The organism is Geodermatophilus sp. SYSU D00705 (genome assembly GCF_054050135.1).
Genome location: NZ_JBJGYT010000009.1, coordinates 1 through 57,671, shown reverse-complemented (window position 1 = coordinate 57,671; position 57,671 = coordinate 1). Strand labels below are relative to the sequence as shown.

The window sequence follows — 57,671 nt, the reverse complement described above, 5'->3', positions numbered from 1 at the left end:
GTGGTCAGGTGGCCCACGAGCTCGCCGTCCTCACGGCGGTGGACCGGCTCCAGCTCCTCGATCGGGGTCACGTCCCGACGGTAGGGAGGCGGGCAACGCCGTTTCGGCATCTTGCGGAACCCTTGCGGTTCCCCGGCGGGAGGCCTGCGGTCGGGCCGCCAGAGTTCCTCCTGTCGCCGGAACACCGGCGGCGACCCGCACCGAGAGGAACACCCCGTGACCGCCGCAACCTCCCGTACCAAGGGCCGGATCGCCGCGTCGATCGCCGTGGTCGGCGCCGCCGCAGCGGTCGCGGGCCTGGGCACCTTCGGCACCTTCACCGACAGCACCACGCCCGTGGTCACCCAGCTGGACACCGGGGTGCTCTCCATCGAGCTGACCAAGGCCGCGGACGCCGCGACGCTGTCGCTGTTCGACCACGGCAGCTTCCTGGCCGGTGACTCCGAGAGCTCGGCGATCGACCTGGTCAACGCCGGCTCGGTCGCCCTCGACGAGATGCGGATGGCCTCGGTCACCACGAGCTCCAGCGCGCTGGACAGCGACGAGGTCAACGGCCTGCAGCTGGCGGTGGACTCCTGCTCGCAGTCGTGGACGCACGACGACGGCAGGTGGAGCTGCGACGGCGAGACGACGCGGTTCTACTCGGGCCCGATCGTGGCCGACGCGTCCTTCGCCGGGGCGGCCAGCCTGGCGCCGGGCGGGGTGGACCACCTGCTGCTGACCGCGACGCTGCCGGCGACGACCACCGCCGACATGGTGGCCGGCGCGACCAGCGACCTGGACTTCACCTTCAGCACCACACAGCGCGGCGGCACCGCGCGATGAGCCGGCCCTGCGGGGCCTGATGACAGCCGGCGTCTCCATCGCACGGGGGGACGGAGCCGCCGGCCGGCACGACCGGTGCTCCCGGGGGGAACGGGAGCACCGGGAGGACGACCGGCGACGGCGCGGGGGAACGCCGCCGCCGGCAGCAGGACCGGGGCTCCCGCCGGGGGACGGGAGCACCGGGAGGACGACCGGCGACGGCGTGGGGGAACGCCGCCGCCGGAGTGGCCGGGGACGCCGCGGGGGAACGGCGGAACCGGTCGAGGGGGAACGCACGGGGCCGGTCGCGGGACACCGCGGCCGGCCCCGCCGCGTCTCCCGGGTTCCGGGGGGTTCCACCGGAGCGCGTGTTGCAGGCTGTGTCGTTCCACCACTCTGCGCTACCGAGGGATACGGGATACGTTCAGTCGGTGACTGTGGGTGAGGGATTTCGCCGTTCGGAGGGCGCACCGGCGCGGACCCGCACCAGCCGGCGTCGGCTGGACCCCGCGCGGGACCAGGCGATCGCCGCCGCCGTTCTCGACGTGCTGGCCCGCGAGGGCTACGCCGGGCTGACCATGGACGCCGTCGCGATGGCGGCAGGCGTGGGCAAGGCCACCATCTACCGGCGGTGGTCGAGCAAGGCCGACCTGCTCCTCGGCGTCCTCGACGTCGCCGTGGAGGACGCGCTGCCGCTGCCCGACACGGGCAACCTGCGCGACGACCTCGTGACGCTGCTCACCACCACCCTCGACCTGATGGACGGGCCGACCGGCCGGGCGACCCGCAGCCTGTTCGGCGCGGTCGTCGGCGACCCGGTGCTGGCGGAGGCCTCCCGGAGGGGTCCGCTGGCAGCCTGGTCGCAGGCGCTGGCCGGTGTCCTCGAGCGGGCGGTGTGCCGCGGCGAGATCACCGCGGCGGCCGCGGCGTCCTGCGCGGCGGAGGTGGGACCCGCCGTCCTCCTCGTGCGGTGGCTGGTCACCGGGCGGCCGCTGGACGCCGGGGTCGTGACGGAGCTGGTCGACGAGGCGATGATGCCGCTGCTGCGTCGGCGGTAGCGCGTTTCGGGACCGCCGGTTCGGGGCAGCGGGCAGGGCCACGAGACGGGAGGCCGGGTGAACCTGGAGAAGGTCGTCTTCGGCTTCTTCGTCGTGCTCGCGGCCACCCTCAACTTCGGCTTCTTCATCGGCGACATCGACGACCCCGCGCTGCACAACCCCTACGAGCTGTTCGCCGCGGTGGTCGTCAACCTCATCGCCACCGTGCTGAAGTTCGGCGACCGCACCCAGATCGGGGCGGTGCACCTGGCCACCAGCCTGGTCGCCGACCTGCAACTGATCGGCGCCACGCTGATGTTCGGCTATGCCGAGTACGTCTCGTCAGCCGGCATGACCCCGTCCTGGACGGCCAGCGTGGTCTCGCTGTCCGGTGGCGCCCTGCTGGCCAACGTCGTCTCCGTCGTCCTGCTCGTCGTGGAGACGGTGTCCTTCCACCGCGGGTGACGGGAGGTCGTCGTGGGCAACCCCCTGCTCGCCTTCTGGCGCACCATCTTCGGCCGGGAGGACCAGGACCGGCGCGTGCGCCGCAGCAGCCTCCGGGTCGCCGCCACCTCGGCGGTCGAGGCCTCGGAGACGATCTTCCTGGTCATGCGGCGCATGCGCGTGCCGCTCATCGTGCTCATCGGCATCTTCGCCGTCAGCGTGCTCGGGCTGACCCTCATCCCGGGGCAGGACGCCGACGGCGAGCCGTACCGGATGGGCTTCTTCGACGCCTTCTACGTCATGAGCTACACGGCCACGACGATCGGGTTCGGCGAGATCCCGCACCCGTTCACCTACAACCAGCGCATGTGGGTGACCATCTCGATCTACCTCGCGGTGATCGGCTGGGCCTACGCCATCGGCTCGTTGCTGGCGCTCGTGCAGGACCGCGCGTTCCGCTCGGCGCTGGCCCTGCAGCACTTCACCCGCAAGGTGGCCCGGCTGCGTGAGCCGTTCCTGTTGATCGCCGGGTACGGGCGCGCCGGTGAGCTGCTCGGGCGCTCGATCGACGCGCTCGGCCTCCGGTTCGTCGTCCTGGACGTCTCCTCCGAGCGGATCGACGACCTGGAGCTCGCCCCGCTGCACGCCGACGTCCCGGCGCTGGCCGCCGACGCCCGCGACCCCGGGCACCTGGGCGTCGCCGGCCTGGACCACGCGTGCTGCGCGGCGGTGGTCGCGCTCACCGACGACGAGGAGACCAACCTCACCGTGGTCATGGCCGCCGCCCTGCTGCGGCCGGACCTGCCGGTCATCGCCCGCGCCACCTCGGAGGCGATGGCCGACCGCATGCGGGCGTTCGGCACCCCCAGCGTGGTCGACCCCTTCGACCGGTTCGGCGACCACCTGCGCCTGGCGCTCAGCGCGCCGGCGTCCTACCAGCTGCTCACCTGGCTGGAGAGCGGGCCCGGGGCGCCGCTGCCCGAACGCGGGACGCCGCCGCGGTCCGGGCGCTGGGTGGTGTGCGGGTACGGCCGGCTCGGCCGGGAGCTCACCGCCGACCTGCGGGCGGAGGGGATCGAGGTCACCGTCATCGAGCCCAACCCGACCGGTCCGGAGGACGCCGACATCATCGTGGGCGAGGGTTCCGAGCCGGAGGTGCTCGAGCAGGCCGACCTGGCGCGGGCGGTCGGGTTCGTCGCCGGCACGGACAACGACACCGCCAACCTCTCACTGGTGGCGGCGGCCCGGCGCGTCAACCGGGGGCTGTTCGTCGCGGCCCGCCAGAACCGGCCCGAGAGCGCGCCGCTGTTCGCGGCCATGGAGCTGGACGCGCGGCTGGTGCCCACCGAGGTGATCGCGCACGAGGTCTACGCGCAGCTGTCCACCCCGCTGCTGTGGCGGTTCATCCGGGAGATGCCCGCCCGGGGTGACGCCTGGGCCGCCGAGCAGGTGGACCGGCTCACCGACCTCTGCGGCTCGGAGCTGCAGGCGCTGTGGAAGGTGCGGCTGACCTCGCAGGAGGCGCCGGCGCTGCGGCGGTGGCTCTCGGCGGGGGAGGTCCGGCTGGGCGACCTGCTGCGCAACCCGGAGAACCGGGACGAGCCGCTGCACGCGATGGTGCTCCTCGTCCTCCGCGGCGAGGAGGCGCTGCTCGCGCCGGACGACGACCTGGTGCTGCGCGCCGGCGACGAGCTGCTGCTGGCCGGCTGGGGCGCCGCGCGCCGGGCGCTGGGCAGGATCCTGCTGGTCGACTCCGTGCTGGAGTACGTGATCACCGGACGCCGGGTGCCCTCCGGCTGGGTGTGGCGCAAGATCAGCCGCACCCCGGCCGAGGCACCCAGGGCCCCTGCGGGCCGGCCACCGACCCGGACGGGGGCGTAGCCGACCGGCCCCGAACGACGACGCGGCCCCCTCCCGGAGGAGGGGGCCGCGTCGTGTGGTGCGCCATCAGGGACTCGAACCCCGAACCCGCTGATTAAGAGTCAGCTGCTCTGCCAATTGAGCTAATGGCGCGTGTCCCGCGGCTGCACCGCGCAACGAGGGAGAACGATACACGCGCCGTCCGGGGTCCCGACGGGGTGGTCCGCAGGCGCGGCGTCCGACCGCGTTCCGGATCTTCCGTGGACACTGGAGTGCTGGCGCCGGTGGCCGGCGCGGGGACGGCCACCCAGCACGCAGGAGGAACGCGGATGAGACGGACGGCTGCACTGGTCACGGCGGGGGCGCTGGTCCTCCTGGCCGGCTGCCAGGACGACGGGGGCGACGCCGGGGCGGCCGCGGCGCCGACCTCCGAGGCGCCCCCGGCCTCCGTGCAGGTGGCCCCCGCCGACGGTTCGGTCGACGTCTCGCCCCTCGTCCCGGTGGAGATCTCCGTCACAGACGGCGAGCTGACCGACGTCACGGTCGTCGACGGCGCCGGTGCCACGATCACCGGTGCGGTCACCGACTCGCCGGAGAACCCGGCCACCGACCTCTGGACGCCGGACGCCCCGCTGGCCTACGGCACCAGCTACACCCTCACCGCCACCGCGGAGGGAGCGGACGAGAAGCCGGTCGAGGCCGCCTCGACCTTCACCACCGTCACCCCGGCGACGGTCTCGACGCCGTCCATCGGCCCGCTCGACGGCCAGACCGTCGGGGTCGGCATGCCGATCCGGGTGTGGTTCGACGACCCGGTGGTCGACAAGGCCGCCGTCGAGAGCCACCTGCGGGTCACCAGCACCACGCCCACCGACGGCTCCTGGAACTGGTTCAGCGACACCGAGGTGCACTTCCGGCCGTCCCAGTACTGGCCGGCGAACACCGACGTCACGCTGGAGGCCGACCTCTACGGCATCTCCTTCGGCGACGGCGTGTGGGGGGAGAAGGACCGCACGGTCTCCTTCTCCATCGGCGAGAAGCACGTCTCGATCGCCGACGCCTCCACGCACACCATGGAGGTCTACGACGGCGACCAGCTGGTGCAGACCTGGCCGATGAGCGCGGGCAGTCCCGACAACCCCAGCTACAACGGCCCGCACGTCGTCACCGAGATGAACCGCGACCGGATCATGGACTCCAGCACCTACGGCGTGCCGGTCGACAGCCCCGACGGCTACCGGACGCCGGTCGAGTACGCCGTCCGCATCTCCGACAGCGGCGAGTTCGTGCACGCCGCGCCCTGGTCGGTGGGCCAGCAGGGCCGGGCGAACGTCTCACACGGCTGCATCAACCTCAGCACCGAGCGCGCGGCGTGGTTCTTCGACTTCTCCCAGCCGGGGGACGTCGTGGAGATCCGCGGCTCCAGCGCCGGGACGCTGCGCTCGGACATCTACGACTGGACGATCCCGTGGGAGGAGTGGCAGGCCGGCAGCGCGCTGAAGTGAGCTGACGGCCGTCGGCCAGGCGTTTCGCGCGCCGCTGCGCGGCTATTGATCATCCGGTTCCCGACCGGAGGAGAGTGCCGTGGACACCTGGGTGATCGTGCTCATCGTCGTGGTGGCGGTGGTGCTGCTGGCGTTGCTGGCCCTCGCACTGGCCAAGCGCAACCGGATCAACGGGGCGAGGAAGCGGGAGCAGGCGCGCGAGCACCTGCAGGAGGCCCAGCTGCGCGGGGCCCAGGCGGAGAAGGAGCGGGCCGCCGCCGAGGAGCAGGCCGCCCGCGCCCGCCGGGAGCGCGCCGAGGTCGAGGAGCGGACGCGGCTGGCCGAGCAGGAGGCCCGGCAGCGGGCGGAGGCGGCGCAGGAGCACGCGTCGGCCGCCGACCAGCTGCGCGCCAAGGCCGAGAAGCTCGCCCCGGGGCTGGCCCAGCAGCACGGCCGGACGGCGGCCGACCGTGGCCAGCAGTACGACGGGACGGCGGCGGACCGTGGCCAGCAGTACGACGCGACGGCAGCCGACCGCGCCCGGCACGCCGCCGACCCGGAACAGCCCGGCGGCGCCACCCGCCGCTGAGTTCTGCGCCCCTCGGCGGTCTGACCTCCGAGGGGCGCGGCGCGCGCCCCGACCGACGCACGGAGGGGCGCCATGACCGACCTGCTCGCCATCGGCACGCGCAAGGGGCTGTGGCTGGCCCGCAGCGACGACGACCGGCGCACCTGGACCCTGGGGGAGCCGCACCTGCTCGCCCAGGAGGTCGCGGCGGTGTCGATCGACACCCGCCGGCCGGAGCCCCGGGTGCTCGCCGGCATCCAGTACGGGCACTGGGGCCCGACGGTGATGTGGTCCGACGACCTCGGCGGAAGCTGGCAGGAGACCGAGTCCGGGGCCATCCGCTTCCCGGAGGACACCGGCGCCGCGCTGGCCCGCGTCTGGCAGCTGCGGCCCGACGCCCCGGGGCGACCCGATGTCGTGTGGGCCGGCTGCGAGCCCCACTCGCTGTGGCGCAGCACCGACGGCGGGCGCACCTTCGACCTGGTCCGCGGCCTGTGGGACCACCCGCACCGGCCCACCTGGGAGCCCGGCGGCGGTGGCGCTGCGGTGCACACGGTGCTGCCCGACCCGGCGTCGGACCGGGTCGTGGTCGCGATGAGCGCCGGCGGCGTCTACCTCAGCGAGGACGGCGGCACCGGGTGGACGCCGCGCAACAGCGGCATCAGCGCCGTCTTCCTCCCCGAACCGCCGCCGGAGTACGGCCAGTGCGTGCACAAGGTCGCCGTCGACGCCGGCGACCCCGACCGCATGTACGCCCAGAACCACTTCGGCGTCTTCCGCACCGACGACGCCGGGAAGGCCTGGACGTCGATCGCCGGCGGTCTGCCCGCCGACTTCGGCTTCCCGATCGTCGCCTCGCCGTCCACGCCGGGGACGGCGTGGGTGGTGCCGCTGGTCGCCGACATGCAGCGGGTGCCGCCTGGGGGCCGCCTGCGGGTGCACCGCACCCGCGACGCGGGGGAGACCTGGACCGAGCTGGGGGCCGGGCTGCCCGACGGGTTCTGGGCCGCGGTCATGCGCGACGGGTTCTGTGCCGACGACGCCGACCCCACCGGGATCTACGTCGGCACCCGTGACGGCTGCGTCTACGCCAGCGCCGACGAGGGGGACACCTTCCAGCTGGTGGCCGACCACCTGCCCGACGTCCTCGTCGTGCGCGCGGCGCGGGTCTGACCATGGCCGTCGAGGTGGTGCTGCCCGGCGTCCTGGCCGACCTGGCCGGCGGCGCGCGGCACCTGGAGGTGGAGCCGGACGGCGGCACGCTGGGCGGCCTGCTCGACACGCTGGACGCCGTCCACCCCCGGCTGGCCCGCCGGATCCGGGACGAGTCGGGGGCGCTGCGGCGGTTCGTCAACGTCTACGTGGACGGCGACGACGTCCGGTTCAGCGGCGGGGTGGACACCGCGGTGCGCGACGGCGCCGTCGTCCAGGTGCTGCCCTCGGTGGCCGGCGGCTGAGCCGGGGTCAGAGCGTCGCGAGGGTGGCGCACTCGGCGCACAGCTGGGAGCTCTCGTACCCCTCCGGGGGCCACACCGTCTGCTCGTCGACGGCGACGTAGGCGCCGCACAGCGCCTTGCGGCTGCGGCCGGTGACCCGGCCGATGGTCGCGTGCGCCGGGCCGATCTGCCGGGGCTGGAGGCCCTCCGCGGTGCCCACCGAGCCGACCATCACGACGGCGTGAGCGGTCCCGTAGGAGTAGGCGAGAGTCATGCCCCCAGGGTCACCAGCCCGGCTCGGCGCCCGGCGGAACCGGATCGCGCGTGTTCGGCGCAGGCGCCCCAGCCGTCCCACGGGGCACGCGGCCGCGGTGGAGCGGCCGGCGCAGCCCGGGCCGCCGTGTGCACACGACGTCCTCCAGCCCGGGCCGCCGTGTGCACACGACGTCCTCCGGCCCGCCGGGAGATCACGATGAGTGCACACGGCGCCGTCTCGGGCCCCGCGACGGGTGAGTCTGTCGACAGTCGTCACGGACGTGTCGACAGTCGCCGGTAGGCTGCCGGTCGACGAGGAGGTGCGTCGTGAGCCTGGAGCCACTGGCCAGCCTGGACCGCAGCACGCTGCGCGAACGCGCCCTGGAGGCGCTCCGGTCGGCGATCATCTCCGGCCAGTACCGCCCGGGGGACCACCTCGGTGAGGTGGAGCTGGCCGGCTCCCTCGGCGTCAGCCGGGGCACCGTGCGCGAGGCCCTGCGGCACCTCCAGCAGGAGGGCCTGGTCACCGCCGGCAACCGCGGGATGCTCCGGGTCAACAGCCTGACCCCGGCGGAGGTGCGCGAGCTGTTCCAGGTCCGAGCGGCCCTCGAGGGGCTCGCGGTCCGGGAGATCATCGCGTCGCCGCGCCGCGAGGCGGCCGTCGCCGCGCTGCGGACCGCACTCGACCAGCTCACCGACGAGGGGACCGACGCCCCGGCCCGGATCGAGGCGGACCTCGCCTTCCACCTCCAGCTGTGCCGGCTGGCGGGCAACTCCATGCTCGTCGAGGCGTGGCGGAACCTCGAGGGCCGGATGCGGGTCGCGATCCTCAACGCGGCGTCGTGGCAGGCGCCGATGATGGCCCGCGACCGGCACGCCCCGATCGTCGACGCCATCGAGCGCGGTGACGTGACCGCGGCCCTGCACGTCGTCGACGAGCACATGGCCTCGGCTGCGGAGCGCTTCGCCCAGGCGCCCGAGTCCGCCTGAGCCATCCGGCGGCGACCCGTCGCCGTCCCCGCTCGACCGCCGGTCCCGAGATGCCGGCCGTCGGGCGTCGTGGTGTGCCGGCGCAGCTCTGACCAGCGCACCTGAAGTGACCCTTGACACTGTGACGCGCGCCTCTCAGACTTCGTCATCAGTCGACTGTTAACAGTCAACTGATAACGGCGTTACTGACGCCCACCCGCTCACCGGAGGTCACCCATGACCGGACGGCAATCTCCAGTCCGCGATCCCCACCTCGAGGAGGTCGCCGCCTGGCACCCGATCGACGGCACGCCGACCAAGAAGAAGGTCGCCGTGGGGTGCTCGATCGGCGCCACCATCGAGACCTACGACTTCATCGGCTTCGGCATCGCGGCGGCGCTGTACTTCAACACCGCCTTCTTCCCCGCGGACGACCCGCTGTCGGGCACGCTGCTGTCGTTCGCCACCCTGGGCATCGGCTTCGCGGTCCGCCCGCTCGGCGGGATCATCGGCGGCTACCTCGGCGACCGGATCGGCCGCAAGCCGGTGCTCGTCGGCTCCCTGCTGCTCATGGGCATCGCGACGGTGCTCATCGGCTGCCTGCCCACGTACCAGCAGGTCGGCGTCTGGGCCGGGGTCCTGCTCGTGGTCGTGCGGGTGGTGCAGGGGCTGGCGTTCGGCGCGGAGTGGGGCGGCGCGATCCTCATGTGCTTCGAACACGCGCCCTGGCGCAAGAAGGGCTTGTACACCGGCATCACCCAGGCCGGCTTCCCCGTCGGGCTGCTGCTGGCCAACCTGGCGTTCCTGGTCAGCGTGCCGCTGGGCGGCTCGTGGGCGTGGCGGGTGCCGTTCCTGCTGTCGGCCGTGCTGATCGTCGTGGGCATCGTCATCCGGCTCAAGGTCGAGGAGTCGCCGGAGTTCGAGGAGCTCAAGGAGGAGGGCGAGCTCTCCAAGAACCCCCTGCTCGAGGTGCTGCGCGACGACTGGCGCAACATCCTGCGCGCCTTCTGCCTGCGGATCACCGAGACCGCCGGCTACGCGGTGTCGGTCACGTTCATGCTGTCCTACGTCGCCGCCGAGGAGCTGGCCGGCCGGTCGGTCACCCTGACCGCGACGATGATCGCCGCCGGCATCGGCATCTTCGCCACCACCTACTGGGGCTCGCTGACCGACCGCATCGGACGGCGCCCGGTGTACCTGTGGGGCACCGCGCTGCACGTCCTGTGGGGCATCCCGCTGTTCCTCGTGGCGAACACCGGCGTCGCCGTGGCGATCGTCGTCGCGTTCGTCATCAGCTACGCGGTCCTGCAGAACTCGCTGGCCGGGGTGCAGGGCGCCTGGTTCTCCGAGCTGTTCGCGGCCAAGACCCGCACCACCGGCGCGTCCCTGGCCTACCAGATGTCGGCCGTCGTCTCCGGCTTCACGCCGCTGGTGGCGACCGCCCTGTACGCCGGCGTCGGCTGGATCGGCCCGGCGCTGCTGTTCGCCGGCTTCGGGGTGCTGGGCCTGGTCGCCGCGCTCCTGACCCGCGAGACCTGGGGCCGGGCCGAGCGGGACGAGGTCGCCGCTCTCCAGCAGAGCCTCTCGGAGCGAACGACGCCCGACGGGCTCCCCGCCCCCCGGAACGGCGGGGAGCAGCGGTTGCTGACCCCCCGGCCGACGGCCGACTGACCCGACGAACGACGAGGAGACCGTCATGACATCGCTGCGCACGCCGCGGACGGCGGCCGGCCCGGTCGACCGGACCGCACGGATCGAGCGGATCCGCGAGGCCGCCTACCGCATCCGCCGCAACGCCCTGGACATGGGGGAGGTGCAGGGGCAGGGCTACATCGGGCAGGCGCTCGGCGTCGCCGACGTCCTCGCCACCGTCTACACCGACCAGCTGCGGTACCGGCCCGAGGACCCGCACTGGGCCGACCGCGACCGCTTCCTGCTCTCCATCGGCCACTACGCGATCGCCCTGTACGCGGCGCTGGCCGAGGCCGGGACCATCCCGCTCGAGGAGCTGCAGACCTACGGCTCCGACGACTCCCGCCTGCCGATGTCGGGGATGGCGTCCTACACCCCGGGGATGGAGATCTCCGGCGGCTCGCTCGGCCACGGCCTGGCGGTCGCCACCGGGATGGCGCTGGGGCTGCGCCGGCTCGGCAACCCCGCCCGGGTCGTCAACCTGCTCTCCGACGGCGAGCTGGACGAGGGCTCCACGTGGGAGGCGGCGATGGCCTGCGCCCACCACGGCCTGGACAACGTCACCGCGATCGTCGACGTCAACGCCCTGCAGGCCGACGGCCCCACCGCCGGGGTGCTGCGCACCGAGCCGGTCACCGACAAGTGGCGGGCCTTCGGATGGCACGCGCTGCGGGTCGACGGCAACGACGTCGCCGCCCTCGTCGACGCCTTCGACGAGATCCGGGGACACCGCGGCTCGCCGTCGGTGCTCATCTGCGACACCCGCATCGGACGCGGGGTGCCGCTGCTGGAGAGCCGGGAGAAGGCCCACTTCATGCGGGTCGAGGAGCACGAGTGGCAGATCGCCCGCGACCAGCTGACGGAAGGGATCCTCCGATGACCAGCACCAGCCCCCGCAAGAAGCTGACCACCTCGGCGATGATCGCCTCCTTCGCCGACCCCGGGCAGCGCACCACCAGCGCCCCGTTCGGGCACGCGCTGAACCGGCTGGCCGAGGAGCGGCCCGAGATCGTCGGGCTGTCGGCCGACCTGGCGAAGTACACCGACATGCACGTGTTCCGCGACGCCCACCCGGACCGCTTCTTCCAGATGGGCATGGCCGAGCAGGTGATGCTGGGGGCCGCGGCCGGGATGGCCGAGGTGGGCCTGGTGCCCTTCGCCTCCACCTACTCGGTGTTCGCCACCCGGCGGGCCTACGACTTCCTCTGCCTCGACATCGCCGAGCCGGGGCTCAACGTCAACGTCGTCGGCGCCCTGCCCGGCCTCACCACCGGCTACGGGCCGAGTCACCAGGCCACCGAGGACCTCGCGATCCTCCGCGGCTGTCCCGGCCTGACCATCGTCGACCCGTGCGACTCGGTCGACATCGAGCAGGCGGTGCCGGCCCTCGCGTCGGCCCCCGGCCCGACCTATCTGCGGCTGCTGCGCGGCGCGGTGCCCACGGTGCTCGACGAGTACGACTACCGGTTCGAGCTCGGCAAGGCCGCCGAGCTGCGCACCGGCCGGGACGTCGTCCTCGTCGCCACCGGGCTCATGACCATGCGGGCACTGCAGGCGGCGGCGCGGCTGGAGGCCGATCACGTCGACGTCGCCGTGCTGCACGTCCCCACGATCAAGCCGCTGGACACCGAGGCGATCCTGCGGGCGGCACGCACCGACCGGCTGCTCGTGACCCTGGAGAACCACACCGTCGTCGGCGGGCTGAGCGAGTCCGTCGCGTCGACCCTGGCCTTCGCCGGCGTCGGCAACCGGGTGGTCCCGATCGCGCTGCCCGACGAGTTCCTCGCCGCCGGCGCCCTGCCCACCCTGCACGACCGCTACGGCCTGTCCACCGACGCCATCGTCGCGAGGGTCAAGGCCGAGCTCGAGGGCACCGGACGCCGTCCGGCCGCGGCCTGGTCGGCCGACCCCACCCCCGCCACCGTCTGACCGCCCCCACCCGACCCCTGCTGGAGGAACACCATGTCCGTGTCCGACAAGACCGCCGTCATCACCGGAGCCGGCTCCAAGCGCGGCATCGGCCGCGCCACCGCCCACGCGCTGGCCGCGGCCGGCTGGAACGTCGCCGTCCTCGACCTGGACGAGGCCAGCGCCAAGGACGCCGCCTCCGAGGTGGAGGAGCGCTCCGGCGTGCAGGCCGTGGGCATCGGCTGCGACGTCACCGACGAGACATCGGTGGAGACCGCACTCGCGGTCCTCGACGGCGCGCTGCCCCCGGTCGGCGCGCTGGTCAACAACGCCGGCATCACCTCACCGACGCCGTTCCTCGAGGTCACCGGCGAGGAGTGGGACCGCATCTTCGCCGTGAACGTGCGCGGTGCCTTCAACGTCACCCGGCGCCTCGCGCCCGGCATGGCCGAGCGGGGCTTCGGCCGGATCGTCTTCCTGTCCTCGGTGTCGGCCGAGCGGGGCGGCGGGGTCTTCGGCGGCGTCGCGTACTCGGCGGCGAAGGCCGGCCAGCTGGGCTTCACCCGCGCGCTGGCCCGCGAGCTGGGGCCGGCCGGCGTGACCGTGAACGCCGTCGCCCCCGGGCTGATCGACACCGACATCACCGGCGGCGCGCTCGAGGGGGAGCGCAAGACGCAGCTCGTCGCCGGCATCCCGGTCGGCCGCAACGGCCGGGTCGCCGACGTCGCCGACCTCATCACGTACCTGTGCCGCGAGGAGTCCGGCTACGTCACGGGAGCCACGTACGACGTCAACGGCGGCTCGCACATCCACTGAGCGTCCCCGCCCGCACCGGCGCCCGCCGGCGGGGCACGGCGAGGCCCTGGTCGGTTCCCCGGCCAGGGCCTCTGCCGTGGGCGGGCGGCCGGCGCAGCCCGGGCCGCTGTGTGCACACGACGTCGTCCGGCCCGCCGGGAGATCACGATGAGTGCACACGGCGCCGTCTCGGGCGCGGGGCCGGCCGTCGGGAGCAGGTGCAGCGCCGCGCCCGGCAGATGTGGCAGGGTTGGGTGCTCGTCGCGGCGGGCATGCCCGCCCGGCACGGCAGGGGTGCAGCACGTCGCCCCACGGGCCGCGCACGAACCCGGGTGGCGGTGCTCCGTGTTCCCCAGTACCTCGACTCCCTCGCCCCGACGCGACCCGCACCGGCGGGAGGTGTCCCGTGGTCGCGCGGCCTGAGCTGCGCCGGCGGTCGCTGACCGCCGTCCCGACGATCACCGGCACCCCGTGGCGGCCACCGTCGGAGCACCAGCTGCGCGGCATGGACACCGAGGTCACCCTCGACCTCGGCTGGGGACGGCTGGTGTTCGGCCAGACCTTCGCCGACCCGCACCGGCTGGTCGAGGCGATGCGCGCCGAGGCCGACGGCCAGCGCGACATCTGCATCTACGCCCGCGACCCGCAGGTGCTGCTGGCGCTGGCGCCCACCGAGCTGTTCCTCGACCCCTCGCTCACCTTCCGGCTGGACCTGCACCACTACCGCCCGCGCCGGGAACTCGTGGAGAACGTCTTCGTCCGCACGGTGAGCTGCCCGGACGACGTCGCCGAGATGGAGCGCATCGTCACGCGCACCGGCATGGTGCACGGGGACCGCGCCACGGTCTGGCACAACCACTCCACCCGCACCGTGGGGTACCTCGTGGCGGAGGACCGGCGCACCGGGCGGGTCGTCGGCACGGTCACGGGGGTCGACCACGTCCGGGCGTTCGGGGACCCGGAGGGCGGCAGCAGCCTGTGGTGCCTGGCCGCGGACCCGGGCGAGGCCCCGCCGGGCACGGGGGAGGCGCTGGTCCGGGTGCTCGCCGAGCGCTACCTCGCCCGGGGCCGCAACTACCTCGACCTCTCGGTGCTGCACGACAACGGGCCGGCGATCGCGCTCTACCGCAAGCTCGGGTTCCGGCAGGTGCCCGCACTCGTGGTCAAGAGCCGGAACGCGGTCAACGCGCCGCTGTTCGCCCCCGGCCCGCCCGGGCTGGACCGGCTCAACCCCTACGCCCGGATCCTCGCCGACGAGGCCCTGCGCCGGGGGATCCGGGTCGAGGTGACCGACGCCGCCTCCGGCGAGATGCGGTTCACGCTCGGCGCCCGCAGCGTACTGACCCGCGAGTCGCTCTCGGAGCTGACCACCGCCGTGGCCATGAGCCGCTGCGACGACAAGCGGGTCACCCGCCGGATCATGGCGGGCGCCGGGGTCCGCGTGCCCGTGGGCGTCGAGGTGGCCGGGGACGACCTGGGTGCGGCCCTGGCCCTGCTCGAGCGGTTCGGCGAGCTGGTGGTGAAGCCGGCGCGCGGGGAGCAGGGCAGGGGCATCACCGTCGGCGTCAGCGACGAGCCGGGGCTGCGGTCGGCCGTCGCGTTCGCGCGGCAGCACTGCCCCGACGTGCTGGTCGAGGAACTGGTGCCGGGGGAGGACCTGCGCGTGGTCGTCATCGACCACCAGGTGGTCGCGGCCGCCGTCCGCCGCCCGGCCACGGTGGTCGCCGACGGGGTCTCCGACGTCACGACGCTGATCCGCCGGACCAGCCGGCGCCGGGAGCGGGCCACCGGCGGGGAGTCGCGGATCCCGCTGGACGCGACGACCGCCGCCGTCGTCGCCAGTGCGGGCTGGGCGATGGACGACGTCCCGCCGGAGGGGACGACGATCCGGGTCCGGCGGACGGCGAACCTGCACACCGGCGGCACCATCGAGGACGTCACAGACCGGCTGCACCCCGAGATCGCCGAGGCCGCCGTGCGGGCCAGCCGGGCCATCGGCATCCCGGTGACCGGCCTGGACTTCCTCGTTCCCGACCTCGACGGGCCCCAGCACGTCTTCGTCGAGGCCAACGAGCGGCCCGGGCTGGCCAACCACGAGCCCCGGCCGACCGCCGCCCGCTTCGTCGACCTGCTGTTCCCGGAGACCCGTCCGCGCTGACCACCGGCCGGCTGTGCTCGATCGACGCGGAGAGGCCCGCGCGTGTCGCATGGACCACCGGCCGGGCGGGTACGCCGCAGACCGGTAGGAGCTGCAACAAGACGGGTCCGACCGGTTCTCGGCGGGAGGGTGGACACTCGACCCGGCGAGCCGAGCGTGGCTCGACACCCCCGGGATGAGCACATGGGCCAGGCAGCATGGGTGCGCCGACCGCCACCGGCGTCGGTCCACGGCGCGGCGGCGGCCTGGCAGGGGCATCCGGCCACCCCGGGGCAGCTCACCCGCATGCGAGTGCAGTTGCGACAGGCGCTGCTCACCGGCGCACTGGCGGCCGGGCAGGACCACGGGGAGCGGCTGCTGCTGGCCTTCGAGGAGCTCGTCTCCAACGGGCTCCGGCACGGTCGGCCGCCGGTGGAGGTCGCCGTCATCCCTGCCGGTTCGGGCTGGCTCCTGGAGGTCAGCGACGGCGCGACCGACCGGCCGCCGGTCCCGGCGATCGACCGGGACGCGGCCGAGGGTGGCATGGGCCTGGGGATGGTGGCCCGGATCTGCGGCGCGCACGGCTGGTCCATCGCCGGCGACCGGAAGATCGTCTGGGCCCGCGTGGACTCCGAGCCGTCGATCCACGAACGGGCCCGGGCGGCGACCGACCGCGCCCACGAGCTGGCCGTCCGGCTCTCGGCGACGGCCACCCGCACGACGCTGGCCCTGGACCGGCTGGTGGTCGTCACCGCGGACGGTGTGCACCCCCGGGAGCTGGAGCAGCTCCGCCGGACGGCCGAGCAGTTGCGTCGGGTCAGCCTGGCCGCGGCCGGCCCCCCGGGTGGGTGAGATCGGCTCGGACCGCGCCGCGGAGACGGGAGAGGCCCTGGTCAGTCGCCCGACCAGGGCCTCTCCGACATGGGGTGAGTGACGGGGCTCGAACCCGCGAGTGAGGCCGGTCCCGGGCCTGGGCCCGGCGAATGCGCAGGGCACGCGTGCCTCGGACGATCTGGAGCGGTCCTGAGCGGTCAGTTGCCCCCCCAATCTGCCCCCCGACCGGGAGCGCATCTCGGGCTGGCGGGGACGGCCTTCGAGCTCTGTTGGCGACGTCGGGATGGTCCATCCCGAGACGCCGCGGACGGCGAGAAGCGGCTGGAGCGTGCGAGGCATGGTCGTCGTGAGGCTGCTGGCGTGGTGGCCCGCAGCTTGGCGCCGCGTCACCGACCGCGCTCCGTGCGTCGGTCCTCGCGTCCGTACCGATGACGTCGTGGAGGCCGGGTCACATGGCACCGCCGGAAGCCCTCACGGCGTCAGCGTCTCGTCCGTGGTCGGCGGCGCGTCGTCGAAGAAGAGGTGGTGACTCAGGTGCAGTCGAGTCAGAGCGCTGCGCAGCTGCGGTGACGCGCCGCGCAGGGTGAGCCGCCGGCCCCGCCGCATCGCGCGGCGGTAGGCGTCACCGATGGCCCGCAGCGCGGCGTGATCGGCGACCTCCATCCCGCTCGCGTCGACGGTCACAGTCGGCTGCTCGGTGCGCAGCAGGACCGAGACGGCGTCGTGCAGCAGTGGTGCAGTGCGGCCGTCCAGCCGTCCGATCGCGGTCACGCGACCGGTCTGCAGGTCCAAGTGCACGTCGAGCGTTGACCAGCCGCTGGAGCGCGGCCGCCGGGGGCCGGGGACGGACATGACCGTCAGCCGGGTCGGCAGACGCGGGGCTGCCGGCCGGCGGGCCGCCTCGGATCCAGCCGCTCGCGCGGTCGGTGGGCCGCTGCTGGACCCGTCGGGGAAGCCGAACCGGAAGCTGGCGCGGGCGGCGTGGGCCGCGCCACCTTCCCGCACGCGGGCTGCGCCCGCGACGTCGCTGACGCCACGCTGGCACCCTCCTCGCACTCCGGTCGGACGGCCGCACTGGCCGACGACGTCCGGCCACATGCCTCGCTCCGGCGGGCGGGGCACGCCTCACCCGACGTGGAGGACTTCGAAACCCGCCGCGCGATCGGATGCGGGGTCTGCGGTGCTCCGGCCTGGTACACCTGCGAGACGCCGGCCGTTCACGTGTGGATCGAGAAGAAGGTTCACGTGGAGATCGCAAAGAAGTACGCCGCGCAGAAGTCGTTCGAGCTGCCGCCCCTGGCTGAACTGGTGGCCAGATCGGCGGAGGGCCGCAGCACGGCGGTCGACCCGGCGACCCCGGTCGCCGAGGGCGAGGCGGAGGACCAGCGGCTGGAGGCGGTCCATTTCGACACCGCGGACCTCCGTCTGGCGGCGGCGGGGTTGACCCTGCGCCGGCGCACGGGCGACGAGGACGCCGGATGGCACCTCGAGGTCCCCGCGGGGACCAGGGCGCGCTCGGAGGTGCACCTGCCGCTGGGCCGCGCCACCCGGACCGTGCCCGAGGCGCTGCAGAACATGGTCTGGGCCCACAGCCGAGGCGCCCCGCTGCGGCCGGTCGCCGAGATCACCACCGACCGGACGGTGCGCCGGCTGGTCGATGCGACCGGGCAGGCGCTGGCGGAGATCGCCGACGACCGCGTCAGCGCGCGCAGGCTGTGGTCGACCGACGGCAGCGGAGACGCGGCCGGCGCCGCAACGTCCTGGCGGGAGATCGAGGTGGGACTCGTCGGCGGCGCGACCGAGCTCCTCGAAGCCGTCGACACCCACCTGCGGGCACGGGGACTGCGTGAGGCCCCGAGCTCCTCCGAACTCGTGCAGGCGCTGAACGGGCACGAGCGCGTCCAGCCGGCGGAGCGGAAGGCGGCGAAGCTCACGACCGAGTCGGCCGCCGGGGACGTGATCCTCGCCTATGTCCGCGAGCAGGTGGAGCAGATTCGGTCGCAGGACCTGCCGGTGCGCCTGGACGCCCACGACGCCGTCCACAAGATGCGTGTGGCCACCCGGCGGTTGCGCAGCGCCCTGGCCACGTTCAAGCCGCTGTTCGCCGGCGACGTGGTCCGCCCGCTGCGTGGGGAGCTCAAGTGGCTGGCCGGGGAGCTGGGCGCGGCCCGGGACGCCGAGGTGATGCGCGACCGCGTGCGCACGGCGGTCGAGGCGGAGAACCCGCTCGGCGAGCCAGGTTCGGTCGCCGAGGTCGCCGAGGTCGCCGGAGCGGAGTTGGGCGTCGCCTACCGCAGCGCCCACGACCGGGTGCTCGCCGAGCTGGACGGCGATCGCTACCACCGCCTCCTGACCGACCTCGACGACCTGGTCGCCTGCCCGCCGTTCACCGCACGCGCCGGAGCGCGCGCAGGGAAGGCGCTGCCGCGCTTGGTGGCCCGCAGCTACGCCGGAGTCCGCCGCCTCGTCGAGGACGCATCCGCCCGGCCCGCCGGCGCCGAGCGGGAGGAGCTGCTGCACGACGCCCGCAAGGCCGCGAAGGCCGCCCGCTACGCCGGTGAGTCGGTCGGCCGGGTCTTCGGAGCCGACGCCACAGCGTTCGCCCAGGCGATGGAGGCGGTGCAGGAGGCGCTGGGGGAGCACCAGGACTCCGTCCTCACCCGGGAACGGCTGCGCGAGCTGGCCCTGAACACCTCCAGCACGAGTACCGCCTTCCTCTACGGGCGCCTGCACGCGCTCGAGGAGGCGCGAGCGGAGCAGTCCCAGCAGCACTTCGACGACGCCTGGAAGGCGGCCGGCCGCAAGTCCCTGCACCGCTGGCTGCGATGACTCCTCGTCGCTCCGGTCGGCTGCTACCCGGCGGTCAGGCCCGGCAGGCCGGACCTCGCGCGCGACGGGCCGGACGCGGACCGCTGCGGCGGTCGTGCCGGAGACGACTGCTCCCGGACGGTCGCCCGCCCCGCTACAGCAGGCCCAGGTCGCGGGCACGGCCGACGATGCCGTCCCGGTTCGGCGCGGTGAGCTTGCGCCGCAGCGTCTGGATGTGGCCCCGCACGGTGTTCGTCGACAGGGCCAGCGCGGCGGCCATCCGTGTGGTGGAGTGCCCGGCGAGCTGGTGGAGGATGTCGCGTGCGCGTGGGCTCAGGTCCGGGGCGGCGACGCGGTCCTGCGGCGTGTCGGGAGCTGTCTGCGGTGCGCGGTCGCCCCGCCACTGCCCCCGATCTGCCCCCACGAGGGGGCAGAAGGCGTGATCTCGCCCCCCACTCCGGGCCGGGGAACGGGAGAGGCCCCGGTCAGTCGCCTGACCAGGGCCTCTCCCACGTGGGGTGAGTGACGGGGCTCGAACCCGCGACACCCAGGATCACAACCTGGTGCTCTACCAGCTGAGCTACACCCACCACGTCTCCCGGCCGGCCGCTGGCGAGAGCGGGTCGGCCGGGGAACCGGAGCAACGATACCCGGCGACTCAGATCCCCGACGCAGCGGGTGGCTGGCCCGGCTCGCCGGCCTCCTCGGCGGCGAAGACGGCCGCGAAGGCGTCGGTCACCCGCGCGGAGGCGGCCTGCGCCTCGGACGTCGACGGGCCGGGGCCGTCGACGAACAGCGTCTGCCGGTAGTAGGCCAGCTCCCGCACGGACTCGATGATGTCGGCCAGTGCGCGGTGGGCCAGCCCCTTCTGCGGCTGGGCGAAGTACACCCGCGGGAACCAGCGGCGGGCCAGCTCCTTGATCGAGGAGACGTCGATCATCCGGTAGTGCAGGTGGTCGTCCAGCTCGGGCATGTCGCGGGCGAGGAAGCCCCGGTCGGTGCCGATCGAGTTGCCGCACAGCGGGGCGGTGCGGCGCTCGGGCACGAAGCGCTTCACGTAGGCCAGCAGCTGCTGCTCGGCCTCGGCGACGGTCAGCGTCGCGGCGCGGACGGCGTCGGTGAGCCCGGACTTGGCGTGCATCTCGGTGACGACGTCGGCCATCCCGTCGAGGTCGGCGTCGGAGGCCGAGATCACCAGGTCCAGCCCGGGGTCGAGCACGGTGAGCTCGGAGTCGGTGACCAGCACCGCGACCTCGATCAGCTTGTCCCGGGTGAGGTCCAACCCGGTCATCTCGCAGTCGATCCAGACCAGGTGTCCCGCGCTCTCCGCCACGTCGGACGACAGTACGTCCCGTTCGCCACGGCCGCCCCGCGCATGCCCCCTCTACCGCATGCGGCACACCGGTGCCAGTCGAGCGTCGAGGAACGGGGGCGTCCGCCACTAGGCTCGGTCCGGTCCCGCCCCGAGCCCAGGAGTACCCGCCGTGCCCGCTGCCACCGTCCCCGTCGCGACCGGGCGACCGGTCCCGCCGGCTCCGGGCTCGCTGCCTGCCGCGTTGCGCCACCCGATCGGCGCGCTGCGCTGGCTGTGGCTGGCGTACGTGACCCCCGGTCGCCCGGGCCGGCCCACCTCGCAGGAGGAGCTGCGGTGGATCTACACCGCCTGGCTCGGCGCCTTCCTGCTGAAGATGCTCGGGTCGTCGTGGGACGTCTCCTGGCACTTCAAGTGGCTGCGCGACGACCTGGCCCCGCCGCACCTGCTCAACTCCGCGGGCACCGCCGTCGTCGTCGCCCTGGTGGTCTTCCACAGCTACAGCGGCTACGGCGTCGACCGCCGCGCGCTGCGGCTCATGCAGGCGGGCATCGCGACCTTCCTGGTCGCGATCCCGATCGACATCGTCAACCACCGCGTCAACGGCCTGGACATCACCAGCTGGAGCCCCAGCCACGCGCTGCTCTACCTCGGGACGGCGATCATGCTGGCCGGCGCCGTCCGCGGCTGGTGGCTGTACGCCGCGCCGGGCCGGGTGCGCGACCTCGTCTCGCTGGGCCTGTGGCTGTTCTTCGTCGAGAACGTCGTCTTCCCGGCCCAGCACCAGGAGTACGGCGTCCTGTCGCTGCAGGCCTACGACGCCGGCCGGACGACGGCCGAGCCGCAGCTGCTGGACTTCGCCGCCGCCCAGGGCCAGACGCCGACGATGTTCATGCTCCCGGTGCCCTCGTGGGTGCACCCGGCCTGGATGCTCTGCGCCGGCCTGCTGGCCCTGGTGGTGGCGCGCGAGCTCGTCGGGTTGCGCTGGACCGCCACCGTCGTGGCCGGCACCTATCTGGCCTACCGCGCCGCCATGTGGCTCGGCCTGGTCGCGATGGACTTCCCGCCGTCGGTCCTGCCGCTGGTGCTCGTCGTCGGTGCGGTGGCGATCGACCTCGCGGTCACCTGGCGGGTGCCGGGCTGGCTGGCCGCGCCGGTGGTCACCGCCGTCTTCTACGCCGCGGGTGCGGCGCAGGACGCGATCGGCTTCCTCCCGCCGTGGGACTGGACGTGGTGGTCGGTGCTGCTGGTCGGCGCCTCCTTCACCGTCCTGTGGACCGCGGTGGACCTCGTGGCGCGCAGCCGCTGGCTGGCCGCCTGGGCGCAGCCGGTCGAGGCGGACGACGACGACGTCGCCGTCCGGTCCGGCGGCGCGTCGGCCCGCTGATGGCGGGGGACCGACCCGTCACATGACGTAACGTCGGACGACGACTCCGCCGGCCCCTCACCGCCGCCGGTCGCGGCTCCGCGCCGCCCCACCCCACCCGACCCGCCCCCGGAGGACGACGTGCTGCCCCTCACCCCGATGCCGCTGCAGACGGCGGGTGAGCGGGCGCTGTTCGAGGAACTGGTGCGCTGGGACACCGGCGGGGCGGTCCGGGGCGCGGTCGTGGCGTCGATCCCGGTGGTCGACGGGCCGATGGAGCGCCGGCTCTCCGACGCCGTGGTGTTCGTGCCCGAGGGCCTGGCCGTCGTCCGCGTCGTCGAGGTGGTCCGCCAGAGCGGTGTCGTCACCGCCGCGGCCGAGGGCGCCTGGACCATCGGCCCGGAGGCCGGGCAGCCCGGTGACGTGCTGCAGCTGGCCGGCGGCGGCTCCAGCCCCCTCGACGGGCTCATGCGGGCGGGCATGGACGCCGCCGTCCGGTTGCGCCGCACCGGCCTCGAGCCCGGCCGCATCGCCCGGCTGACGGTGCTGGTCGGCGACCTCACCGGGCTGGTCCCCGCCGACGGCGACCTCGGCGAGGGCGACCAGGTGGCGCTCCTGGAGCCGCGGTCCCTGCTGCTCGGCATCGCCCGCAGCGCCCGGTACGCCGGCGTGGACAACCCCCGGCTGTGGACGACGGCCGACGTGCGGGCCGCGCTCGAGGCGCTGGGCCTGGCCGGGCGCGGCCCGTCGGTGCAGGAGCTCAACGGCGAGGGCTTCCCGTACTCGCCCTACGTCCTGCGCACCCCCGAGCTGATGGCCCCCGCGGCGATGACGTCGGGCCCCGCGTTCGCCGCCCCCGCGACGGCCCCGCCGCCCGCGCCGGTGCCGGCCGCTCCGCAGGCGCCCGCCCGCCCGCTCGTGGACCCGGCGGCGGCCGCGGCGGTCGCCGCCGCGGCCATCCGCGCCGACGAGGAGGCCGCGTCCCGCGCGGCCGCCGCCCGGGACGCCGCGGTGGCCGCGGCGTCCGCCGGACCGAAGGACACCCTCGTCGGCCCGACGGTCGGCGTGCCCGCCGACGAGACCGGCGGCATCGGCGGCCTGTTCGCCGGCGCCGAGCGGGAGGAGGTCGCCCCGCCGGCGCCCGCGCCGGCGGCCGCCGAGCCGCTGCCCGCGCCCCGGGCGCCGCTGCCCGAGGGCGTGCCGCTCGTCGCGGCGCGCCGGCGCCCGCGGCCGCGGCTGCGGACGGCGCTGCTCGCGGTCGCGGCGCTGCTCCTCGCCGCCGTCCTCGGCGTCGGGGCGACGCTGCTGTTCGGCGACGACGAGACGCCGGCTGCCTCCGGTGCCGGGACGGCACAAGCCGGGGACACCGCCGCGCCGACCGACGCCCCGGCCGGTCCGCAGCCGGGGGACCGCGAGGTGGTCGACGGCAGCACCTTCGTCGCCCAGCGGGTGCAGGTGGACCCCACGTGTGCGGGCAACGCCTATGGCGCGGTGGCCGACTTCTTCGCCGACAGCGACTGCACCGGCCTCGCCCGGGCGCTCTACTCGACCGACGCCGGCGGGCGTCCGGTCGTCGTCTCGGTCGCCACGGTGGACATGGGCGACACCGTCGGGGCACGGGCGCTGCGCGCGCTGACCGACCGCAACGGCAGCGGCAACGTCAGCGACCTGCTGCGGGAGGGGCTGCGCTACGACGGCGGCCCCGACGGGCTCAGCGGGGCGGAGTACGCCAGCGCCGTCTCGGGCAGCACCGTGACCATCGTGGAGACCGCGTGGGCGGCGCCCGGATCCACCGGCAGCGCCGCGGACCTCGACGTCCTCGCCTCGACCGCGCTGGTCCTGCCGATGCCCTCGCCGACCGCCTGAGATCCAGAGGCTCGCCGCGAGCCTGCGCGCGGTGAGAGGGACGGGTTCTCTCTCAGGAGGTGGCGGCGGCCTCGGCCATCGCGGCCAGCAGGGCGGCCATCTGCGCCCGCGGCACCCGCCCGGCGCTGTGCGGCGTGGAGTTGATCAACCCGAACACCGCGTGGGCCCGGGCCCGGCTGGTCGCGGCGTCCGCCGAGGGGTGCAGCCGGCCCAGGACGCCGACCCACACCTCGACGTAGCGGCGCTGCAGCCGGCGCACCTGGGCGGCGTCGTCGCCGGGCAGCGAGCCGAGGTCGCGGTCGTGCACGGTGATGAGTGCCGGGTTGTCGAGGGCGAAGTCGACCTGGAAGGCGATGAGCGTCCGCAGCTGCGCCAGGGGGTCGTCGCCGGCGTCGGTGACCCGTTCGGTGCCGCCGGCCAGCAGCCGCTCGCTGATGCGCAGCAGCATCTCGGCGAGCATCGCGTCCTTGCTGGCGAAGTGCCGGTAGATCGCCGGGCCGGTGACGCCGACGGCCGCGCCGACGTCGTCCACCCCCACGGCCCGGGCGCCGCGCTCGGCGAACAGCTGCGCGGCCGCCCGGAGGATCTGCTCCCGCCGCGACGGACGCGCGGCATCGGCGTGCAGCGCGGTGTCGACGTCGGTCACGCGACCTCCTCGCCGGCGCTCGTCGGCCTCGCGACCGCTGGTGCTGTGCCCCTGGGTGACCTCGCGAGCTCGGTCACCTCCGGATGCTAGCGCGCGTTGACCGGGGACGTGAACCGTCGTTAACATCCGCACCGTGGACGCCCCCGTGCTGGCCCGCACACCCGCCGCCGACGCGGACGCCGCCCGGCGCAACGCCGAGGCCCACGCCGCGCTCTCCGCCGACCTGGCCGCGCAGCTGCGCCGGGTGGCCCAGGGCGGGGGAGAGCGGGCCCGGCAGCGGCACGTCGAGCGCGGCAAGCTGCTGCCCAGGGAGCGGGTCGACGCCCTGCTCGACCCGGGCAGCCCGTTCCTGGAGCTCTCCCCACTGGCCGCGCACGGCCTCTACGGCGGCGACGCCCCGGCCGCCGGGATCATCACCGGCATCGGGCGGGTCTCCGGCCGCGAGTGCGTCGTCGTCGCCAACGACGCCACCGTCAAGGGCGGCACCTACTACCCGATGACGGTGAAGAAGCACCTGCGCGCGCAGGAGGTGGCCCTGCACAACCGGCTGCCGTGCGTCTACCTGGTCGACTCCGGCGGTGCGTTCCTGCCGATGCAGGACGACGTCTTCCCCGACCGCGAGCACTTCGGCCGGATCTTCTTCAACCAGGCGACCATGTCGAAGGCCGGCATCCCCCAGATCGCCGCCGTCCTCGGCTCGTGCACCGCCGGCGGCGCGTACGTGCCGGCGATGAGCGACGAGGCGGTGATCGTCCGCGAGCAGGGGACGATCTTCCTGGGCGGCCCGCCGCTGGTGAAGGCGGCGACCGGCGAGGTGGTCACCGCCGAGGAACTCGGCGGCGGCGACCTGCACAGCCGGGTCAGCGGGGTCACCGACCACCTGGCCGAGGACGACGCGCACGCGCTCCAACTGGTCCGGCAGATCGTCGGCACGCTCGGGCCGCGCAGCCCCCGCCCGTGGGACGTCGAGCCCGCCGAGGAGCCGCTGTACCCGGCGGAGTCGATCTACGAGGTCGTGCCGCCGGACCCGCGCACCCCCTACGACGTGCGCGAGGTGATCGCCCGCCTGGTCGACGGCAGCCGCTTCGCCGAGTTCAAGCCGCTGTACGGGCAGACGCTGGTCACGGGCTTCGCCCGGCTGCACGGCCACCCCGTCGGGATCATCGCCAACAACGGCGTCCTGTTCAGCGAGTCGGCGCTCAAGGGCGCGCACTTCATCGAGCTGTGCGACCGGCGCTCGATCCCCCTGCTGTTCCTGCAGAACATCTCCGGGTTCATGGTCGGCCGCGACTACGAGGCCGGCGGCATCGCCAAGCACGGCGCGAAGATGGTCACCGCCGTCGCCTGCGCGCGGGTGCCGAAGCTCACCGTCGTCATCGGCGGCTCCTTCGGCGCGGGCAACTACTCGATGTGCGGCCGGGCCTACTCGCCCCGGTTCCTGTTCACCTGGCCCAACGCCCGCATCTCGGTGATGGGCGGGGAGCAGGCGGCGTCGGTGCTCGCCCAGGTGCGCCGCGACGGCCTCGAGGCCCGCGGCGAGGAGTGGCCGGCGGCGGAGGAGGAGGCGTTCAAGGCGCCGATCCGGGAGCAGTACGAGCACCAGGGGCACCCCTACTACGCCACCGCCCGGCTGTGGGACGACGGCGTCATCGACCCCGCCCAGACCCGCACCGTGCTGGGCCTGGCCCTGTCCGCCTGCGCCAACGCACCCCTGGAGGAGGTCGGCTATGGCGTGTTCCGGATGTGACCGGCCGGTTCCCGACCTCGCCGCACGATGCCCGGCCGGTCCTACGGCAGTGAGTGCAGCTGCACTCCCTGCCGTAGGACCCACGAGGGAGAGGTGAGCCGCGTGTTCGACACCGTCCTGGTCGCCAACCGCGGCGAGATCGCCGTCCGCGTCATCCGCACGCTGCGGTCGATGGGCATCCGCTCGGTCGCGGTCTACAGCGCCGCCGACGCGGGGGCGCTGCACACCCGCGTCGCCGACGTCGCCGTCCCGATCGGCCCGGCGCCGGCCGCCGAGAGCTACCTGTCCATCGAGCGGGTGCTGGACGCCGCCGCCCGCACCGGCGCGCAGGCGGTGCACCCCGGCTACGGGTTCCTGTCGGAGAACGTGGAGTTCGCCCGGGCCTGTGACAAGGCCGGCGTCGTCTTCATCGGCCCGCCGGTCGCCGCGATCGAGGCGATGGGCGACAAGATCCGCGCGAAGCAGACGGTCATGGCCGCCGGCGTCCCCGTCGTCCCCGGCCGGACCGAACCGGGCATGGACGACGACACGGTGGCCGCCGCCGCGGTCGAGGCCGGCTTCCCGGTGCTGCTCAAGCCCAGCGCCGGCGGTGGCGGCAAGGGCATGCGGGTGGTGCGCTCGGCCGCCGAGCTGCCCGAGGCCATCGCGGCCGCGCGACGCGAGGCGCGGGGCTCCTTCGGCGACGACACCCTGCTGGTGGAGCGCTACATCGGCGCCGCGCGGCACATCGAGGTGCAGGTGCTCGGCGACGCGCACGGGACCGTCGTCCACCTGGGCGAGCGCGAGTGCAGCCTGCAGCGACGGCACCAGAAGGTCATCGAGGAGGCACCCTCGCCGCTGCTGTCCCCGGCGCAGCGCTCGGCCATGGGCGCCGCCGCCGTCGAGGCCGCCCGCGCGGTCGGGTACACGGGTGCGGGCACGGTGGAGTTCATCGTCGACGCCGAGCGGGCGGACGACTTCTTCTTCCTCGAGATGAACACCCGGCTGCAGGTCGAGCACCCAGTGACCGAGTGCGTCACCGGCCTGGACCTGGTCGAGCTCCAGGTGCGCGTGGCGGCCGGTGAGCGGCTGCCGTTCGGTCAGGACGACGTCCGGCTGGACGGGCACGCGATCGAGGCGCGGCTGTACGCCGAGGACCCGGTCCGGGGCTTCCTCCCGCAGACCGGCACCGTGCTCGGCCTCCGGGAGCCCACCGGCGCCGGGATCCGGCTGGACAGCTCGCTGGCCGTGGGCTCGGTCGTCGGCACCGACTACGACCCGATGCTGGCCAAGGTCGTCGCGCACGGCCCCGACCGCGACACCGCGCGGGCGCGGCTGGTCGGGGCGCTGGGACACACCGCCGTCCTCGGGGTGCCGACCAACACCGCCTTCCTGCGGGCCCTGCTCACCGACCCCGACGTCGTCGCCGGGCGGCTGGACACCGGGCTGATCGAGCGGCGCGGCGAGACGCTGACCGCCGCCGCGCCGGTGCCGCCGACGGTCTACGCCGCGGCCGCGCTGGCGCTGCTGGTGGAGGCCGAGCCGGCCGGGCCGGTGGTGGACCGCTGGGACGTCCCCGACGGGTGGCGGCTGGGCGAGCCGGCGTGGACGGTCCGCCGGCTGCAGGCCTCCGGCGGTGACCCGGTGAGCGTGCGCGTGCGCGGGCGCTCCGGCGCTGCGCAGGTGCGGGTGGGTGACGGCGACCCGGTGCGGGCCTCGGCGGTGCGCGACGGCGACGAGCTGGTCGTGACCCTGGACGGCGTCACCTCCCGGTTCGCCGTCGTCCACACCGGCGGGGACGTCTGGCTGGCCGCCAACGGCCGGGTGGCCGCGTTCCGCGAGCACGAGCGGCTGCACTCCGCGGCGGAGGGGGCCGGCGGGGGCGGTGTCGTCACCGCGCCGATGCCGGGGACGGTGACCGTGGTGCAGGCGTCCGTCGGCGACCGGGTGGAGGCGGGGACCCCGCTGCTGGTCGTCGAGGCGATGAAGATGGAGCACGTGCTGACCGCCCCCGTCGCGGGGACGGTCACCGAGCTCGGCGTGACGGCCGGCCACCAGGTCCGGCTCGACGAGCGGGTGGCCGTGGTGACCCCATCGGCCGCCGACGAGGGGGAGTGACGCAGGTGCTCGACTACCGGCTCGACGAGGAGACCGACGCGCTGCGCAAGGTCGTGCGCGAGTTCGCCCAGGAGGTGATCGCGCCGCAGATCGGGGGGTTCTACGAGCGCGACGAGTTCCCCACCGCGATCGTGCGGCAGATGGGGGAGCTGGGCCTGTTCGGGTTGCCCTTCCCCGAGGAGTACGGCGGCTCCGGCGGCACCTACTTCACCTTGTGCGTGGCGCTGGAGGAGCTGGCCCGGGTCGACTCCTCCATGGCGATCACGCTGGAGGCCGGCGTCTCGCTCGGGGCGATGCCGATCTACCGGTTCGGCACCGAGGAGCAGAAGCAGCGGTGGCTGCCCCGGCTGTGCGCGGGGGAGGCGCTCGGCGCGTTCGGGCTCACCGAGCCAGGCGGCGGCTCGGACGCCGGCGCCACCCGCACCACCGCGCGCCTGGAGGACGGCCACTGGGTGGTCAACGGCTCCAAGGCGTTCATCACCAACTCGGGCACGGACATGACCGAGCTGGTGACGGTCACCGCCGTCACCGGCACCCGGCCGGACGGCGGCAAGGAGATCTCGGCCATCGCGATCCCCTCCGGGACGCCGGGCTTCGCCGTCGGCCAGCGGTACTCGAAGATCGGCTGGAACGCCTCGGACACCCGCGAGCTCTCCTTCAGCGACTGCCGGGTGCCGGAGGAGAACCTGGTGGGGGAGCGGGGCCGCGGCTACGCGCAGTTCCTCTCCATCCTCGACGAGGGCCGCATCGCCATCTCCGCGCTGGCCGTGGGGCTGGCGCAGGGCTGTGTGGACGAGTCGGTCAAGTACGCCGCCCAGCGCGAGGCGTTCGGGCAGCCCATCGGCCGCAACCAGGCGATCCAGTTCATGATCGCCGACATGGAGGTGCGGGCCTCCACCGCGCGGCTGGCGTACTACCGGGCGGCGGAGAAGATGCTGCGCGGGGAGCCGTTCAAGCGCGAGGCCTCGATCGCCAAGCTCTACAGCTCCGAGGTGGCGATGGACAACGCCCGCTACGCCTCCCAGGTGCACGGCGGCTACGGCTTCATGAACGAGTTCCCGGTGGGCCGCTTCTACCGCGACGCCAAGATCCTCGAGATCGGCGAGGGCACCAGCGAGGTGCAGCGGATGCTCATCGCCCGCGACCTCGGCGTCGGCTGAGCGCCGCAGCCTCGGCGGCCCGGGCTCACTTCAGCAGGCGGCGCAGCACCTTGCCGGTCGGCGACCGGGGGATCTCGTCGACGAAGACGACGTCGCGCACCCTCTCCTGGGGAGCCACCCGCTCGGCCACGTAGTCGGTCAGCTCCTGCTCGGAGACCGGGCCGCGCCGGGCGACGAAGGCCCGCGGCAGCTCCCCGGCCTCCTCGTCGGGGATCCCCACCACGGCCGCGTCCGCCACCGCCGGGTGGGTGGTCAGCACGGCCTCCAGCGCCGCGGGGGCGACCTGGTGGCCCTTGTACTTGATCAGCTCCTTCACCCGGTCGAGGAGGAACAGCCAGCCGTCGGCGTCGACGGTCGCGAGGTCGCCGGTGCGCAGCCAGCCGTCGGCGTCAAGCGTCGCCGCGGTGGCCGCCGGCGCGTTCAGGTAGCCGGCCATGACCTGCGCGCCGCGCACCCACAGCTCCCCGACCTCGGCGTCCTGGCCGCTGATCGGGTCGACCAGCCGCGCCTCGGTGCCGGCCACGAGCATCCCGGCCGACCCGGGCGGTCGGGGGCGGTCCCCGTTCAGGGGCGCGATGGCCAGCATGGGGCCGGTCTCGGTCATCCCGTAGCCCTGCAGGACCACGCAGCCCAGGCGGGCGGCGCAGGCCTGCTCGAGCCCGGCGCCGAGCGGGGCCGCGCCGCTGCCGAGCACCTCGAGCGCGGAGAGGTCGACGTCGTCGACGGCGGGGTGCTTGGCCAGCGCCAGCACGATCGGGGGAACCACCACCTGCTTGGCCACCCGGTGGCGCGCCAGCAGGCCGAGGAACTCCGGCAGGTCGAAGCGGGGCATCGTCACGGTCGTGGCGCCCACGTGCAGCGGGTGCACCAGCTGGGTGGCGAACCCGGCGGCGTGCCACCACGGGAGCACGGCCACCGTGGTGTCGGTCGGGGCGTAGGAGAACAGCGGTTCGGTCTGCACACAGCTGGCGACCAGCGACCGGTGGGTCAGCCGGACGCCCTTGGGCAGGCCGGTGGTCCCGCTGGAGTACGGCAGCAGGGCGACGTCGGTGGGGCTCCCGGCGACGGGTGGCCCGCCGACGGCGCCGAGCAGCTCGGCGAAGGACCGGGCGCCGGGTGCCTCGCCGAGGACGACGACGTCGGTCACGCCCGCCTTGTCCGCGGCGACCCCCACCCGGTCCAGCAGGGCGGGAACGGTGACCAGACACCGGGCGCCGGAGTCCTGCAGCTGGACGGCGACCTGCTCGGGCGGTGCCAGCGGGTTGACCGGCGTCACCGCGGCCCCCGCGGCCTGGGCACCGAGCAGTGCCACCGCCCACTCCGGGCAGTTGGGCGCCATGAGCGCCACGACGTCGCCCCGGGCGGTGCCGGCGGCGGCGAAGCCGGTCGCGGCCCGGCGCACGGCCTCCTCGAGCTCGGCGTGGCTGGTCACCCTCCCGGTGGCCCCGTCGACGAGCGCGGGCGCCTCGCCGCGCTCGGCCGCGCGATCCAGCAGGAAGGCGGGCAGGGTCCGGTCGGGGACGGGGACGGCGGGGAACCGACTGCGGATGATCATGGCGGGTCCTTCCCGGTCCGCTCTCGGCGCCGAGCCGGACGACGAGGTGGTGCTCGACGCCACCCCCCATGCTGGCCCTCGGCCGGGCCGATGGGGAGGCGCTCGCCCACGCATCGGCCCGCGGGCGGTGCACCCCGACCCAGCGGAGGCCGGGAGCGCAGGTCTCCTGCGCTGCCGGCCTCCGCTGCGGGTCAGGCGGTCACGTCGACGAGCACCTTGCCGACGGCGCCCTCCTCCACCGCCCGGTGTGCCTGCGCGGTCTCGGCCAGCGGGTACACGTGCAGCGGCAGCCCGGCGTCCTCACCGACCCGGACCGCGCCGTCCAGGACGGCGGCGTTGACGTCCTCGACGGCGATCGCCTTGGCCCGCTCCGGCTCGGTGTAGACGTAGACGAACTGCCAGCGGACGTTGGCCGTCATCTGCGCGCGGACCGGCAGGGTCACCTCGTCCCCGCCGTTGTTGGCGTAGACCGCCACCGCGCCGTGCTGCCCGAGCACCTGGGCGTCCACGGCGGCGTTCTGGGCGGGTGCCACCTCGACGACCGCAGCCACGCCCTTCGTCGTGATCTTGCCGACCTCGGCGACGACGTCCTGCTCCCGGTAGTCGATGACGTGGCTGGCCCCGGCCGCGGCGGCCAGCTGCGCCTTGCGCGGGCTGCTGACCGTGGCGATGACGGTCGCGTCGGCCCAGCGGGCCAGCTGGATCGCGGCGTTGCCCACCGCGCCGGCGCCGCCCTGCACGAGGACGGTGTGCCCGGTCAGCGAGCCGGGACCGAGCCGGTCGGGGAGAGACTCGGCGACGGTCAGGCAGCGGTGGGCGGTGAGGAACGGGATGCCGAGCGCCGCGCCGAGCTCGAAGGACGGGCCCGCGCCCAGCAGCACGACGTGCCGGGCCGGGACGACCGTGTACTCGGCGGCGGTGCCGAACGGTCGCTGCCAGGCCGCCTCCCAGATCCACACCCGCTCGCCGACCAGCACCGGGTCGACACCCTCGCCGACGGCGTCCACGGTGCCCGAGCCGTCCTGGTTGGGGATCTGCCCGTCCGGGCCGACCGCGGCGCCCCCGGCGGCGCCGCTGCGGGTCTTCCAGTCCGTGGGGTTCACACCGGAGAAGGCGACGCGCACCCGGACCTCGCCGGGGCCGGGCTCGGGGGTGGGGCGGTCGACGAGCTGGAGGACGTCGGCGGCGCCGCGTTGCGTGTAGGTGATGGCTCGCACGCCAGCGCCCTACCCGTTCGCGCGGCGATCAGCGCACGGATCGGTTCCGGGGCGGTCTCACCGCCAGCGGACGGTCTCCGGGCGGCGGCCGAGGACGCGGGTCACCTGCCGCGCGGCCCGGTCGTCGGCGTTCACCAGCACGGGCCGCTCCGTGCCGGCGAACAGCGGGAGGTCCGACGGGCTGTCGCTGTAGACGGCGGTCCACGGTGGCGGGTGGCCGCGCTCGCTCAGCATCTGCACCTTGGTCGCCCCGATGGCCCGGCGCGTCCTAGGCGGGAGGAGCGACCCGGTCGAGCCGACGACGTCGACGTCGGCCAGGTCGACGGCGGCCAGGAACCCGCGGGCCATCGTCTCCTCGCAGCCGGTGGCCACCACCACCTCGTCCCCGGCGGCCCGGTGCGCCCGCACGCGGGCGACGGCCTCGGCGACGACGGCTTCGGGCCGCCGGGCCATGGCCGCCCGGTAGGCGTCGGCGACCGCCGCGACGTCGGACGCCGGACGCCCGCCGACGGCGAGCCGGGTGAGCAGCCGGGCCGCCAGGGGGCGGGTCCAGGGCAGCGCGGAGCCGACGAGCAGGAGCGGCGCGGCCAGCAGCAGGGGGACGGCGCGCCACGGTGCCTGCCGCAGCCGCCCGGCGAGGAAGAGGGTCGAGGCGTCGCCGCCGAGCAGCACCTTGTCGAGGTCGACGACGACGGTCCGGGCCACACCAGGGGAGTACCGGCCTGGGGTGGTGCGGGAAACCTGCGGGTGCGCACGGTCACCGACGTCCTGGCCGTGGCGCGGCAGATCGGCGCGGCACCGGAGCCCGGGACGGCGGCGGACCGCGTGGGGGTCGCCGTGCAGCGGCTCGGTGCCTGGCGGCGTCGCCGCTCGGGACGCGGCCGGCGGTCCGCCGCCGGCTGACCGGGCCGCCTGGGCAGGGGTCCCCCCTCGGGGTGAGCGGGAGCGGAGAGCACTCCACCCGGGCGCCGCCGCGCCGATCACAGGGAGGTGCAGCTCAGACTCCCCGGCCGCCTCGCGGCCGTGCTCCCCGAGGGGCGCAGCCTGCCCCGCGAGGTGTGGCTGCGGCGGCACCGCGCCATCGTGTGGATCGCGGCCGTCCAGGCCCTGGCCCTGGGCGTGCTGACCGTCGCGGTCGGGCACTCGCCGCTCACCGCCCTGTTCGTGGTGTGCGCCGTCGGCTACCCGTTGGTCTTCCTGGTGCTGCCGGGCGCGTGGCGGGGGCTCTGCGCCACCGCGACGTCGCTGAGCCTGCTCGGTGCCTCCGTGGCGCTGGTGCACGTCCTCGGCGGGCTGACCGAGACGCACTTCCACTTCTTCGTCGTCATCGGTCTGGTGGCCCTCTACCAGAGCTGGCTGCCCTTCGGGCTGGCGCTGCTGGTGGTGCTGGTCCATCACGGGGTCGCGGGCACCGTGTTCCCGCACGAGGTCTTCGGGCACGAGGGCGCCCACCGCTCCCCGTGGGCGTGGGCGGCGGTGCACGGCGTGTTCGTGCTGGCCGCCAGCCTCGCCCACCTCGCCGCCTGGCGGCTGAACGAGCAGCAGGGCCTGCGCGACCGCCTCACCGGTCTGGCCAACCGCACGCAGCTGGTGGAGAACGCCGACCGCCTGCTGGCCGGCGACCGCGCGCCGGTGAGCGCGCTGGTGCTCGACGTCGACGACTTCCGCGACGTCAACGACGCCCGCGGCCACGCCGCCGGTGACCGGCTGCTGGTCGCCGTCGCGCAGCGGCTGGCCGGGTGCTTGCGCTCCGGCGACGAGGTCGCCCGCCTCGGCGGCGACGAGTTCGCCATCGTGGTGGACGGCGGCCCCGAGGTCGCCGCCGCCGTCGGTGAGCGGATCCTGCGGGCGCTGGCCGACCCGGTCACCGTCGACGGCCGCCCGCTGTCGGTGCACGCCAGCATCGGTACCGCCGACACCGGCACCGCCGCCGAGCGCGACGCGGTCACCCTGCTGCGCAACGCCGACCTGGCGATGTACATGGCCAAGGCCCGGGGAAAGAACCGGCTGGTCCAGTACGCCGACGGGATGGCGGAGGACGCGCAGGGCAAGGCCGAGCTCCTCGAGGACCTCGCCGCCGCCACCGCGGCCGGCCAGTTCGAGGTCCACTACCAGCCGACCATCGACCTGGCCGCCGGAGTCACCACCGGCTACGAGGCGCTGCTGCGCTGGCACCACCCGACCCGCGGGCTGGTGTCCCCGGTCGAGTTCGTCCCGCTGGCCGAGGAGGGCGGGCACATCGTCGAGATCGGCCGCTGGGTCCTCGGGGAGGCGACCCGGCAGGCCGCCGCGTGGTCGGCCTCGGCCGGCCGGCCGATCGGCATCGCCGTCAACCTCTCGCCCCGGCAGCTGGCCGACGACGACGTGGTCGCCACCGTGCGCGCTGCACTCGCCGCGAGTGGCCTGCCGGCCCGTCAGCTCACGCTGGAGGTCACCGAGGGCGTGCTGGTCCGGGACGTCGACCAGGTCGTCGGCCAGCTGCTGGCGCTGCGCACCCTCGGCGTCCGGATCGCCATCGACGACTTCGGCACCGGCTACTCCAGCCTGTCCTACCTGCGCCGGCTACCGGCCGACATCGTGAAGATCGACCGCAGCTTCGTGCAGGAACTGGGCACCGGTAACCGGTCGACCACGCTGGTCGCCTCGATCATCGAACTGGCCCGCAGCCTGCACCTCGACGTCGTCGCCGAGGGCGTGGAGACCCCGGAGCAGCAGGCCGTGCTCGGCCGGCTGGCCTGCTCGCACGCCCAGGGCTACCTGTTCGGGCGGCCCGCGCCGGCCGGCGCGCAGACCCCGGCGGCCGCGGACGCCCCCGCCGTCCCCGCCCCGCGCGGACGGGTGGCCGTGCGCCGCTGAGCGTCCCGCCGGGGTCGGCGGTCACGCACGCCGGACGTCGTGCAGCGTGCGAGACCGCCGATCCCGGCGCACCGGGACGCGTGCACACACCGCCGCCGGTCAGCCGCTCACCGGCGGTTCTCCGGCTCGCCGAGTCCGGTGACGTGGACCTGCGCCGTACCCGGCGGGACGGGGTCCTCCTCCACCGTGCCCACCTCCGCGAGCACCTGCGGGTTCCGGATCCGGACGCCGGCGTACCAGGCCAGACCGAGGACGAGCGCGCCCACGAAAATCCACGGCATGAGGTTCATCGGCCAGTCCGGGACCGGGACGACGTTCTTGTAGAAGACGTAGAGCAGCGCCGCCACGACGACGATCGCGAGGACTGTCGACAGCGGGTTGGCCTCACCCCGGCGGCGGAGGAAGAACGGCAGCGCGACGGCCATCAGCAGGTACCCGAGCATGTAGCCGAACGTGCCGATCGTGCCGACGTAGGCGTAGACCTCGAGCGGGGCCCGCCCGGCGATCATCAGGAGGATCGGCACGAGGCCGACGACGGGCGCGAGGACGCCGATGGCGATGTGCGGGGTCTTGTGCTTGGCGTGGGCCCGGCCCAGCACCGCGGGCAGCACGTCCTCCTCGCCCATCGTGTAGAGCACGCGCGCGGCGGCGTTGATGCTGGCGATGGCGACCGCGAAGAACGACGCCGTGACCCCGAGGTCCACCAGCCAGGTCACGCCGCCGAGACCGTTGCGCTGGGCGAGGTCGCTGATCGGGGCCGAGCTGCCGCTCAGCGCCTCGGTCCCGCCGAAGCCGAGCACGGAGGCGTAGGTCGCGAAGACGTACAGGATGCCGACGAGGACGGCGCTGCCGATCACCGCCCGGGGAATGGTCCGGTGCGGGTCGCGGGCCTCCGCGCCCAGGCTGGCCGCGCTCTCGAACCCGACGAACCCCAGGACGGCGAGGACGATCCCGAACGTGACGCCGTCCGAGGTGAGACCGGACAGGTCGAACTGGGACGGAGCCGAGCTCTCGCCGCCGTTGGCGACCACGACGACGAGGACCAGCAGGACGGCGGATACCGAGACGACCTCGAGCACCAGCCCGATGCGCGTGGAGATCTTGATGCCGGCGATGGCGAACGCGGCCGAGGCGACCGTCGTGATCGCCGTGATCACGATGAACCCGGTCATCGTCGCCGCGGGCAGCCCGAGGGTCTCGAGGAAGCTGGCGGCATAGGGGCCGATCAGGGTCACGCCGAGCATCGCGATGCACGTGTACCCGATGACCAGTCCCCAGCCGGCCGCGAACGCCCCGGTGGGGCCCAGTCCCCGGGCGACGTAGCTGTAGAGCGAGCCCGACGACGCGAACCGCCGTCCGAACTGCGCCACGACCAGCCCCACGAGCACCACGACGATCGTGGCCGCCACGTACGACAGCCACGCCCCCTGGCCGGCGAACAGCACGATGAGCGCAGGCCCGGTGGCCATGACGGCGCTGGGGGCGATGCCGGCCACCGACTGGGACAGCACCTCGACCTGGCTCATCGAGTTGTGCGCCAGGCCCCGGTCGGGGTGGACCGCGTGCGGCTGCTGCTCCGGCCCGCTCACGGGACCACCGGCCCGTTGCCGGCGGCGGCGTGCCCGTTGCCGGCGGCGTGCCCGTTGCCGGTGTGGCAGGCCGGCGCCGACGGCGGCAGGTCGAGGGCGGGGTTGCCGTCGAAGAACCCGACCGGCTTGAGGTGGAACCCGACGTAGCTGACCGGCATGACCGGCCAGTCCTCGGGGCGGACGACGTGGTGGGCGCCGAACGAGTACCAGACCACCACGTCCTGGTCCTCGAGGGACCGGTCGGCCTTGACGAACTCGGGCAGCCCACCGGCGTTCTCGCACTGGTTGGGGTAGTCGCCGGCGGCGAACATCTCGCGCGGGTCGTACGCCGTCACCCACAGGTGCTTGTACGCGAACTGCGCGCGCGAGAAGGCCTGCGAGCCCTCCTGCTGGAGCGGGAGCACGTTGTCCCCGGGCATGAGCTTGTAGCCGGCCGGCTGGCCGAGTTCGTTCACCGAGGAGGGGTTGACGATGTACCAGACGCGGGCGGCGAACGGGTCGATCAGCCGCTGGGCCTCGCTCTCCCGGCCCAGCAGCGTCTTCTGGGTGACCCAGGCGTTGCCGTAGGGGTTGTCCGCACCCGGGGGCAGCGGGACGGAGTCGACCTCGTAGACGGAGTTGCGCTCGCCGTCGACCTGCATGTCCAGGCGGACGTTGAAGAAGTGCTGGTGGTGCGGGCCGTAGAGGCCCGGGGCCACGAGGTTGCCGAACCGCGGCTGCTCACCGGGCTGGACGGCGCCGGTGGAGATCACGCCGGTGAGCTTGACCTCGAACTGGATGCTGCCGTCGGTGTAGAGGTACCAGAAGAACCCGTACTCGTAGTTGCCGACGGTGGCGAAGCAGGAGATCACCAGCCGGCGCGAGCGCCGGACCTCCATCTTCTCCGTGCGGAAGTCGGTGTGCTTCCACGCGACCCCGTAGTCCTCCTCGTGCATGCAGATGGCGTTGGGGATGGTGACCGGCTGGCCGTCCTGGTCGTTGGCGACGGCGTCGAAGTAGTGGATCTCGCCCAGGCAGTCGCAGCCGAGCTGCAGCGGGTTCAGCAGCAGCCCCACCCCGTACTCACCCTCGTCGAAGACGTTCTTGATCCGGTGCGTGGGAGCCGGGTCGGCGTAGGGGATGTACATCTCCGACAGCGACGCCCGGTAGATGACCGGGCGCAGCCGGCCCTTGTCCTCGTAGCCCACCTGGTGCAGCACGAGGCCCTCGCGGGGGCTGTAGCCCACCCGCAACCGCCACTTCTGCCAGCTGACCGCGTGGCCGTCGACGGTGAAGCTCGGCCCCTCCGGCTGGGTGATCTCGATCGGCCGGACGTCGTCGCGCAGCCCTGGGAACGCCGGGCGGTTGTCCTCGTCGAACGCCAGCTCGGGCGTGTAGTTGCCGGCCTTCCCGGGCAGCGGCACGACGCCGTGGTCGCGGACGTCGATGACCTCCATCCGGTCGAGGTCGACCAGCACGATGAGCCCCTCGACCGGGCGGGCGTAGCCGTTGTCGTCCTCGCGGGAGCGGACGAAGGTCAGCGGGCGGATGAGCCGACGCCCCTTGGGGTCCTCGAGGTCGTAGCCGGCGGCCCACGGGTCGATCATCGTCAGCGAGAAGTCGGTGACCCCGCGCTTGCGCATCGCCTCCTGCCACCTCGGGTCGGCGCGGGTGATCTCCTCGGTCTGGAAGAACTCCTCCAGCATCACGCTGGGCTGGACCCCCTCCACGACCTCCCAGGAGGTGACCAGGCCGCTGGAGAGGGAGACGACCGCCTCGATCGTCTGCTGGTGACCGCGGTCGTAGAGGACGACGGAGGCCGCCCGTTCCGGTTCGGGGCCGCCCGCGCGGTCGTGCGCGAGGACCTCTTGCTTGGGCGGCTCGTGCAGGCGGGTCATCACGAACCGGACCTGGTCACCGAGATCCCGCTGCTCGCGGAGGATCTCCGAGGTCCGCCGGATCTCATCGGGGTTCAGGGGCTCCAGCGGGTTGCTGGTGGTGGTGCGTACATCCGGAGCGTGGAGGGCCACGGCATTCTCCTCGAGGAGCGTCGACCGGGCCTGGGGCGCGGGGGCGCGCGGCCAGGTGGGCCGGACCGTACCGAGGGCGTGGTGCGGCCGACAAGGAGTTCCAGTGACCTAGGTCACAACCGCTGGTGGGAGCTGGGCCCTCTCAGCGTGTTTCGCTGAACACCCAGCGGAGTCGGTGACGGACAGTGGTGCGTTGTGACACACCCCGCGGAGGTGCCGGGCAGGGACTGCCATAGCCGAGCCCGCGGAGGTGCGCATGAGCAACTCCGACCTGAGAACGGACGACCTGCGGCGACCCGCCCCGCTCAGCGCGGGGTGATCGACAGGGTCAGCGCGCGGCGGCCCTCCTCCGACCGCGCGGTGGCCGTCCGCTCGGCCGACGGGGTGCCGTACTCGGTGGTGCGCTGGCGGGCGGGGCGGCCGATGGCGGCGGCCATCGCCTCGAGCTGGGCGATGGTCTTCAGCGAGCCGTTCTCGCTGCCGGCCATCCGGCTGATCGTCTCCTCCATCAGCGTGCCGCCGAGGTCGTTCGCGCCGCCGGCCAGGACCGCCTGGGTGCCGACGTCGCCGAGCTTGACCCAGGAGGTCTGCACGTTGGCGATCCGGCCGTGCAGCAGCAGGCGGGCCACCGCGTGCACCGCCCGGTTCTCCCGCACGGTGGGGCCGGGGCGGGCGACGCCGGCCAGGTAGATCGGCGAGCTGTGGTGCACGAACGGCAGCAGCACGAACTCGGTGAACCCGCCGGTCTCGTCCTGCACCCGGGCCAGGGTGCGCAGGTGCGCGACCCAGTGCGCGGGGGTGTCGACGTGGCCGTACATCATCGTCGAGGTCGTCGGCAGCCCCACGCGGTGCGCGGTCGTGATGATCTCGATCCAGGTGGCGGTGGGCAGCTTGCCCTTGGTGAGCACCCAGCGGACGTCGTCGTCGAGGATCTCCGCCGCGGTGCCCGGCACCGAGTCCAGCCCGGCCTCCTTCGCGGCGATGAGGAACTCCTCGAACGACAGCCCGGTGCGGGCGGCGCCGTTGACGATCTCCATCGGGGAGAAGGCGTGCAGGTGGATGCCGGGCTGCCGGCGCTTCACCTCGCGGGCCAGGTCCAGGTAGGCGCTGCCGGGCAGGTCGGGGTGGATGCCGCCCTGCATGCAGATCTCGGTCGCCCCGGCGGCCCACGCCTCGTCCACCCGGTCGCCGACCTGGGCCATCGACAGGGTGTAGGCGTCGGCGTCGGTGCGCCGCTGGGCGAACGCGCAGAACCGGCAGCCGGTGTAGCAGACGTTGGTGAAGTTGATGTTCCGGTTCACCACGTAGGTGACGTCCTCGCCCACGGTGTCGCGCCGGACCGAGTCCGCCAGAGCCACCAGCGCCTCCAGGTCCGCCCCGTCGGCACCCAGCAGCGCCAGGTACTGCGCGTCGGTGAGGCCGGCGGGGTCGGTCTCGGCGTGCGACAGGGCCGCGTGCACCGCCGGGTCGCCGACCCGCAGGGCCGACGACCCCGCCGACCGGGCCGACTCGGTGCGGGAGCGCAGCTCGGACCAGTCGCCGTAGACGGCGTCGAAGTCGCTGCGCCGGTCGCCGGTGCGCCCGACGGTGTCCACCTCGACGTGCAGGTCCACCCGCCCGGACGACGTCCACGCCTCGTCCGGCTCCTGCCACGGCCGCCCGACCGGGGTGCGGCCCTCGACCGCCAGCCCGCCGGGGCCGGCCAGCGCGGCGACGTGCGGGCGCACCCGGGGGTCCAGCCACGGTTCCGGGGAGAGGACGTAGGGCGGCTGGGCGGCCAGCCGCTCCCGCAGCTCGAAGCCGGCCTCGGCGGTCAGCGCGGCCAGCTTGTCGATGTTGGGCCAGGGCCGCTCGGGGTTGACGTGGTCCGGCGTCAGCGGCGAGACCCCGCCCCAGTCGTCGACGCCGGCGCGCAGCAGCAGCTCCAGCTCGGTGGAGTCGGACAGGTTCGGCGGCGCCTGCACCCGCGCCTTCGGCCCGAGCAGCAGCCGGGTGACGGCGACCGCGGCGACGTACTCCTGCAGGTCCAGGTCGGCGGAGGCGGCCATCGCGGTGCGCGGCTTGGCCCGGAAGTTCTGGACGATGACCTCCTGCACGTGCCCGTGCCGGGCGTGCGCCGCGCGGATGGCCAGCACGGCGTCGACCCGCTCGGCGTAGGTCTCGCCGATGCCCAGCAGCACGCCGGTGGTGAACGGCACCGCCGAGCGCCCGGCGTCCTCCAGCACCCGCAGCCGCACCCGCGGCTCCTTGTCCGGCGAGCCGAAGTGCGGGCCGCCGGGTTCGGACCACAGCCGGGTCGCCGTCGTCTCCAGCATCATCCCCATGGACGCCGACACCGGCTTGAGCCGCTGGATCTCCTCCCACGACAGGACGCCGGGGTTGAGGTGCGGCAGCAGCCCGGTCTCCTCCAGCACGCGGATCGCCATCGCGCGCAGGTAGGCCGGGGTCGAGTCGAAACCGTGCGCCTCCAGCCACTGCGCCGCCACCGGCCAGCGTGCCTCGGGGCGGTCGCCGAGGGTGAACAGCGCCTCCTTGCAGCCCAGCGCGGCCCCGGCGCGGGCGACGTCGAGCACCTCGTCCGGCGACAGGAACGGCGCCTTCCCCGCCGCCCGCAGCTGACCGGGCGTGGTGACGAACGTGCAGTAGTGGCAGCGGTCCCGGCACAGGTGGGTCAGCGGGATGAACACCTTGCGGCTGTAGGTGACCACCCCCGGGCGCCCGGCCGAGGCCAGCCCGGCGTCGCGCACCCGGCCGGCGGCGACCAGCAGCCGGTCCAGCGGCTCCCCCTCGCCCAGGCCGCGGGCGGACAGCAGGGTCTCGGCCTCGGTCGCGTCCAGGGCGACGCCGCGCTCGGCGCGGACGACGGCGCGGCGCACGGCGGACTCGGTGGGGATCAGCTGCTCGGTCATCGCGGTCGACGCTATCCCCTGCCCGGTGTCGTCGAAGGGTGGTCTCCTCAGACGTCCCGGCGCTGGAAGGACAGCGCGGTCAGCCCCCAGAACACGGCGATCCAGACCACGGCCCACGCGAGGTACGCGGGGGTCAGCGGCGCCTCGCTCAGGAAGGGGAAGCCGCCCTCCCCGGGACCCATCTGGACCAGGGCGACCGGGTCCTGGAAGGCGTTCATCGCGCCACGCCACAGGCCGTCGGTGGGCAGCAGGACCCGTGACACCGTGCCGACGCGCTCGACGCCCTCGTTGCCCAGGGCCGCGCCGATGCCCCCGACCACGCCGGCGACCCAGGTCGCCCCGAACAGCCCGACGGCGATGATGCCGGAGGCCATCGGCGACACGACGCTGGACAGCAGGAGCGCCAGCGTCAGCAGCACCACGGTCTGGGCGGCCAGCAGGGCCAGCCCCACGGCGGGCGCGGGCGGCCAGTAGCCGACCGCCACCCGGACGACGAGGATCTCGGCCAGGCCGGCCAGGACCACGTACCCGGAGCCGAAGGCGACCAGCCCGAGCCACTTGCCGAGCAGGACCGACGACCGGCGGACCGGACGGGCGAGGATCGCCAGCGCCTGTCCCGACTCGACCTCCCCGGCGAGCGTCGGCCCGGCGAGGAAGGCCGTGCCGATGGCCGCGATCAGGCTCAGCCCGAACATGATCAGGTTGAGCAGCAGCGAGGCGACGAGACGGGCCTCCCCGCTGGTCATGGTGCCCAGCTCGGTGTCCAGGCCGACCAGCTTCGAGAAGCCCCAGGCGCTGAGCGCCAGCAGGACGACGGTCAGCGCCAGGAGCGCCCAGACCACCCGCCGCCGGGCGGCCTCGCGCAGCGTGAGGCCGGCGACGGTCAGCGCCGTCACGGCGTGGGCTCCTCGTGGCGCAGGATCCCGAGCAGCCGCTCCTCGAGGCTGATCCGCACCGGTTCGACGGCGTGCACGCGGACGCCGAGCCCGACGAGGTCGCGGACGAGGTCCGGGACGGTGACGCCGTCGTCCTCGGACGAGAGGGCGACGGTGAACCAGTCGCCGCTGCGGGCCAGCGCGCCGGCCGCCCGCAGCCGGTCCTCGGCCCGGCCGTCCGCGCCGCCCAGCCGCAACCGCACCTCGCGCTGGCCGAGCAGCTCGGCGAGCGTGCCCGACGCGGCCACCCGTCCCCGGTCGAGGATCACCACCCGGTCGCACACCCGCTCCACCTCCCCGATCAGGTGCGAGTTGAGCAGGACCGCCACGCCGCGGGACCGGAGCCCGAGCACGAGGTCGCGCACATCGACCCGGCCGATCGGGTCGAGCGCGCTGGTGGGCTCGTCGAGGACGACGAGCTCGGGCCGGGCGACGAGCGCGACGGCGAGCCCGAGCCGCTGCTGCATGCCCTTGGAGAACCCGCCGACCCGGTCCCCGGCCCGCTCGGCCAGTCCCACCAGCGCCAGGCACTCCCGTCGCTCGGCGGCGGGGACGTCGACCCGGGCCAGCCTCACGTGCAGGTCCAGCACCTCGGCCGGCGTCAGCCAGGGCTGGTAGCGGAAGAGCTCGGGCAGGTACCCGACGGCGGCCCGCGACCGGGGGTCGGTCGACCGCCGGCCGAGCAGCAGCACCTCACCGGCGTCGGGCCGGACCAGGCCCAGCAGCATCTTGATGACGCTGGTCTTCCCCGCGCCGTTGGGGCCGAGCAGGCCCAGCACCTCGCCGCGGGCGACCGAGAAGGAGACGTCGTCCACGGCGGTCCGGCGTCCGTACCGCTTGCGCAGCCCGGAGCACCAGACCGCCGGGGACGGCGGGAGAGCCGCCAGCTCGCCGGCCGCCGTCCCCGCGGCCGTGGTGTCGGAGGTCACGCCCCGGACGGTAGTGGCGTCAGCGGAGGCCACGGGCGACCGACAGGAGCTCGTCGGCGCTCAGCGACCCGGCGACCCCGGTCATCACGCCGTCCTCGACCCACACCACCCCGGCGAACAGCCCGTTGCGCGAGGTGAGGACGGTCGCCTCCACGCCGCCGACGTCGGCGGTGGAGCTGGTCACCATCTCCGCCGGGACGGGGAGGGGCAGGGTCGCGCCGTCCGCCGAGAGGTCGCGGAGCTGGTCCGCGAGCCCGTCGGGCAGGCCGGGGAGGGACAGCAGGTGGTCGCGCACCGTCTCGAACGGGACGCCCGAGGAGTCCACGCGGGGGGCGCCGACCCGGGCGACGACGAGCGTCGGCACGCCGGTCGGCTGGGACCAGACGGTCGCGACGCCCGGACCGGCCTGCAGCCGCAGCCGGCTGCCGTCGATCCCCGCGGGCGCCGGAGGCAGGACCTCGCCCTCCGCGGCCGCGGCCTGCGCGGCCTTGTCGGCCGAGAAGGTGAACGTGGCGTCGAGGACCCCCGCCGCCTGGTAGGCCGGTTCCCCCGTCACGCCGTCGGGCAGGTCGGCGACCTCGGGGACGTCCAGGCCGGTCCGCTCGCGCGCGGCCGCGGCGTCGGGCACCTGCTGCGGGTCCGGCTCCTGGGTGACCTCCAGGTCGCCGTAGGCGGAGAGGTCGGGCACCTGGACGAGGTCGGTGGCGCTCACCTCGACCGGGTCGACGCGCTCGGCCTGGAAGATCGGCAGCCAGTCGTTGGCCGCCGCGACGCCGGCGCCGGTCACCAGCACCACCGCGCTCACCGCGGCCACGGCGGGCTTGCGGACCGTCGTCCACCACCGGCCGCGCGCCGCGGGAGCCACCGGACGACGGGCGCCGGCGGTCGTCGCGGCCGCCGCGGCGGTCGCCGAGAGGCGGGCCCAGGCGGCGTCGGTGTCGACGGTCGCGGAGCCCGCGGGGGCGAGCGCGGAGCCGACGAGCTCGGCGTCGGCGCGGGCGGTCTCCAGTGCACCCAGGCACGCCGGGCAGCCGGCGACGTGGGCGCGGTCGGCGTCGGTCACGCCGGCCGGCTCGTCGACCAGTCGGCGCAGGACGCCCTCACTCGGGTGACGCATGGCGGTTCAGCTCCTCGAGCAGGACGGACTCGGCGCGGCGCACGGTGGTGCCCACGCTCCCTGGGGACATGTCGAGTGCGGCGGCGACCTCGGCGTAGCTCAGGCCGCTGTGCCGGAGCACCAGCGCGGCCGCCTGTTTGTGCGGCAGCCGGCCCAGCGCGGCCCGGACCGAGCTGCGCTCCTCGCCGGTGATCACGGTCTCGGCGACGTCGGGGACGACGGCCGGACCGGGCCCGGCGGCCACCTCACGGGCGCTGCGACGCCGGCCGGAGCGGAGCAGGTTGAGCGCGGTGTGGGTCGCGGCGACGGTCAGCCAGCCCCCGGCCTCGGCGGCCGGCACCGAGGAGCGGCCGAAGGAGAGGAAGACCTCCTGCGCGACGTCCTCGGCGGAGTCGCGGGAGCCGAGCACCCGGGCGGCGACGGCGACAACCCGCGGGTAGTGGCTGCGGAAGACGTCGGCCAGGTCGGTGCGCACGGCACCGCGCGCGGCGGGACTCGACACCGCTACGCCGCCCCTCCCTCGTGCGCCGCGCCCCCTGCCCGGGACCGGGAGGGCGGCGGCCGGTCCTCCGGGCCGGATGAGCTCCATGCCCCTACAGCACCGCCGGGGCCGCGGATGTGACAACCGGTTCTCACCGCGCGGTCAGGCGCGACCGGCCGCGGCGCCGCTGTCGTCGACGTAGCGGCCCCGGTGCCGGAGCAGGGGCGGAGCGGCGGCGTCCCCGGCCAGCACCTCCTCGACGCCCAGCAGGGCCAGCACGTGGTCTCCGGCGTCGACCAGCCGCTCCAGCCGGCAGTCAAGGGCGACCAGCCCCCCGGTCAGCACGATGCCCCCGCTGCCCGGGGCCCGGGTCCAGGGCAGCGACTCCAGCAGGTGACGGGCGCTGGGCCGCCCGGCGGAGGAGAACCGCGACGCCACGATCGCGTGCCCGGCGGCGAGCACGGTCAGCGCGCAGGTGCCCACCGCCTCGAGCACCTCCGCCGGGTAGCCGCCCGCGGTCAGCCCGACCGCGACCAGCGGCGGGTCGGCCGACACGCTCATCACCGAGGTGACGGTGGTGCCGACGTCGTCGATGTCGTCCTGCACGGTCATCAGGCACACCCCGGCGGCGTACTGGCGGAGCGCGTCGGCGAACGTGGCGGGGTCGACCGGCATGGCGGCCAGTCGACCACACCGCCAGGATGCGACGGGTGAGCGGACAGGGACGCGAGCATCGCAGCGAGGAACGAGCGAGGAGCGGAGCGTCCCGCGGGAGCGAACCGGTGACGGTGGTCGCTGCGCAGCTGGTGGTGGACGTCGTCGTCCTCGGGGGCGGCTCCACCGGGGAGAACGTCGCCGACGCCGTCGTCCGCGGGGGCCTGACCGCGGCGCTCGTGGAGGCCGAGCTGGTCGGCGGCGAGTGCTCGTACTGGGCGTGCATGCCGAGCAAGGCACTGCTGCGCGGCACCGAGGCCCTCGCCGCGGCGCGGGCGGTGGACGGCGCGCGGCAGGCGGTCACCGGCGAGCAGGACGTCGCCGCCACCCTCGCCCGCCGCGACGGCTTCACCCACTCCTGGGACGACACCCCGCAGGCGCAGTGGGTCGACGGCGCCGGCATCGCGCTGGTCCGCGGCACCGGCCGGCTCGACGGCGAGCGCGCGGTGGTCGTCACCTCCGCCGACGGGACGACCACCCGGCTCACGGCGCGGCACGCGGTCGCGGTCTGCACCGGCTCGGAGGCCGCCGTCCCCCCGGTCGAGGGGCTGCGCGACGTCGGCGCGTGGACCCCGCGCGAGGCCACCAGCGCCAAGGAGGCCCCCGGCCGGCTGCTGGTCCTGGGTGGCGGGTACGTCGGCTGCGAGATGGCCACGGCGTGGCAGGCGCTCGGCACCCGGGTCACCCTGCTGCAGCGCGGGGAGCGGCTGCTCGACGACATGGAGCCCGAGGCCGGGGCGGCGGTGGCCGCCGCGCTGCGCGACCGCGGCGTCGACGTCCGGCTGGACACCGACGTGGTGGCCGCCTCCCGGGAGGGCGACGAGGTGGTGCTGCGGTGCACCGACGGCGAGCGGCGCGGCGACGAGGTGCTCGTCGCCGTCGGCCGGCGGGCGCGCACCGCCGACGTCGGCGTGGAGACGGTGGGACTGACGCCGGGGGAGTACCTCGACGTCGACGACTCGCTGCAGGTCCGCGGCCTGCCGTGGCTCTACGGCGTGGGCGACGTCAACGGCCGCCGGCAGCTGACCCACATGGGCAAGTACCAGGCGCGGCAGGCCGGCGCGGCGATCGTGGCCCGTGCCCGCGGCGAGGCGGTGTCGACGGCCGACTGGTCGCCGACCGCGGCCACCGCCGACCGGCGGGCGACGACGTCGGTGGTCTTCACCGAGCCGCAGATCGCCAGCGTCGGCCTGACCCGGGCCACGGCGGCCGAGGCCGGGGTGCCGCACCGCGTCGTGACGTACCCGATCGGGCACGTCGCGGGGGCGTCGCTGCACGCCGACGGCTACACCGGGACGGCGGTCGCCGTGGTGGATCCCGAGCGCGAGGTGCTGCTGGGGGTCACCCTGGTCGGGCCGGGCGTGGCCGAGCTGCTGCACGCCGCGACCGTCGCGGTGGTCGGCGAGGTGCCGATCGCCCGGCTGTGGCACGCCGTCCCGGCCTTCCCCACGATGAGCGAGGTCTGGCTGCGGCTGCTGGAGGCGTACCGCGGCTGACGCGCCCGGACGCCTTGTCCCGCTGGGGCCGTCCGGGCCATCCTCGGGACGCATGGACGTGGTGTGCGTCGGCGGCGGACCCGCAGGGCTCTACTTCGCGATCTGCACGAAGAGGCGGGACCCGGGCAGTCGGGTCAGGGTCCTCGAACGCAACCCGCCCGGCGAGACCTTCGGCTGGGGTGTCACGTTCCACGACCAGCTCCTCGACCTGCTCTTCGCGCACGACCCCCAGAGCGCACGGGAGATCCGCGCCCGGTCGGTCACCTGGCACGACAAGGAGCTCGTCCTCCACGGGAGGTCCCTGTTCCTGCAGAAGACGATCTCCGGCATCGAGCGGTCGACCCTCCTGGACGTCCTGACGCGGCGGGCGGTGGAGCTCGGGGTGGAGCTCGAGTACGGGCAGGAGGTCACCGACGTCACGCCGTTCGCGGACGCCGACCTGGTCGTGGCCGCGGACGGGGTCAACAGCCGGGTCCGTCAGCAGTTCGCGGACCAGTTCGGGACGCAGGTGACCGTCGGCCGCAACCGCTACGCGTGGCTCGGCACCGACCGCAGGTTCCCGCACATCACCTTCGCGTGGGAGCGCACACCCGCGGGGTGGGTCTGGGTCTACTCGTACCCCGCCCAGGGCCCGATCAGCACGTGCGTCGTGGAGTGCAAGCCGGAGACCTGGACGGGCCTGGGACTGGACCGCATGCCGCCCGACGAGGGCCTGCGCTTGCTGGAGAGCCTCTTCGAACGGGTCCTGGCCGGGGGGCGGCTCTACGGAGGCCCCCACGGTGAGCCGGCGCGGTGGCTGCGCTTCAAGCACCTGACCAACCTGACCTGGCGGCACGGCAACGTCGTCCTCATGGGCGACGCGGCGCACGCCGTGCACTACACCAGCGGTTCGGGCACGCGGTACGCGATCACCGACGCGGCCACCCTGGCCGAATGCCTGGCTGTTCACGGCGACATCCCGCGGGCCCTGGAGGCCTACGAGGAGCAGCGCCGACCACTCATGGACCGTGCCGTGCAGAGCGGGCAGCGCTCCGCGGGACGGTCGGAGGACGCAGACAGGCTCCTCGAGCACGACGCGGTCGACTACGTCAGCGCCATGAGGGGCTGTCCGGACGTCGAGTTGTGGCGCCACCGCCCGTGGACCCTGACCCGGCAGCTCCGCCCGGTCCGCAGTGCCCTTCGGGGAGCCCGGGTCGTGCGCCGGTGGTCACACGCGCGCAGGCACTGGCCGGACGGCGCCCCGCCGGCCGCGGCGCCCCACCTCGTCGGGGCGTCCTCAGTCGGAACGTCCTCAGCGGAAGGGACCCGGGGCGCATGAACGTCGTCTGCGTGGGCGGTGGGCCGGCGGGCCTGTTCTTCGCCATCTGCGCCCGGAGACGCGATCCCGACCTCGCGGTGCGGGTGATCGAGCGGTACGTCCCCGGGGCGACGTCCGGGTGGGGCGTGACCTACTCCGAGCGGATGATGGACCTGCTGTTCGCCAACGACCTGCCCGGTGCCCGGGAGGTCCACGCCCGCTCGGTGAGCTGGGAGGAACAGGAGTGGTGGAAGGAGGGGCGGTCGGCGTACTTCTCGCACTACCGCTCCGCCCTGGAGCGGTCGGCACTCCTCGACGTCCTCGCCCGCCGCGCCGTCGACCTCGGCGCGGAGGTCGAGTTCGGGCGGGAGGTCCGAGACCTCGCCGAGGTCGCGGACGCGGACCTGGTCGTCGCGTCCGACGGCGTGGGCAGCCGGGTTCGGCGGCAGTGCGGAGACGCCTTCGGGACGACGACCACGTACGGCCGCAACCGCTACCTCTGGCTCGGCACGGACCACGTGTTCCCACGCATCACGTTCGCCTTCGAGCGGACCGGTGCCGGGTGGGTGTGGATGCACGCCTACCCGTCCAGCCGCACCACCAGCACCTGCGTCGTGGAGTGCACGCCGGAGACGTGGCACGGCCTGGGGCTGGACACGCTGCCGGGCGCGGACGGGCTGACGTTGCTGTCCGGGGTCTTCGCCGAGGTGCTGCACGGCCGGCCGCTGACCGGTCGGACCAGCGGTGACCCGGGGACGTGGCAGCGCTTCCCGCACATGACCAACCAGACCTGGTGGCACGACAACATCGCCCTCATGGGGGACGCCGCCCACGCCTCCCACTTCACCTGGGCCTCGGGCACCCGCCTGGCCATGACCGACGCCGTGGCGCTGGCCGACGCCCTGGCCGAGCACCGCGACCTGACCAAGGCCCTCACCGCCTACGACGAGCGACGCCGTCCTCGGGCGAACCGCGCGGTCGACGCCGCCCGGCGCCGGGCGGAGCGCTGGGAGCACTTCGACGAGATCCTGGACCTCGACGTGCTCGACTTCGTCAACGCCAAGGACGGCCGCCGCGACGGGGCCGCGGTGCGACGCCGTCACCCGCTGTCCCGTGCCGGCCAGCTGGGCGTGGTCCGGGCCGCCGGGCGGGGGATCCGCGCGGCCCGTCGGCGGTACGCCGCCCCGCGTCGCTGGCCGGGGCTGGACGGCGAGCCCCCGGCGGAGCCGGCTCAGCCCCGGTCGAGCAGCAGCAGGCTGTAGGCGGCCAGGCTCGGGCCGTCGGTGAACCGGCCGTCCCGGATCCTGGCCCGCAGCTCCACCTCGGGGACGAAGTCGCAGCGCATGTCGGCCTCGGTGGCCTCGCGCGCGGTCGGGCCCGGGGTCAGGTCGGTGGCCAGCCAGACGTCGAACTCCTGGGTGGACAAACCCGGCGCGAGGTCCAGGTGGCCGAGGTGGCGCAGCGTCCCGGCCCGGAGGCCGGTCTCCTCCGCGAGCTCGGCCCGGGCCAGCTCCTCGGCGCCACCGGAGGCCCCGTGGGACCAGGTGCCCTGCGGGAACTCCCAGGCCCGCCGGCCGACCGGGTGGCGGAACTGCTCGACCAGCCAGAACCCGTCGCGCTCGGCGGGCAGCACCAGCGCGAAGTGCGGCTTCTCCACGACGCCGTAGATCCCGGTCGACCCGTCGGGCCGCTCGACCTGGTCCTCGCGCACCCGGATCCACGGGTTCCGGTAGACCTCTCGGCTGCTCGTCGTCCGCATGCCGGCCAGCCTCTCAGGGCAGCGGGTGCGGCGCCGTGGTGGTCTGCGGGAGTCCCCCGTCGACGGTGGCGGTCACCGTCATCGACTCGAACCGGGCCACCCCGCCCAGGGTGGTGAGGAAGGCGGTGTCGGCGGCGTCGCGGCCGGCGCAGATCCGCACCAGCGACCGCAGCGGCGCGAGCCGGGTGGCGTCCACCACGTGCCAGGTGCCGTCGACGTCGGCCTCGACGACGGCGTGGAAGTCCATCCGGTCCAGCCCGGGCGCGTAGACGGCGACCAGTCGGGCCGGCACCTCCAGGGCACGCAGCAGCGTCACCGTCAGGTGCGCGTAGTCGCGGCACACGCCCCGGCCGGCCAGCAGGGTGTCGACGGCGGTGTCGACCGGCCGGCTCGCGCCCGGGGTGTAGACCAGCCGGTCGTGCACCCAGGCCGCCACGGTCTCGACCAGCTCGGCGCGCGGGAGGGAGCGGTCGAACTCGGTCGAGGCGAAGCCCTCCAGCTGGTCGCTGGGGCAGTAGCGGCTCGGCCGCAGCGCCTCCGCCCAGGCGGCCGGCGTGACCGGCCGCGGCGGGCCGTCGCCCTTCACCGCGGCGGTGTAGGCGACCGTCGTCGTCCCCTCGCCCAGCTCCACGCGGTGCACCCGGGCCTCGCCGGCGGCGAACTCCTCGACCGCCAGCGGCCGGCCGTCGCACAGCACGGTCAGCTGCTCCTCCAGCGGGGTGGCGGCGGCCACCTGCAGCAGCGCCGTCGCCGGGGCGGGGGAGGAGATCGTCAGGGTCGCCGCGACGTCGGTGCGCACCCACCCATCGTCGCGTCGTCGCAGGCCCGGCGCCCTGTGTGGTGCCTCACCCCACCCGTGGTCAGCGGGGCTCCCCGGGGCCGTGCTGGAGTGGAGGTCGTGCAGCTCGAGCCCTCCCGTACCACCTGGCGCCGCTACGTCGCCCTCGGCGACTCCTTCACCGAGGGGCTCAGTGACCCCGACCCGCAGCGGCCGGGGGAGTACCGCGGCTGGGCCGACCGGCTGGCCGAGCACCTGGCGGCGGCGGCCGACGGCGACGTGGAGTACGCCAACCTCGCCGTCCGGGGACGGCTGCTGCCACAGGTGGTCGAGGAGCAGGTGCCGGTGGCGCTGGACGCGCAGCCGGACCTGGTGAGCCTGGTCGCCGGCGGCAACGACCTGCTGCGCCCGGGCGCGGACCCCGACCGGCTGGCCGCCGTCCTCGAGGACGCCGTCGCCCGGTTCCGCGCCGCGGGTGCCGACGTGCTGCTGGCCACGGGCGTCGACCCGCGCCAGACGCCGATCATCCGCCGCACCCGGGGACGGGTCGCCGTGTTCAACGCGTCGCTGTGGTCGATCGCGGCCCGGCACGGCGCCGTCGTCCTCGACCAGTGGGGCGCGGAGTGGGTGCAGGACTGGCGGATGTGGGACAGCGACCGCATCCACCTCACCGACGAGGGCCACCGCCGCACGGCGCTGGCCGCCGCCACCGCCCTCGGCCTGCCCGTCGGCGACGACTGGCGGCAGCCGCTGGCCCCGCAGCCGCGGCGGGCGTTCCGGGCGGCGCTGGCCGAGGAGGCGGCGTGGGTGCGCGGCTTCGTCGCGCCGTGGATCGCCCGCCGGCTGCGCGGCCGCTCCTCGGGCGACGGCCGCGCGGCCAAGCGGCCGGTCCCGCTGGCGCTGCCGCGGGCCTGACTCAGTCCCGGTCGTCGTCCTCGTCGGGGTCGGCGTCCGGGTCGCCGTCGGGCTCCGGGTCGCGGACCAGCCGCAGCGCGGGGCCGGACGGCGGGCCGAGGTCCACGGCCGGGTCGATGTACTCCATCTCCTCCACGACCAGTGCGTGCTCGGCGGCCAGGACGTCCTCGACGGTGACCGTCCCGGGCGGCATCGTCCCCGCCAGCTCGACGTCCTCGGTCGTCGGCGCGGGACCGGGCAGCGGGGCGGGGCGGCCGAAGGCGTAGCCCTGGGCCATCACGCAGCCGTGCTCGCGCAGCCAGTCGGCCTGGTCGAGGTCCTCGATGCCCTCGGCGATGACCTGCAGGCCCATGCCGAGGCCCAGTTGGACCAGCCCCTGGACCAGCGCCGCGGTGGAGGGCTCGGTCACCACGTCGGCGACGAACGAGCGGTCGATCTTCACCGTGTGGATGGGCAGCCGGTGCAGGGCGGTGATCGCCGAGTAGCCGGTGCCGAAGTCGTCCAGCGCCAGGGTGACGCCGGCGTCGGTCACCTCCGACACCGCCTGCAGCGTCGCCTCGGCGGCGAACAGCGCGGTCGACTCGGTGATCTCCAGCTCCAGCCGCTCCGGCGGGAGGCCGGACTCGGCGAGGGCGTCGGTCACCAGCTCGGCGAACCCGGGCTCGGCCAGGTGCCGGGCGGAGATGTTGACGTGCACGCGCAGCCCGGCCGGCCAGGTCGCGGCGTCCACGCAGGCGCGGCGCAGCACCCACGCACCGAGCTTGGAGGTCAGCCGGTTGTCCTCGGCCGCGTCCATGAACGCGCCCGGGGGCAGCAGCCCGCGGGTGGGGTGCTGCCAGCGGATGAGCGCCTCGTAGCCGAGCAGCGTCTCGTCGGCCAGCGCCACGATCGGCTGGTAGAAGAGCCGCAGCTCGTCGGAGTCCAGCGCGTGCCGCAGGTCGGCCTCCAGCTGCAGCTGGTCGATCTCGCTGTCGCTGAGCACGCCGTCGTGCACCTCGATGCGGGCCCGGCTGCCGTCGGCCTGGGCGCGGGTGAGCGCGTTGTGCGCCTGGCGCAGCAGGTCGTCGGGGGCGACGTCGGAGCCGAGGGTGAGGCCGACGCTCGCCGACAGCACGATCTCCCGCTCGCCGATGAGGAACGGGTCGTCGAGCACCGACAGCAGCCGGTCGGCCAGCGCGCGCAGGCCCTCCAGGTCCTCGACGTCCTCGGCGAGGATCAGGAACTCGTCCGAGCCCAGCCGCACCGCGGTGTCCTCCACGCGGGTGCTCCACCGCAGCCGGTCGGCGACCTGGATGAGCAGCTGGTCGCCGGCCTCGTGGCCGAGGACGTCGTTGACCGCCTGGAACCGGTCGAGGTCCAGGTGCACCAGGCCGACCTGCAACCCGCGGCGGCGGGAGAGAGCCAGCGCGTGGTTGAGGCGCTCGCCGAGGGCCCGGCGGTTGGGCAGGCCGGTCAGCGGGTCGGTGTAGGCCCGGCGGACGAGGTCCTCCTCCGCGCGGCGCCGGTCGGTGACGTCGACCAGCGACAGGACGACGAAGTGCGGCGCGCCGGTGCTGGTGTGGATCACCTCGTGGGACTGCATCGCCCACAGCTCGCTGTTGTCGGCCCGGCGCAGCCGCCGCTCGCCGTCCAGCCGCAGCCACGGGTCCAGCGGGCCCTCGGGGGCCGGCGGCAGGTCGGGGACCGGCGCCTCGTCCGGGTGGGCGAGCAGGTCGACGTGCCGGCCGACGAGGTCCTCGGCCGCGCGCCCCGTCATCGAGCACAGCGCCTCGTTGACCACGAGGAGGTGCCCGTCGAGGTCGACGAGTGCCTTGGGGATCGGCGCGGCGAGGAACAGCGCGCGGAAGAGCTGGCCGCGGTCGGCCAGCAGGGTGTCGATGGCGCGGAGCCGCGAGCCGGCGGCGGCGCCGGGGGTGCCTGCCCGGGGCCGCGGTACGTCGGGAGCGCTCAGGTTCACCGGTCCAGGGTGAGGGACCGATGCCGTCAAGTGACGGAACCTCTCGTCGGAGAGTCGTGGTCAACTGAACACATTGAGTGACGACAAGTGGTGTCGGCGGCTGGTGTGACCGGTGGGACGCCGCTGTGGCCGTCGTCCCCCGGCGGTGTCCGCCGGGAACACCCGGCCCCTCCGCCGCGCTTGGCTCCGCGGACGACGAGAGAGGTGGAGTGATGGACGGCTTCCCGAAGCGGATCGGTTTCCTGTCCTTCGGGCACTGGCAGCCGGTCCCCGGATCACAGGTGCGCACCGGCCGTGACGCCCTGGTGCAGAGCGTGGAACTGGCGGTCGCCGCCGAGGAGCTCGGTGTGGACGGCGCCTACGTGCGCGTGCACCACTTCGCGCGGCAGCTGGCCTCCCCGTTCCCCCTGCTGGCCGCGATGGCCGCGCGGACCAGCCGGATCGAGGTCGGCACGGGCGTGACCGACATGCGGTACGAGAACCCGCTGTACATGGCCGAGGAGGCCGCCGCCACCGACCTGCTCGCCGACGGCCGGCTCCAGCTCGGCATCAGCCGGGGGTCACCCGAGACGGCGCTGCGCGGCTCCGAGGCCTTCGGGTACGTCCCCGCCGAGGGGGCGACCGACGCCGACTTCGCGCGGCAGAAGACCGCGCTGTTCCTCGCCGCGATCTCCGGTCAGCCGGTGGTGGACGCCGATCCGCAGATGACCGGCGGGATGACCGGCCGGCTGGCGATCCAGCCGCAGTCGCCGGGCCTGGCCGAGCGCATCTGGTGGGGGTCGGGAACCCGCGCGACCGCCGAGTGGACGGCGCGCCAGGGACTGAACCTGATGAGCTCGACGCTGCTGGTCGAGGACACCGGTGTGCCCTTCGACGAGCTGCAGGCCGAGCAGATCGCCCGCTACCGGGCGGCCTGGGCCGACGCGGGCTGGGAGCGGACGCCGCGGGTGTCGGTGAGCCGCAGCGTGATGCCGATCGTCACCGACCTGGACCGGCAGTACTTCGGCGAGCGGTCCGGCGACGACCAGGTCGGCCTGCTGGAGGGGGTGCGAGCGCGGTTCGGCAAGAGCTACGTCGGCGAGCCCGACCAGCTGGCCGAGGAGCTGGCCAAGGACGCCGCCGTCCGGGAGGCCGACACCCTGCTGCTCACCGTGCCGAACATGCTGGGCGTGGACTACAACGCCCGCCTGCTGGAGACGATCGTGCGGCACGTGGCCCCGGCGATCGGCTGGGTGCCGCCGGCCGAGCGCTGACGCCCGGCCGCACGTGCGAGGGCGGTGGCGCCGGGGGCACCCGGCGCCACCGCCCTCGTCGTGTCCAGCCGAGCCGTCACCCGGCTGGGGGAACCGGCCGCGGTGGGACGTCCGCGACCCGTCGTCCCCGCCAGGCTGCGGGGGTGACCGCCGACCGTCCCACCCCCGCCGACGACGCCCGCTGGTCCGAGGCCGAGGCGCTGCTCGGTCCGGCGCCGGCGCGGTCGGCGCGGCGGCGGGCGCGCCGGTCGATGTGGCGGCAGTTGCTCGTCGTCGCGGGTCTCTCCGGCGTCGTGGGAGCGGTGATCGGGGTCGTCGTCGTGCTCGCGTCCGGGTCGGAGCCGGCCGAGGTCCCCGCCTGGCTCGCGGTCCTCGGGTTCGCCCTCGCCACCGGTGGGCTCGTGGTCGCGGGCGTCGCGGTCGTCCGGCAGTGGCGCGCGGCGCGACGCCGCGGTGCCTGGCGCAGCCCGCTGTGGGCACTCACGCCCCGGCAGCGCAAGGAACTGCTGGCGCAGGTGCGCGGCACCGCGCCCGTCGACCCGGCCCGGCTCCCACTGGCGCGCGAGCTGGCCGAGGGACTGCTCCAGCAGCGGCACGTCGTCCCGCTGACCACGGGGCTGCTGGCGATGTGGCTGGGGCTGCTGATCGCCTCTCCGGCCTGGTGGCGGGTCCCCGCGGCGGTGGTCCTGGCGGGGACCGCGGCCTTCGCCGTGCCCGCCATCCGACGGGACGAGCGGCGGGCCCGGGCGTTCCTGACCGCGCACCCGCCGGAACGCACCTGACCGGGCTCGGGCGGTCGGAAGCGCGCCCGGCAGGGATCGAACCTGCGACCAAGTGCTTAGAAGGCACCTGCTCTATCCGCTGAGCTACGGGCGCTCGACTGCCGATCATCGCACTGGACCGTGCCACCCCGCGGGGTGCCGGGCCGGTCGGCACCGCACTGCTGGTGCCGGCCGCGCGGGCGGGACGAGGATGACCGGCGCACCGTCGTCCCCCGTCGGGAGGTGCCCCGTGAGCGAGACGACCGCTGCGGCGGGACCGTGGGCGGGGGCATCCGCCTACGAGGCGTACATCGGCCGGTGGAGCCGTGCGGTCGCCCCGGGGTTCCTGGCCGGGCTCGACGTGCCGGCCGGCCGCGCGTGGCTGGACGTCGGCTGCGGTACCGGCGCGCTGACCGGAGCGGTGCTCGCCGGCTGCGCGCCGGGCAGCGTGCTGGGCGTGGACCCCTCGCCCGCCTTCCTGGCCCTCGCCAGGGCGCAGATTCCCGACGCGCGGGCGTCGTTCCGCGAGGGGGACGCGCAGGCGCTGCCGATGGACGACACGTCGGTCGACGCGGTGGTCTCCGGCCTGGTGCTCAACTTCGTGCCCGACCCGGCCGCCGGCGTGGCGGAGATGCGGCGGGTGGTCCGGCCCGGGGGTGTGGTCGCCGCCTACGTGTGGGACTACGCCGACGGCATGCAGCTCCTGCGGTTCTTCTGGGACGCCGCCGTGGACCTGGACCCCGCCGCGCGGGACCTCGACGAGGGGCGCCGGTCGGGCTGGTGCCGGCCCGGCCCGCTGCGCGACCTGTTCGCCGGCGGGTTCGCGGACGTCGCGGTCGACGCCATCGTCGTGGCGACCGTCTTCACCGGCTTCGACGACTACTGGACCCCCTTCCTCGGCCGGACGGGACCGGCGCCGGCCTACGTGGCGTCGCTCGGGGAGGAGCAGCGCACCGCCCTCCGCGAGGCGCTGCGCGCACGCCTCCCCACCGACGCCGACGGCTCCATCAGCCTGTCGGCCCGGGCGTGGGCGGTGCGCGGGCGGCGCGGGTGAGGCGGTCACGCCCGCAGTGGACCAGCTCCCGCTGCGCCGACGGCTCCGGTCGTCCACAGGCGCCGCTGCCGTCCACAGATCCCGGCGGGCGACGCCGCACGGGCGCTGCGGCGTCGAGGGTCGGTCGCACACCGGCACCGCGCCGGACGCGCCGTCCCGGCGCTGCACACCCGAGGAGCACCGTGAACGACACGATCGTCACCGTCGTCGGCAACGTCGTCGACGCCCCCCGCCGCTACCGCCCGGAGGGCGGCACCCCGGTGACCAACTTCCGCATGGCCTCCACCGCCCGCCGCTTCGACAGCCGCAGCCAGGAGTTCGTCGACTCCGGCACCTTCTGGGTCGACGTCGAGTGCTGGAACGAGCTGTCGGGCAACGTCTCCGGCAGCGTGAGCAAGGGCGACCCGGTGATCGTCCACGGCACGCTCACCACGCACAGCTGGGAGTCCGACAACGGCCGCCGTAGCACGCCGCGGATCCGCGCCACCGCCGTCGGCCCCAACCTCGCCCGGGGCAGGACCACGTTCACACGCACCCGGCCCGCCCGCCCCGCCGACGCCGGGGACGTCGCCGCAGAGACGCCGCCGCGCCCCGCCGACGGCGGCTTCCCGGGAGAGGCCGACATCCCGGTGGCCGGCCGGGACTACGTGGACGCCACCGAGACGTTGCACGGGGTGGACGCCCCCGACCTCACCGCGGTGCCCGCGCACGTCTAGTTGCCCGGGCTGGGAGGATCGGAGGCGAGAACGCACGGGGGGGGGGGGGGGGGGGGGGGGGGCGCCCCCCCCCCCCCCCCCCCCCCCCCCCCCCCCGCCGCCGAAGCCGCCACCGCCACCGCCGCCGAAGCCGCCGCCACCCTCACCGC

51 protein-coding genes and 3 tRNA genes (1 of these 54 running past the window's edge) are annotated in these 57,671 nt (G+C 74.7%); 31 read left to right on the top strand and 23 right to left on the bottom strand.

All coding sequences use genetic code 11. From position 1 onward, the window contains the following. A protein-coding gene (locus ACI78Q_RS09515) for a hypothetical protein (RefSeq protein ID WP_456923092.1) crosses the window boundary here: on the bottom strand, positions 1-71 show its beginning. It extends 286 nt beyond the left edge of the window; only the first 71 of its 357 coding nucleotides appear in the window; the start codon lies at positions 69-71; its stop codon lies beyond the left edge, outside the window. Between the two features lie 145 nt (positions 72-216). On the opposite strand from ACI78Q_RS09515, the gene ACI78Q_RS09510 reads away from it, so the two are divergent. The 4 genes from ACI78Q_RS09510 to ACI78Q_RS09495 all read left to right on the top strand — a co-directional run bounded on the left by ACI78Q_RS09510 (position 217) and on the right by ACI78Q_RS09495 (position 4,166). Next, positions 217-825 carry a hypothetical protein gene (locus ACI78Q_RS09510; protein WP_456923091.1) on the top strand — a complete coding sequence of 203 codons (609 nt, stop codon included), beginning with the start codon at positions 217-219 and terminating at the stop codon, positions 823-825. Between the two features lie 410 nt (positions 826-1,235). Beyond that, positions 1,236-1,862 (top strand): TetR/AcrR family transcriptional regulator, encoded by a 627-nt coding sequence (locus tag ACI78Q_RS09505; protein WP_456923089.1) that lies wholly within the window; start codon positions 1,236-1,238, stop codon positions 1,860-1,862. A 57-nt stretch (positions 1,863-1,919) separates the two neighbouring features. Then, entirely contained in the window at positions 1,920-2,306 is a 387-nt protein-coding gene (locus ACI78Q_RS09500) for a DUF6394 family protein (RefSeq protein ID WP_456923088.1), read from the top strand. 12 nt (positions 2,307-2,318) lie between these two features. Next, positions 2,319-4,166: a potassium channel family protein gene (locus tag ACI78Q_RS09495; RefSeq protein WP_456923087.1), complete on the top strand. Its 1,848-nt coding sequence runs from the start codon at positions 2,319-2,321 to the stop codon at positions 4,164-4,166. 56 nt (positions 4,167-4,222) lie between these two features. Here the strand turns inward: ACI78Q_RS09495 and ACI78Q_RS09490 are convergent. Beyond that, positions 4,223-4,298 (bottom strand) — tRNA-Lys (locus ACI78Q_RS09490). Positions 4,299-4,474: 176 nt separating this feature from the next. On the opposite strand from ACI78Q_RS09490, the gene ACI78Q_RS09485 reads away from it, so the two are divergent. The 4 genes from ACI78Q_RS09485 to ACI78Q_RS09470 all read left to right on the top strand — a co-directional run bounded on the left by ACI78Q_RS09485 (position 4,475) and on the right by ACI78Q_RS09470 (position 7,654). Further along, on the top strand, positions 4,475-5,650 hold the full coding sequence (locus tag ACI78Q_RS09485; protein WP_456923086.1) for an Ig-like domain-containing protein: 1,176 nt from the start codon (positions 4,475-4,477) through the stop codon (positions 5,648-5,650). A 79-nt stretch (positions 5,651-5,729) separates the two neighbouring features. After that, positions 5,730-6,218 (top strand): hypothetical protein, encoded by a 489-nt coding sequence (locus ACI78Q_RS09480; protein ID WP_456923085.1) that lies wholly within the window; start codon positions 5,730-5,732, stop codon positions 6,216-6,218. Positions 6,219-6,290: 72 nt separating this feature from the next. Beyond that, complete coding sequence (locus ACI78Q_RS09475; RefSeq protein ID WP_456923084.1) at positions 6,291-7,370, top strand: WD40/YVTN/BNR-like repeat-containing protein; 1,080 nt, start codon at positions 6,291-6,293, stop codon at positions 7,368-7,370. A gap of 2 nt (positions 7,371-7,372) precedes the next feature. Further along, a complete protein-coding gene (locus tag ACI78Q_RS09470) occupies positions 7,373-7,654 on the top strand; it encodes a MoaD/ThiS family protein (protein ID WP_456923083.1) in 282 nt (93 codons plus the stop codon). A 7-nt stretch (positions 7,655-7,661) separates the two neighbouring features. Here ACI78Q_RS09470 and ACI78Q_RS09465 read toward each other — a convergent pair whose 3' ends face one another. Continuing rightward, complete coding sequence (locus tag ACI78Q_RS09465) at positions 7,662-7,907, bottom strand: hypothetical protein (RefSeq protein ID WP_456923082.1); 246 nt, start codon at positions 7,905-7,907, stop codon at positions 7,662-7,664. A 308-nt stretch (positions 7,908-8,215) separates the two neighbouring features. On the opposite strand from ACI78Q_RS09465, the gene ACI78Q_RS09460 reads away from it, so the two are divergent. The 7 genes from ACI78Q_RS09460 (at position 8,216) to ACI78Q_RS09430 (ending at position 16,241) form a co-directional block, all read left to right on the top strand. Beyond that, on the top strand, positions 8,216-8,878 hold the full coding sequence (locus ACI78Q_RS09460) for a GntR family transcriptional regulator (protein WP_456923081.1): 663 nt from the start codon (positions 8,216-8,218) through the stop codon (positions 8,876-8,878). Between the two features lie 216 nt (positions 8,879-9,094). Continuing rightward, positions 9,095-10,528 (top strand): MFS transporter, encoded by a 1,434-nt coding sequence (locus ACI78Q_RS09455; RefSeq protein WP_456923080.1) that lies wholly within the window; start codon positions 9,095-9,097, stop codon positions 10,526-10,528. Positions 10,529-10,553: 25 nt separating this feature from the next. Beyond that, positions 10,554-11,429 (top strand): transketolase, encoded by an 876-nt coding sequence (locus tag ACI78Q_RS09450; protein WP_456923079.1) that lies wholly within the window; start codon positions 10,554-10,556, stop codon positions 11,427-11,429. Further along, complete coding sequence (locus ACI78Q_RS09445) at positions 11,426-12,478, top strand: transketolase family protein (RefSeq protein ID WP_456923078.1); 1,053 nt, start codon at positions 11,426-11,428, stop codon at positions 12,476-12,478. The genes ACI78Q_RS09450 and ACI78Q_RS09445 overlap by 4 nt, the downstream gene beginning before the upstream one ends. A gap of 33 nt (positions 12,479-12,511) precedes the next feature. Beyond that, a complete protein-coding gene (locus ACI78Q_RS09440) occupies positions 12,512-13,273 on the top strand; it encodes an SDR family NAD(P)-dependent oxidoreductase (protein WP_456923077.1) in 762 nt (253 codons plus the stop codon). A 385-nt stretch (positions 13,274-13,658) separates the two neighbouring features. Further along, a complete protein-coding gene (gene ngg, locus ACI78Q_RS09435; protein ID WP_456923076.1) occupies positions 13,659-15,410 on the top strand; it encodes an N-acetylglutaminylglutamine synthetase in 1,752 nt (583 codons plus the stop codon). 183 nt (positions 15,411-15,593) lie between these two features. Then, entirely contained in the window at positions 15,594-16,241 is a 648-nt protein-coding gene (locus ACI78Q_RS09430) for an ATP-binding protein (protein WP_456923075.1), read from the top strand. A 453-nt stretch (positions 16,242-16,694) separates the two neighbouring features. On the opposite strand, the gene ACI78Q_RS09425 is transcribed toward ACI78Q_RS09430, so the two are convergent. After that, on the bottom strand, positions 16,695-16,994 hold the full coding sequence (locus ACI78Q_RS09425) for an STAS domain-containing protein (RefSeq protein ID WP_456923074.1): 300 nt from the start codon (positions 16,992-16,994) through the stop codon (positions 16,695-16,697). Positions 16,995-17,468: 474 nt separating this feature from the next. Between ACI78Q_RS09425 and ACI78Q_RS09420 the strand changes: the two genes are divergently transcribed. After that, the gene (locus ACI78Q_RS09420) at positions 17,469-19,052 is read left to right on the top strand and encodes a CYTH and CHAD domain-containing protein (RefSeq protein WP_456923073.1); all 1,584 of its coding nucleotides are present in this window, start codon (positions 17,469-17,471) and stop codon (positions 19,050-19,052) included. Positions 19,053-19,185: 133 nt separating this feature from the next. Here ACI78Q_RS09420 and ACI78Q_RS09415 read toward each other — a convergent pair whose 3' ends face one another. The 3 genes from ACI78Q_RS09415 to orn form a co-directional block, all read right to left on the bottom strand. Continuing rightward, complete coding sequence (locus ACI78Q_RS09415; RefSeq protein ID WP_456923072.1) at positions 19,186-19,455, bottom strand: response regulator transcription factor; 270 nt, start codon at positions 19,453-19,455, stop codon at positions 19,186-19,188. 90 nt (positions 19,456-19,545) lie between these two features. Continuing rightward, positions 19,546-19,621 (bottom strand) — tRNA-His (locus tag ACI78Q_RS09410). 68 nt (positions 19,622-19,689) lie between these two features. Beyond that, positions 19,690-20,364, bottom strand: coding sequence for an oligoribonuclease (gene orn, locus ACI78Q_RS09405; RefSeq protein WP_456923071.1), 675 nt, complete (start codon positions 20,362-20,364; stop codon positions 19,690-19,692). A gap of 151 nt (positions 20,365-20,515) precedes the next feature. On the opposite strand from orn, the gene ACI78Q_RS09400 reads away from it, so the two are divergent. Both ACI78Q_RS09400 and ACI78Q_RS09395 read left to right on the top strand, forming a co-directional pair. Then, complete coding sequence (locus tag ACI78Q_RS09400) at positions 20,516-21,730, top strand: hypothetical protein (protein ID WP_456923070.1); 1,215 nt, start codon at positions 20,516-20,518, stop codon at positions 21,728-21,730. A gap of 120 nt (positions 21,731-21,850) precedes the next feature. Beyond that, positions 21,851-23,575, top strand: a complete 1,725-nt coding sequence (locus ACI78Q_RS09395) for a hypothetical protein (RefSeq protein ID WP_456923068.1) — start codon at positions 21,851-21,853, stop codon at positions 23,573-23,575. A 52-nt stretch (positions 23,576-23,627) separates the two neighbouring features. Here ACI78Q_RS09395 and ACI78Q_RS09390 read toward each other — a convergent pair whose 3' ends face one another. Continuing rightward, entirely contained in the window at positions 23,628-24,221 is a 594-nt protein-coding gene (locus tag ACI78Q_RS09390; RefSeq protein WP_456923067.1) for an SACE_7040 family transcriptional regulator, read from the bottom strand. Between the two features lie 133 nt (positions 24,222-24,354). On the opposite strand from ACI78Q_RS09390, the gene ACI78Q_RS09385 reads away from it, so the two are divergent. The 3 genes from ACI78Q_RS09385 (at position 24,355) to ACI78Q_RS09375 (ending at position 29,225) form a co-directional block, all read left to right on the top strand. Further along, the gene (locus tag ACI78Q_RS09385; protein ID WP_456923066.1) at positions 24,355-25,968 is read left to right on the top strand and encodes a carboxyl transferase domain-containing protein; all 1,614 of its coding nucleotides are present in this window, start codon (positions 24,355-24,357) and stop codon (positions 25,966-25,968) included. A 102-nt stretch (positions 25,969-26,070) separates the two neighbouring features. Then, a complete protein-coding gene (locus ACI78Q_RS09380; RefSeq protein ID WP_456923065.1) occupies positions 26,071-28,065 on the top strand; it encodes an ATP-binding protein in 1,995 nt (664 codons plus the stop codon). Next, positions 28,062-29,225, top strand: a complete 1,164-nt coding sequence (locus tag ACI78Q_RS09375) for an acyl-CoA dehydrogenase family protein (protein ID WP_456923064.1) — start codon at positions 28,062-28,064, stop codon at positions 29,223-29,225. Before ACI78Q_RS09380 ends, ACI78Q_RS09375 begins: the two co-directional genes overlap by 4 nt. 25 nt (positions 29,226-29,250) lie before the next feature. Here ACI78Q_RS09375 and ACI78Q_RS09370 read toward each other — a convergent pair whose 3' ends face one another. The 3 genes from ACI78Q_RS09370 to ACI78Q_RS09360 form a co-directional block, all read right to left on the bottom strand. After that, positions 29,251-30,780, bottom strand: coding sequence for an AMP-binding protein (locus tag ACI78Q_RS09370; RefSeq protein ID WP_456923063.1), 1,530 nt, complete (start codon positions 30,778-30,780; stop codon positions 29,251-29,253). A 191-nt stretch (positions 30,781-30,971) separates the two neighbouring features. Beyond that, positions 30,972-31,997, bottom strand: coding sequence for an NADPH:quinone reductase (locus tag ACI78Q_RS09365; RefSeq protein WP_456923062.1), 1,026 nt, complete (start codon positions 31,995-31,997; stop codon positions 30,972-30,974). Between the two features lie 57 nt (positions 31,998-32,054). Next, positions 32,055-32,702 carry a haloacid dehalogenase-like hydrolase gene (locus tag ACI78Q_RS09360; protein ID WP_456923061.1) on the bottom strand — a complete coding sequence of 216 codons (648 nt, stop codon included), beginning with the start codon at positions 32,700-32,702 and terminating at the stop codon, positions 32,055-32,057. Between the two features lie 42 nt (positions 32,703-32,744). On the opposite strand from ACI78Q_RS09360, the gene ACI78Q_RS09355 reads away from it, so the two are divergent. Together ACI78Q_RS09355 and ACI78Q_RS09350 are read left to right on the top strand one after the other, a co-directional pair. Further along, positions 32,745-32,900 carry a hypothetical protein gene (locus ACI78Q_RS09355; RefSeq protein WP_456923060.1) on the top strand — a complete coding sequence of 52 codons (156 nt, stop codon included), beginning with the start codon at positions 32,745-32,747 and terminating at the stop codon, positions 32,898-32,900. 87 nt (positions 32,901-32,987) lie between these two features. After that, on the top strand, positions 32,988-34,853 hold the full coding sequence (locus ACI78Q_RS09350) for a putative bifunctional diguanylate cyclase/phosphodiesterase (protein ID WP_456923059.1): 1,866 nt from the start codon (positions 32,988-32,990) through the stop codon (positions 34,851-34,853). Positions 34,854-34,960: 107 nt separating this feature from the next. Here the strand turns inward: ACI78Q_RS09350 and ACI78Q_RS09345 are convergent, their stop codons facing one another. The 8 genes from ACI78Q_RS09345 to ACI78Q_RS09310 form a co-directional block, all read right to left on the bottom strand. After that, on the bottom strand, positions 34,961-36,442 hold the full coding sequence (locus ACI78Q_RS09345) for an APC family permease (RefSeq protein WP_456923058.1): 1,482 nt from the start codon (positions 36,440-36,442) through the stop codon (positions 34,961-34,963). Then, entirely contained in the window at positions 36,439-38,451 is a 2,013-nt protein-coding gene (locus tag ACI78Q_RS09340; RefSeq protein WP_456923057.1) for a primary-amine oxidase, read from the bottom strand. Before ACI78Q_RS09340 ends, ACI78Q_RS09345 begins: the two co-directional genes overlap by 4 nt. 305 nt (positions 38,452-38,756) lie before the next feature. Next, positions 38,757-41,360 (bottom strand): bifunctional FO biosynthesis protein CofGH, encoded by a 2,604-nt coding sequence (locus ACI78Q_RS09335; protein WP_456923056.1) that lies wholly within the window; start codon positions 41,358-41,360, stop codon positions 38,757-38,759. 47 nt (positions 41,361-41,407) lie between these two features. Beyond that, positions 41,408-42,256: an ABC transporter permease subunit gene (locus tag ACI78Q_RS09330; protein WP_456923055.1), complete on the bottom strand. Its 849-nt coding sequence runs from the start codon at positions 42,254-42,256 to the stop codon at positions 41,408-41,410. After that, a complete protein-coding gene (locus ACI78Q_RS09325) occupies positions 42,253-43,224 on the bottom strand; it encodes an ABC transporter ATP-binding protein (protein ID WP_456923054.1) in 972 nt (323 codons plus the stop codon). The genes ACI78Q_RS09330 and ACI78Q_RS09325 overlap by 4 nt, the downstream gene beginning before the upstream one ends. Before the next feature lie 19 nt (positions 43,225-43,243). Next, the gene (locus tag ACI78Q_RS09320; RefSeq protein WP_456923053.1) at positions 43,244-44,341 is read right to left on the bottom strand and encodes a hypothetical protein; all 1,098 of its coding nucleotides are present in this window, start codon (positions 44,339-44,341) and stop codon (positions 43,244-43,246) included. After that, positions 44,325-44,843, bottom strand: a complete 519-nt coding sequence (locus ACI78Q_RS09315; RefSeq protein WP_456923052.1) for a sigma-70 family RNA polymerase sigma factor — start codon at positions 44,841-44,843, stop codon at positions 44,325-44,327. Before ACI78Q_RS09315 ends, ACI78Q_RS09320 begins: the two co-directional genes overlap by 17 nt. A 141-nt stretch (positions 44,844-44,984) precedes the next feature. Continuing rightward, positions 44,985-45,497, bottom strand: a complete 513-nt coding sequence (locus tag ACI78Q_RS09310) for a flavin reductase family protein (RefSeq protein WP_456923051.1) — start codon at positions 45,495-45,497, stop codon at positions 44,985-44,987. 107 nt (positions 45,498-45,604) lie between these two features. Here ACI78Q_RS09310 and ACI78Q_RS09305 point away from each other — a divergent pair, with 107 nt between their 5' ends. Genes ACI78Q_RS09305 through ACI78Q_RS09295 form a run of 3 tightly spaced genes read left to right on the top strand, consistent with a single transcriptional unit; the run spans position 45,605 to position 49,591 of the window. Further along, entirely contained in the window at positions 45,605-47,032 is a 1,428-nt protein-coding gene (locus ACI78Q_RS09305) for a dihydrolipoyl dehydrogenase family protein (RefSeq protein ID WP_456923050.1), read from the top strand. 52 nt (positions 47,033-47,084) lie between these two features. Next, on the top strand, positions 47,085-48,350 hold the full coding sequence (locus ACI78Q_RS09300; RefSeq protein ID WP_456923049.1) for an FAD-dependent monooxygenase: 1,266 nt from the start codon (positions 47,085-47,087) through the stop codon (positions 48,348-48,350). Then, positions 48,347-49,591, top strand: a complete 1,245-nt coding sequence (locus tag ACI78Q_RS09295) for an FAD-dependent monooxygenase (RefSeq protein ID WP_456923047.1) — start codon at positions 48,347-48,349, stop codon at positions 49,589-49,591. Before ACI78Q_RS09300 ends, ACI78Q_RS09295 begins: the two co-directional genes overlap by 4 nt. On the opposite strand, the gene ACI78Q_RS09290 is transcribed toward ACI78Q_RS09295, so the two are convergent. Beyond that, positions 49,561-50,088 (bottom strand): NUDIX domain-containing protein, encoded by a 528-nt coding sequence (locus ACI78Q_RS09290; RefSeq protein ID WP_456923046.1) that lies wholly within the window; start codon positions 50,086-50,088, stop codon positions 49,561-49,563. The two genes, ACI78Q_RS09295 and ACI78Q_RS09290, sit on opposite strands and share 31 nt — an antisense overlap. A 13-nt stretch (positions 50,089-50,101) precedes the next feature. Then, on the bottom strand, positions 50,102-50,887 hold the full coding sequence (locus tag ACI78Q_RS09285) for a transglutaminase-like domain-containing protein (protein ID WP_456923045.1): 786 nt from the start codon (positions 50,885-50,887) through the stop codon (positions 50,102-50,104). Between the two features lie 99 nt (positions 50,888-50,986). Between ACI78Q_RS09285 and ACI78Q_RS09280 the strand changes: the two genes are divergently transcribed. After that, positions 50,987-51,781 (top strand): SGNH/GDSL hydrolase family protein, encoded by a 795-nt coding sequence (locus ACI78Q_RS09280; protein ID WP_456923044.1) that lies wholly within the window; start codon positions 50,987-50,989, stop codon positions 51,779-51,781. A gap of 1 nt (position 51,782) precedes the next feature. Here ACI78Q_RS09280 and ACI78Q_RS09275 read toward each other — a convergent pair whose 3' ends face one another. Then, positions 51,783-53,738: a putative bifunctional diguanylate cyclase/phosphodiesterase gene (locus ACI78Q_RS09275; protein WP_456923043.1), complete on the bottom strand. Its 1,956-nt coding sequence runs from the start codon at positions 53,736-53,738 to the stop codon at positions 51,783-51,785. A 212-nt stretch (positions 53,739-53,950) separates the two neighbouring features. Between ACI78Q_RS09275 and ACI78Q_RS09270 the strand changes: the two genes are divergently transcribed. Beyond that, on the top strand, positions 53,951-54,991 hold the full coding sequence (locus ACI78Q_RS09270; RefSeq protein WP_456923042.1) for an LLM class flavin-dependent oxidoreductase: 1,041 nt from the start codon (positions 53,951-53,953) through the stop codon (positions 54,989-54,991). Between the two features lie 143 nt (positions 54,992-55,134). Then, entirely contained in the window at positions 55,135-55,773 is a 639-nt protein-coding gene (locus ACI78Q_RS09265) for a hypothetical protein (protein WP_456923041.1), read from the top strand. Positions 55,774-55,794: 21 nt separating this feature from the next. Here the strand turns inward: ACI78Q_RS09265 and ACI78Q_RS09260 are convergent. Next, positions 55,795-55,867, bottom strand: a tRNA-Arg gene (locus ACI78Q_RS09260). 135 nt (positions 55,868-56,002) lie between these two features. Here ACI78Q_RS09260 and ACI78Q_RS09255 point away from each other — a divergent pair. After that, positions 56,003-56,806, top strand: coding sequence for a class I SAM-dependent methyltransferase (locus tag ACI78Q_RS09255; protein WP_456923040.1), 804 nt, complete (start codon positions 56,003-56,005; stop codon positions 56,804-56,806). A 182-nt stretch (positions 56,807-56,988) separates the two neighbouring features. Beyond that, positions 56,989-57,522 (top strand): single-stranded DNA-binding protein, encoded by a 534-nt coding sequence (locus ACI78Q_RS09250; RefSeq protein ID WP_456923039.1) that lies wholly within the window; start codon positions 56,989-56,991, stop codon positions 57,520-57,522. Positions 57,523-57,671 lie beyond the last annotated feature (149 nt).

What these genes read in the sequence shown, in the direction of transcription:
- ACI78Q_RS09485 (WP_456923086.1), top strand. Translation starts at nt 4,475, where the DNA reads ATGAGACGGACGGCTGCACTGGTCACGGCGGGGGCGCTGGTCCTCCTG.
- ACI78Q_RS09475 (WP_456923084.1), top strand. Translation starts at nt 6,291, where the DNA reads ATGACCGACCTGCTCGCCATCGGCACGCGCAAGGGGCTGTGGCTGGCC.
- ACI78Q_RS09470 (WP_456923083.1), top strand. Translation starts at nt 7,373, where the DNA reads ATGGCCGTCGAGGTGGTGCTGCCCGGCGTCCTGGCCGACCTGGCCGGC.
- ACI78Q_RS09465 (WP_456923082.1), bottom strand. Translation starts at nt 7,907, where the DNA reads ATGACTCTCGCCTACTCCTACGGGACCGCTCACGCCGTCGTGATGGTC.
- ACI78Q_RS09455 (WP_456923080.1), top strand. Translation starts at nt 9,095, where the DNA reads ATGACCGGACGGCAATCTCCAGTCCGCGATCCCCACCTCGAGGAGGTC.
- ACI78Q_RS09450 (WP_456923079.1), top strand. Translation starts at nt 10,554, where the DNA reads ATGACATCGCTGCGCACGCCGCGGACGGCGGCCGGCCCGGTCGACCGG.
- ACI78Q_RS09445 (WP_456923078.1), top strand. Translation starts at nt 11,426, where the DNA reads ATGACCAGCACCAGCCCCCGCAAGAAGCTGACCACCTCGGCGATGATC.
- ACI78Q_RS09440 (WP_456923077.1), top strand. Translation starts at nt 12,512, where the DNA reads ATGTCCGTGTCCGACAAGACCGCCGTCATCACCGGAGCCGGCTCCAAG.
- ACI78Q_RS09430 (WP_456923075.1), top strand. Translation starts at nt 15,594, where the DNA reads ATGGGCCAGGCAGCATGGGTGCGCCGACCGCCACCGGCGTCGGTCCAC.
- ACI78Q_RS09370 (WP_456923063.1), bottom strand. Translation starts at nt 30,780, where the DNA reads ATGATCATCCGCAGTCGGTTCCCCGCCGTCCCCGTCCCCGACCGGACC.
- ACI78Q_RS09335 (WP_456923056.1), bottom strand. Translation starts at nt 41,360, where the DNA reads ATGACCGAGCAGCTGATCCCCACCGAGTCCGCCGTGCGCCGCGCCGTC.
- ACI78Q_RS09320 (WP_456923053.1), bottom strand. Translation starts at nt 44,341, where the DNA reads ATGCGTCACCCGAGTGAGGGCGTCCTGCGCCGACTGGTCGACGAGCCG.
- ACI78Q_RS09310 (WP_456923051.1), bottom strand. Translation starts at nt 45,497, where the DNA reads ATGCCGGTCGACCCCGCCACGTTCGCCGACGCGCTCCGCCAGTACGCC.
- ACI78Q_RS09300 (WP_456923049.1), top strand. Translation starts at nt 47,085, where the DNA reads ATGGACGTGGTGTGCGTCGGCGGCGGACCCGCAGGGCTCTACTTCGCG.
- ACI78Q_RS09295 (WP_456923047.1), top strand. Translation starts at nt 48,347, where the DNA reads ATGAACGTCGTCTGCGTGGGCGGTGGGCCGGCGGGCCTGTTCTTCGCC.
- ACI78Q_RS09290 (WP_456923046.1), bottom strand. Translation starts at nt 50,088, where the DNA reads ATGCGGACGACGAGCAGCCGAGAGGTCTACCGGAACCCGTGGATCCGG.
- ACI78Q_RS09270 (WP_456923042.1), top strand. Translation starts at nt 53,951, where the DNA reads ATGGACGGCTTCCCGAAGCGGATCGGTTTCCTGTCCTTCGGGCACTGG.